Origin of the sequence: Sphingopyxis macrogoltabida (genome assembly GCF_001314325.1) — a bacterium.
Taxonomy (GTDB): domain Bacteria; phylum Pseudomonadota; class Alphaproteobacteria; order Sphingomonadales; family Sphingomonadaceae; genus Sphingopyxis; species Sphingopyxis macrogoltabida.
On the sequence record NZ_CP009429.1, the window covers coordinates 5,132,046 to 5,174,928 of the forward strand.

At 67.0% G+C, this 42,883-nt stretch carries 36 protein-coding genes and 1 pseudogene; 18 read left to right on the forward strand and 19 right to left on the reverse strand.

Annotated elements, in window-relative coordinates; all coding sequences use genetic code 11:
- The first annotated feature begins 23 nt into the window (after nucleotides 1-23).
- The 3 genes from dapB to nth all read left to right on the forward strand — a co-directional run bounded on the left by dapB (nucleotide 24) and on the right by nth (nucleotide 2,664).
- Nucleotides 24-749, forward strand: coding sequence for a 4-hydroxy-tetrahydrodipicolinate reductase (dapB, locus tag LH19_RS24810; protein ID WP_054732657.1), 726 nt, complete (start codon nucleotides 24-26; stop codon nucleotides 747-749).
- A 62-nt stretch (nucleotides 750-811) separates the two neighbouring features.
- Complete coding sequence (locus LH19_RS24815; RefSeq protein WP_054732661.1) at nucleotides 812-1,990, forward strand: M48 family metallopeptidase; 1,179 nt, start codon at nucleotides 812-814, stop codon at nucleotides 1,988-1,990.
- Nucleotides 1,987-2,664, forward strand: coding sequence for an endonuclease III (gene nth / locus LH19_RS24820; protein ID WP_054732664.1), 678 nt, complete (start codon nucleotides 1,987-1,989; stop codon nucleotides 2,662-2,664). Before LH19_RS24815 ends, nth begins: the two co-directional genes overlap by 4 nt.
- A gap of 4 nt (nucleotides 2,665-2,668) precedes the next feature.
- Here nth and bdcA read toward each other — a convergent pair whose 3' ends face one another.
- Nucleotides 2,669-3,382 (reverse strand): SDR family oxidoreductase, encoded by a 714-nt coding sequence (bdcA, locus tag LH19_RS24825; protein ID WP_054732667.1) that lies wholly within the window; start codon nucleotides 3,380-3,382, stop codon nucleotides 2,669-2,671.
- Nucleotides 3,383-3,455: 73 nt separating this feature from the next.
- Here bdcA and LH19_RS24830 point away from each other — a divergent pair, with 73 nt between their 5' ends.
- Both LH19_RS24830 and LH19_RS24835 read left to right on the forward strand, forming a co-directional pair.
- Nucleotides 3,456-4,049: a TetR/AcrR family transcriptional regulator gene (locus LH19_RS24830; protein ID WP_054732670.1), complete on the forward strand. Its 594-nt coding sequence runs from the start codon at nucleotides 3,456-3,458 to the stop codon at nucleotides 4,047-4,049.
- A gap of 57 nt (nucleotides 4,050-4,106) precedes the next feature.
- Entirely contained in the window at nucleotides 4,107-5,480 is a 1,374-nt protein-coding gene (locus tag LH19_RS24835; protein ID WP_054732672.1) for a M20/M25/M40 family metallo-hydrolase, read from the forward strand.
- Nucleotides 5,481-5,492: 12 nt separating this feature from the next.
- On the opposite strand, the gene LH19_RS24840 is transcribed toward LH19_RS24835, so the two are convergent.
- A complete protein-coding gene (locus LH19_RS24840) occupies nucleotides 5,493-6,392 on the reverse strand; it encodes an AraC family transcriptional regulator (protein ID WP_054732674.1) in 900 nt (299 codons plus the stop codon).
- A 163-nt stretch (nucleotides 6,393-6,555) separates the two neighbouring features.
- Here LH19_RS24840 and LH19_RS24845 point away from each other — a divergent pair, with 163 nt between their 5' ends.
- Entirely contained in the window at nucleotides 6,556-7,287 is a 732-nt protein-coding gene (locus LH19_RS24845) for an SDR family oxidoreductase (RefSeq protein ID WP_054734321.1), read from the forward strand.
- Between the two features lie 25 nt (nucleotides 7,288-7,312).
- Here LH19_RS24845 and LH19_RS24850 read toward each other — a convergent pair whose 3' ends face one another.
- Nucleotides 7,313-7,906, reverse strand: coding sequence for a TetR/AcrR family transcriptional regulator (locus LH19_RS24850; RefSeq protein ID WP_054732677.1), 594 nt, complete (start codon nucleotides 7,904-7,906; stop codon nucleotides 7,313-7,315).
- A 33-nt stretch (nucleotides 7,907-7,939) separates the two neighbouring features.
- Between LH19_RS24850 and LH19_RS24855 the strand changes: the two genes are divergently transcribed.
- From LH19_RS24855 to LH19_RS24865, 3 genes are all read left to right on the forward strand, one after another.
- A complete protein-coding gene (locus LH19_RS24855) occupies nucleotides 7,940-9,106 on the forward strand; it encodes an aromatic ring-hydroxylating oxygenase subunit alpha (protein ID WP_054732680.1) in 1,167 nt (388 codons plus the stop codon).
- Nucleotides 9,107-9,218: 112 nt separating this feature from the next.
- The gene (locus tag LH19_RS24860) at nucleotides 9,219-10,430 is read left to right on the forward strand and encodes an FAD-dependent oxidoreductase (RefSeq protein WP_054734325.1); all 1,212 of its coding nucleotides are present in this window, start codon (nucleotides 9,219-9,221) and stop codon (nucleotides 10,428-10,430) included.
- On the forward strand, nucleotides 10,427-12,034 hold the full coding sequence (locus tag LH19_RS24865) for a phytoene desaturase family protein (protein WP_054732684.1): 1,608 nt from the start codon (nucleotides 10,427-10,429) through the stop codon (nucleotides 12,032-12,034). Before LH19_RS24860 ends, LH19_RS24865 begins: the two co-directional genes overlap by 4 nt.
- 91 nt (nucleotides 12,035-12,125) lie before the next feature.
- Here the strand turns inward: LH19_RS24865 and LH19_RS24870 are convergent, their stop codons facing one another.
- From LH19_RS24870 to LH19_RS24895, 6 genes are all read right to left on the reverse strand, one after another.
- Nucleotides 12,126-13,454, reverse strand: coding sequence for an amino acid permease (locus tag LH19_RS24870; RefSeq protein WP_054732687.1), 1,329 nt, complete (start codon nucleotides 13,452-13,454; stop codon nucleotides 12,126-12,128).
- 4 nt (nucleotides 13,455-13,458) lie between these two features.
- On the reverse strand, nucleotides 13,459-15,948 hold the full coding sequence (locus tag LH19_RS24875) for a TonB-dependent receptor (RefSeq protein ID WP_054732690.1): 2,490 nt from the start codon (nucleotides 15,946-15,948) through the stop codon (nucleotides 13,459-13,461).
- 184 nt (nucleotides 15,949-16,132) lie between these two features.
- Nucleotides 16,133-17,728: a tetratricopeptide repeat-containing sulfotransferase family protein gene (locus LH19_RS24880; RefSeq protein ID WP_201258398.1), complete on the reverse strand. Its 1,596-nt coding sequence runs from the start codon at nucleotides 17,726-17,728 to the stop codon at nucleotides 16,133-16,135.
- 4 nt (nucleotides 17,729-17,732) lie between these two features.
- The gene (locus LH19_RS24885; RefSeq protein ID WP_054732693.1) at nucleotides 17,733-19,358 is read right to left on the reverse strand and encodes a DsbA family protein; all 1,626 of its coding nucleotides are present in this window, start codon (nucleotides 19,356-19,358) and stop codon (nucleotides 17,733-17,735) included.
- Nucleotides 19,359-19,414: 56 nt separating this feature from the next.
- Complete coding sequence (locus LH19_RS24890) at nucleotides 19,415-20,818, reverse strand: M48 family metalloprotease (protein WP_054734333.1); 1,404 nt, start codon at nucleotides 20,816-20,818, stop codon at nucleotides 19,415-19,417.
- Nucleotides 20,819-21,022: 204 nt separating this feature from the next.
- Complete coding sequence (locus tag LH19_RS24895; protein ID WP_201258399.1) at nucleotides 21,023-23,671, reverse strand: Rne/Rng family ribonuclease; 2,649 nt, start codon at nucleotides 23,669-23,671, stop codon at nucleotides 21,023-21,025.
- 658 nt (nucleotides 23,672-24,329) lie between these two features.
- Here LH19_RS24895 and LH19_RS24900 point away from each other — a divergent pair.
- The 7 genes from LH19_RS24900 (at nucleotide 24,330) to LH19_RS24930 (ending at nucleotide 33,292) form a co-directional block, all read left to right on the forward strand.
- Entirely contained in the window at nucleotides 24,330-25,541 is a 1,212-nt protein-coding gene (locus tag LH19_RS24900) for an N-acetylmuramoyl-L-alanine amidase (RefSeq protein ID WP_054732695.1), read from the forward strand.
- A 237-nt stretch (nucleotides 25,542-25,778) separates the two neighbouring features.
- On the forward strand, nucleotides 25,779-27,032 hold the full coding sequence (locus tag LH19_RS24905; RefSeq protein WP_054732698.1) for a D-arabinono-1,4-lactone oxidase: 1,254 nt from the start codon (nucleotides 25,779-25,781) through the stop codon (nucleotides 27,030-27,032).
- Complete coding sequence (locus LH19_RS24910) at nucleotides 27,029-28,174, forward strand: DSD1 family PLP-dependent enzyme (protein ID WP_054732701.1); 1,146 nt, start codon at nucleotides 27,029-27,031, stop codon at nucleotides 28,172-28,174. The genes LH19_RS24905 and LH19_RS24910 overlap by 4 nt, the downstream gene beginning before the upstream one ends.
- Entirely contained in the window at nucleotides 28,171-28,788 is a 618-nt protein-coding gene (locus tag LH19_RS24915; protein ID WP_054732703.1) for a TetR/AcrR family transcriptional regulator, read from the forward strand. Before LH19_RS24910 ends, LH19_RS24915 begins: the two co-directional genes overlap by 4 nt.
- 56 nt (nucleotides 28,789-28,844) lie before the next feature.
- A complete protein-coding gene (locus LH19_RS24920; protein ID WP_054732706.1) occupies nucleotides 28,845-31,361 on the forward strand; it encodes a penicillin-binding protein 1A in 2,517 nt (838 codons plus the stop codon).
- 87 nt (nucleotides 31,362-31,448) lie between these two features.
- The gene (gene prfB, locus LH19_RS24925; protein WP_054732710.1) at nucleotides 31,449-32,576 is read left to right on the forward strand and encodes a peptide chain release factor 2; all 1,128 of its coding nucleotides are present in this window, start codon (nucleotides 31,449-31,451) and stop codon (nucleotides 32,574-32,576) included.
- Complete coding sequence (locus LH19_RS24930) at nucleotides 32,576-33,292, forward strand: class I SAM-dependent methyltransferase (RefSeq protein WP_054732714.1); 717 nt, start codon at nucleotides 32,576-32,578, stop codon at nucleotides 33,290-33,292. The genes prfB and LH19_RS24930 overlap by 1 nt, the downstream gene beginning before the upstream one ends.
- Nucleotides 33,293-33,297: 5 nt before the next feature.
- Here LH19_RS24930 and LH19_RS24935 read toward each other — a convergent pair whose 3' ends face one another.
- The 10 genes and pseudogenes from LH19_RS24935 to LH19_RS24980 all read right to left on the reverse strand — a co-directional run bounded on the left by LH19_RS24935 (nucleotide 33,298) and on the right by LH19_RS24980 (nucleotide 41,501).
- Complete coding sequence (locus LH19_RS24935; RefSeq protein ID WP_054732717.1) at nucleotides 33,298-33,663, reverse strand: DsrE family protein; 366 nt, start codon at nucleotides 33,661-33,663, stop codon at nucleotides 33,298-33,300.
- Complete coding sequence (locus tag LH19_RS24940) at nucleotides 33,651-34,400, reverse strand: HesA/MoeB/ThiF family protein (protein ID WP_054732720.1); 750 nt, start codon at nucleotides 34,398-34,400, stop codon at nucleotides 33,651-33,653. The genes LH19_RS24935 and LH19_RS24940 overlap by 13 nt, the downstream gene beginning before the upstream one ends.
- A 98-nt stretch (nucleotides 34,401-34,498) precedes the next feature.
- Nucleotides 34,499-34,936, reverse strand: a pseudogene (gene dut / locus LH19_RS24945) (dUTP diphosphatase); the annotation flags it as partial.
- Nucleotides 34,923-36,197 carry a bifunctional phosphopantothenoylcysteine decarboxylase/phosphopantothenate--cysteine ligase CoaBC gene (gene coaBC / locus LH19_RS24950; RefSeq protein WP_054732726.1) on the reverse strand — a complete coding sequence of 425 codons (1,275 nt, stop codon included), beginning with the start codon at nucleotides 36,195-36,197 and terminating at the stop codon, nucleotides 34,923-34,925. The pseudogene dut and the gene coaBC, both read right to left, overlap by 14 nt.
- 2 nt (nucleotides 36,198-36,199) lie before the next feature.
- Nucleotides 36,200-36,496 carry a CcdB family protein gene (locus tag LH19_RS24955; RefSeq protein ID WP_054732728.1) on the reverse strand — a complete coding sequence of 99 codons (297 nt, stop codon included), beginning with the start codon at nucleotides 36,494-36,496 and terminating at the stop codon, nucleotides 36,200-36,202.
- Nucleotides 36,496-36,741, reverse strand: coding sequence for a type II toxin-antitoxin system CcdA family antitoxin (locus tag LH19_RS24960; protein WP_054734339.1), 246 nt, complete (start codon nucleotides 36,739-36,741; stop codon nucleotides 36,496-36,498). Before LH19_RS24960 ends, LH19_RS24955 begins: the two co-directional genes overlap by 1 nt.
- A 67-nt stretch (nucleotides 36,742-36,808) precedes the next feature.
- The gene (locus tag LH19_RS24965) at nucleotides 36,809-37,936 is read right to left on the reverse strand and encodes a glycosyltransferase (protein ID WP_054732732.1); all 1,128 of its coding nucleotides are present in this window, start codon (nucleotides 37,934-37,936) and stop codon (nucleotides 36,809-36,811) included.
- Between the two features lie 57 nt (nucleotides 37,937-37,993).
- Nucleotides 37,994-39,124 carry a hypothetical protein gene (locus tag LH19_RS24970; RefSeq protein ID WP_054732734.1) on the reverse strand — a complete coding sequence of 377 codons (1,131 nt, stop codon included), beginning with the start codon at nucleotides 39,122-39,124 and terminating at the stop codon, nucleotides 37,994-37,996.
- 98 nt (nucleotides 39,125-39,222) lie between these two features.
- Nucleotides 39,223-40,767: a 2-polyprenylphenol 6-hydroxylase gene (gene ubiB, locus LH19_RS24975; protein ID WP_054734342.1), complete on the reverse strand. Its 1,545-nt coding sequence runs from the start codon at nucleotides 40,765-40,767 to the stop codon at nucleotides 39,223-39,225.
- Nucleotides 40,764-41,501, reverse strand: a complete 738-nt coding sequence (locus tag LH19_RS24980) for a class I SAM-dependent methyltransferase (RefSeq protein WP_054734345.1) — start codon at nucleotides 41,499-41,501, stop codon at nucleotides 40,764-40,766. Before LH19_RS24980 ends, ubiB begins: the two co-directional genes overlap by 4 nt.
- A gap of 93 nt (nucleotides 41,502-41,594) precedes the next feature.
- Between LH19_RS24980 and mutM the strand changes: the two genes are divergently transcribed.
- Together mutM and rpsT are read left to right on the forward strand one after the other, a co-directional pair.
- Complete coding sequence (mutM, locus tag LH19_RS24985) at nucleotides 41,595-42,407, forward strand: bifunctional DNA-formamidopyrimidine glycosylase/DNA-(apurinic or apyrimidinic site) lyase (protein WP_054732737.1); 813 nt, start codon at nucleotides 41,595-41,597, stop codon at nucleotides 42,405-42,407.
- Nucleotides 42,408-42,596: 189 nt separating this feature from the next.
- A complete protein-coding gene (gene rpsT, locus LH19_RS24990; protein ID WP_054590504.1) occupies nucleotides 42,597-42,860 on the forward strand; it encodes a 30S ribosomal protein S20 in 264 nt (87 codons plus the stop codon).
- The last annotated feature ends 23 nt before the right edge of the window (nucleotides 42,861-42,883 follow it).

The window sequence follows — 42,883 nt, forward strand, 5'->3', positions numbered from 1 at the left end:
GCGGGCAGAAGAGGGGACGCATCATGACCAGCATCGGCATTATCGGCAGCGAAGGCCGGATGGGCGTCGCGCTCGCCGCCGCGATCGCCGAAGCGGGGCAGCAGCGGCTCGGGATCGACAAGGGCGGCGACGTCGCGGCGCTCGCTGCCGACGCCGGGGTGCTCGTCGATTTCTCGTCGCCCGCAGCGCTTGAAGCGACGCTCGATGCCTGCGTCGCCGCGAAGACGCCGATCGTCATCGGCACCACCGGACTCGAGGAGCGCCATCACTGGCTGATCGACGAGGCGGCAAAGGATGTCGCGGTGCTCCAGACGGGCAACACCTCGCTCGGCGTCACGCTGCTCGCGCATCTGGTGCGCGAGGCGGCGGCGCGGCTCGGTGCCGACTGGGATATCGAAGTGCTCGAAATGCATCACCGGATGAAGGTCGATGCGCCGAGCGGCACCGCATTGCTGCTCGGGCAGGCAGCGGCCGAGGGGCGCGGGATCAGCCTCGACACCTGCTCCGAACGCGGACGTGACGGCCTCACCGGCGCGCGCGGGCATGGCAAGATCGGCTTCGCGAGCCTGCGCGGCGGCACCGTCGCGGGCGACCATGACGTGATTTTCGCGGGCTCCGAGGAAATGATCACCTTGTCGCACCGCGCCGAAAACCGGATGATCTTCGCGCGCGGGGCGGTGCGCGCGGCGCTGTGGCTGATCCACCAGCCGCCGGGACGCTACACGATGCCCGAAGTGCTGGGACTCTGACTGCCCGCTTGCCTGCACACTCTCCCCGTGTATTATAAAAACAATACAGTTGGAGGACTGCCATGAGTTTCGACCCCGCCGCCGCGACCAAGGCCTATATCGACGGGCTCGGGCCCGAAGCGCTCGCCAAGGCCGCATCCTACACCGTCGGCAGCGAATGGCTGAGCTTTTGGGGCGTCGTCGTCGCCGGGCTCGTCACCCTGATCTTCGTGCGCCTGCGCGTCCTCGACCGGCTCGACGCGCGGCTCGCAAAGCGCGGCTGGGCAATGCGCACCTTCCTGCTCTGCGCAGCCTTCATGCTGCTTTCGGCGCTCGTCACGCTGCCGTGGGATATCTACACGGGCTGGTGGCGCGAAACCGCCTATGGCCGGACCAGCCAGCCGCTCGGCGATTATCTGGGGCAAGGGGCGATCGGCATCGCGATCGCCGCGCTGTTCGGGGGGCTGTTCTTCCTCGGCATATATGCGCTGATCCGCCGCGCCGGAAAACGCTGGTGGATCTGGTCGGGCGGTCTCGCCGCTTTCGCCATTTCGGCGATGCTGCTCCTGTCGCCGATCGTGATCGAGCCGCTGTTCAACGATTACAAGCCGGTGCCCGCGGGGCCGGTGCGCGACGCGCTTGTCGTGCAGGCGAAGGACGCCGGGATCGAGCCCGATCGCATCTATATGTTCGACGGCTCGCGCCAGTCGAACAATTTCACCGCCAATGTCTCGGGCATCGGGCATTCGGCGCGCATCGCGATTTCGGACGTCGCGATAAAGGGCGCGTCGCTCGACGAGGTGCGGGCGGTGACGGGGCACGAGATCGGCCATTATGTGCTCGGGCACATCTGGATCATCGTGATCGTTTTCTCGCTGCTCGCGATCCTGCTCTTCTTCCTTGCCGACCGGCTGTTCCCGCGCATCGCGCGCGCGTTCGGTAGCGATGCGGCGATCGGCGACCCGCGCGGTTTTCCGGTGATGATGTTCATCCTCTCGCTCTTCGCCTTCCTCGCGCAACCGGTACAAAATACGCTGTCGCGCCTCGACGAGAGTTCGGCCGATGCCTATTCGCTGAAGACGGTGAACCTGCCCGACGCGCTGGCTAGCGCGCTCGTCAAGACCGCCGAATATCGCAACCCGCGCCCGAACGCGGTCGAGGAATTTCTCTTTTATTCGCATCCGTCGGTCGAGCGCCGGGTGCGCGCCGGAATGGACTGGAAAGCTGCACATCCGGCCGGGGCGGCGACCCCCGCGCCATGAAAAAGGCCGACATCTTCGAATTCTACCGCCGGCTTGCCGAGCTCAATCCGAGCCCCGAGACCGAGCTGCAGTTCGGCAACACCTATCAATTGCTCGTCGCGGTGGTGCTGTCGGCGCAGGCGACCGACGTCGGGGTGAACAAGGCGACAAGGCTGCTGTTCGAGGCGGTGAAGACGCCGCAGCAAATGGTCGACCTTGGCGAAGAGGGCCTCAAACAGCACATCAAGACGATCGGGCTGTTCAACGCCAAGGCCAAGAACGTCATCGCATTGAGCGAAATCCTCGTCCGCGATTTCGGGGGCGAGGTGCCCGCCGACCGCGACACGCTCGTCGAGCTTCCCGGCGTCGGGCGCAAGACCGCCAATGTCGTGATGAACTGCGCCTTCGGGGCCGAGACCTTCGCGGTCGACACGCATATCTTCCGCGTCGGCAACCGCACCGGCCTGGCGCCGGGCAAGACGGTGCTCGCGGTCGAAAAGAAGCTCGAGAAGGAAACCCCCGCGCCGTTCCGCGTCGGCGCGCACCACTGGCTGATCCTGCACGGCCGTTATATCTGCAAGGCGCGCACCCCCGAATGCTGGCGCTGTCCCGTCGACGATCTCTGCCGCTACAAGCCGAAGACGCCGGCGCCGAAGGGCAAGCGAACGAACGCCGGCCTGCCCTCCGCCGCCTGAGGCGTCACGCCCCGAACGCGCCGTCGATCGTGTGCATCGCGCCGGTGACAAAGCCCGCTTCGGGGCCCGCGAGCCAGGCGACCATGCCGGCGACTTCCTCGGGACGGCCATGGCGCTTGATCGCCATGAAGCTGTGCATCAGGTCGCGCATCGGGCCGTCCTCGGGATTCGCATCGGTATCGATGGGTCCCGGCTGGACGATGTTGATGGTGATCCCGCGCGGCCCGAAATCGCGCGCCAGCCCGCGCGCCATGCCCTGCAGCGCCGATTTGCTCAGCGCATAGGACGCCATGCCGGGGAGCGGCATGCGGTCGCCGTTGACCGATCCGATGACGATGATCCGCCCGCCCTCGGGCATCTGCCGCGCCGCCTCGACCGACGCATGATAGGGGGCGGTCACATTGACGCGGATCAGCCGGTCGACCTCGTCGGGATCGAGGTCGAGCGCGTCGCCGAACAGCGCGAAGCCTGCATTGACGACCAGTATGTCGAGCGGCCCGCTGTCGCGCACGCGCGCGATAACCGCGTCGCGATCGCTGCTGTCGGTCGGCACCGCGCTGCTGCCGGTTTCGGCCGCGAGCTGCTCTGCCGCCTCGCGCGACCCGTTATAGGTAAAGACGACCTTGGCGCCGTCGGATGCGAAGCGGCGGACGATGGCCGCACCGATGCCGCGGCTGCCGCCGAGGACCAGAACGGATTTTCCTTGGAAATCGGTCATGGGGAGATTCCTTGCTTATTAATGTAGGGATGACTACATAAAACTGGAAAGGCTCTCGTCAAGGTATTTTGTAATGGTAACTACAAATAAATCCCGTGCCCGCGGACGCCCGCGCCGCTTCGATCCCGACGCGGCGGTCGTGACGGCGCAGCAGCTTTTTCACGAACGCGGCTATGACGCCGTCAGCGTCGCCGACGTCACCGATGCGCTGGGGATCAATCCGCCGAGCTTCTATGCCGCCTTCGGCAGCAAGGCCGGCCTCTATGCGCGCGTGCTCGATCACTGGACCGCCACCGAGGCAATCCCGCTCGCCGACATCCTGCGCCCCGATGTCCCGGTTGTCGACGCGCTTGCGGCGCTGCTCGAGGAGGCTGCGCGCCGCTATGCATCCGATCCGGCGGCGGGCGGCTGCCTCGTGCTCGAAGGCACGCGTTGCAACGACGAGGGCGCGCGCGAAGCCGCCCGCGCGCTGAACGAGGGGGCCGAAACATTCATCCGCGACTATGTCGCCGCCCGCCATCCGGACGCTGCGGGTGAAGTCGCCGATTTCGTCAGCACGGCGATGTCGGGGCTTTCGGCAAAGGCGCGCAGCGGGCACGACCTGCCCCGGCTCCTCGCCACCGCCCGTCTCGCGGGCCGCGCGCTCGCGCTGACGCTGCCTGCCTGAACGCCGAGCGCCGATCCCCTCTTGCGAAGCGGCGCGGAGGCGGCATAACCCGTTGCCATGCGCAACCTTCCTGCCTCCATCGCCCTCGCCGCCGCCCTGCTGGCCGCCGCGCCCGTCCACGCCAAGCCCGCCGAAACCGAAACGGCGAAAAAGATATTGAAGGACAGCATCGCGATCCCGACCGTCGAGGGCCGCGGCAAGGTGCCTGAGCTGGCGGCCTATTACGCCGGGGTGCTGAAGGCGGCGGGCTACGCCGACAGCGATATCGTGATCACTCCGATGGGCGAGACGGCGACCTTCGCTGCGACGCTTCAGGGCACGGGCAAGGGCAAGCCGATCGTGCTGCTCGGCCATATGGACGTCGTCGAAGCCGACCCCAAGGACTGGGCGCGCGATCCGTTCGTGCCGGTCGAGGAGAAGGGCTATATCTTCGGCCGCGGGTCGGAGGACAACAAGTTCGACGTCTCGATGATGGTCGCGACGATGGCGCAATTGAAGCAGGATGGCTTCAAGCCGAAGCGCAGTATCATCCTGCTGCTGTCGGGCGACGAGGAAACCTCGATGACGACGACGCGCGCGCTCGCCGCCAAATACAGGGGCGCCGAATTCGCGCTCAATGGCGACGGCGGCGGCGGGCTGATCGGCGAGGACGGCAAGCCCCAATATTACGGGCTGCAGGCGGGTGAGAAGACCTATGCCGACTTCACGCTCGAAGTGACAAACCCCGGCGGCCACAGCTCGCGGCCCTCCGACACCAATGCGATCGTCCAGCTTTCGACCGCGCTCGCCAAGGTCGGCGCCTATCGCTTCACGCCGCAGCAGAATGAGCTGACCAAGGTCGGCATGCCGATCGTCGCCGATCAGGTCGGCGGCGACATCGGCGCGGCACTGAAAGCCTTTGCCGCCAATCCGGCCGATGCGAAAGCGATCGCGGCGATCCGCGCCGACCCCGAATATATCGGGCAGATCGGCACCACCTGCGTGCCCACGCTGGTCAAGGGCGGCCATGCCGAAAATGCGCTGCCGCAGCGTGCGACGGCGAACATCAACTGCCGCATCTTCCCCGGCGTGCCGGTCGAAGCGGTGCGCGCCGAGCTCGAAAAGGTCATCGCCGACCCGGCGGTCAAGGTGAACCCCGATCCCGAGGCGAGCGCCAGCGACGCGTCGCCGCTGCGTCCCGACGTCATGGCGGCGGTGACGAAGGCGGTGCATGCCCGCGCGCCCGGCCTGCCGATCATCCCGTCGATGAGCGCGGGCGCGACCGACAGCTATCATTTCCGCATGCAGGGCGTGCCAAGCTACGGCGTCGCGGGCCTCTTCTCGAAGGCGACCGACAGCTACGCCCACGGCCTCGACGAACGCGTGCCGGTCGATGCGATCGCCCCGGCGCTCGCGCATTGGGACAGCCTGCTGCGCGATCTGTCGAAATAGCAGGGGGCGCCGCTACGCCGACAAGCCGAACTCCGGCGCTGCGCGGAGCCGTGCAGCGTCGCGCAGCGGCGGCAGGCCGAAGGCGCGGCTGTAGTCGCGGTTGAACTGTGAGGGGCTGTCATAGCCGACCTGGAAACCTGCGCTCGCGGCGTCCATGGCGTCCGACACCATCAGCCGTCGCGCCTCGAGCAGGCGCAGTCGGGTGCGATATTGCAGCGGGCTGAAGCGCGTTACCTTCTTGAAATGCTCGTGAAAGGACGACGGGCTCATGCCCGCGAGCCCCGCCAGGTGGTCGATACTGAGCGTGCCGGCATAATGGTCCTTGATCCACGTCACCGCGCGGCTGACCTGGTGCAGCCGGGTGTCGGCGGTCGCAATGTGGCGGAGCATCGCGCCCTGCGGCCCGGTGAGCAGCCGGTATAATATCTCGCGCTCGGCGAGCGGCGCCAGCGCGGCAATGTCGTCCGGCGCATCGAGCAGGCGGAGCAGGCGGAGCGCCGCGTCGAGGAGGCCCGCGTCGGTGTCGCCGACCGCGATCGACGGGGCATGGTCGCTGCGCGGCACCCGCGCATCGTGCGCGAGCAGCAGTTCGCCGAGCACCGCGACATCGAGGTCGAGCTTCAGGCACAGATAGGGATCGTCGACGCTCGCATCGACGACCATGCCGCTCACCGGCAGGTCGACCGACACGACCAGAAACTGCGCGCTGTCATAGATGAAACTGGCATCGCCCAGCAGCACGCGCTTGCGGCCGCTGACCGCGAGGCACAGCGACGGTTCGTAAACGACCGGCATCGGGTGGCTCGGTTCGGAGCTACGGACAAGCGACACGCGCGGCAGCGCGCACGGGTGGATCCCGTCGGTAGGGCGATGGCGGCGCAGTATCGAACGCATTTCTGTTAGTATCGTCATGATGCCGGTCTTGCAGTGCCGTGACGCTCCCGCAAGCGTAAAGTCCGCTCTTCGGAGGATCGTATAATCATTGTGGAGGCGCGTTCTACCGCCTTCCGTCCGGGCAGGTGCAAAAGCCGGTCACCGGACGGCGCTGGGCTGTCCGCCCCCGATGGAGACGATCATGAACATCACCGACAAAGTCATCCTGATCACCGGCGCGAGCAGCGGCATCGGCGCCGCGACGGCGCGCGAACTGGCCGCGGCCGGCGCGAAGCTGCTGCTCGGCGCCCGGCGCACCGACCGGCTCGAGGCGCTTGCCGCCGAAATCGTCGCGGCGGGCGGCACTGCCGAATATCGCGCGCTCGATGTCACCAGCCGCGACGACATGCAGGCGTTCGTCGAGCACGCCGTCGCGCGTTTCGGCCGCGTCGATGTGCTCGTCAACAATGCCGGGATCATGCCGCTGTCGCCGCTGGCCGCGCTCGAAACGCAGAATTGGGACGCGATGATCGACGTCAATATCCGCGGCGTCCTCAACGGCATCGCGGCGGCGCTTCCCGGCTTTACGGCGCAGGGTTCGGGCCATTTCGTCAATGTCGCGTCGCTCGGCGCGCATTATGTCGTGCCGACCGGCGCGGTCTATTGCGCGACCAAGTTCGCGGTCTGGGCGATCACCGACGGCATCCGGCAGGAGCATCGCGACGTGCGCGCGACGATCATCTCGCCCGGCGTCGTCGAATCGGAACTTGGCCATGACATCACCGATGCGGGCAGCGCCGCCGTGATGGCCGAATTCCGCAGCGTCGCGATCACCCCTGACGCGATCGCGCGCGCGATCCGCTTCGCGGTCGAGCAGCCCGATGACGTCGACGTCAGCGAGATCATCGTGCGCCCGGTGAAGGGCAGCTTCTGACGATCTGTTCCCGGCGGCGGCGTGGCTAGTCGAGCAGCGCCGCCACCGCCTTTTCGACCATCGCCGCCGCCGCTTCCGCCCCGAAGCTGGCGGCGTCGAGCGACAGTTCGAGCCACAGCCCGTCGACCATCGCGGTCAGCATGATCGCGAGCCGTCCCGGATCGGTCGCGCCGCACGCGGTGAGCAGCTCGCCCAGCCGCTCGCGATAGCCCGCGTAACTTGCGGTGTGGATTGCTGCCATGCGCGCATCGCTGCGAGCCAGCGCCCAAAAGGCGGTCCAAGCGCCGAGCAGTTCGGGATCGGTCACCGGCGGGCGGAAGCTGGCGGTGAGATAGGCAGAGAGGCGCGCGCGCGGATCGCCGCCCGCGTCCGCGACCGCGTCCATGAAAATTGCGTCCATCCGGTCGCTCGTGGCTTGATAGGTCGCGGCGACGAGGTCGTCGATGCCGCCGAAATAATGGCGCAGCAGCCCCGGCGAAACGCCGGCCTTCGCGCAGATGGCGCGGACATTCGTCCCTGCGATGCCATGCTCGGCCAGGCACGCCGCCGTCGCCTCGATCAGGTCGGCGCGGCGGGCGTCGGCGCTTTCGCGCGTAAAGGCTTGGCGAATGGCAGTCATATTGTTATACGTACGTACAACAAGGACGGACTCATGGCAACTGCACCCCTTCATGCACCGAATTTCGACCCGCAAGACGGCTGGTCGCTCCCCGCGTGGACATACAGCGATCCCGACTTTTACGCAGTCGAAATGGAACGGATCTTCCGCCCGAGCTGGCAGGTCGTCTGTCACGACAGCGATATCCCGAACGTCGGCGACTGGCACAGCATCGACTATTGCGGCGAAAGCGTCATTCTGGTGCGCGGCACCGATCGGGCGGTGCGCGCCTTCACCAATGTCTGCCGCCACCGCGGCTCGCGGCTCGTCGACGGAGCCGCCGGCTGCGCGAAGAAGCTCGTCTGCCCCTATCACGCCTGGACCTACGAACTCGACGGCCGGCTGACCGGAGTGCCCGATTCGGCGAGCTACCCGACGCTCGACAAGGGCAAAGCGGGGCTCGTTCCCGTCGGGCTCGAACAATGGCGCGGCTTCTGGTTCGTGCGGCTTGAGGATGACGGTGGCCCGTCGGTCGCCGAGATGATGGCGCCTTATGAAGCGATGGTCGAACCCTATCGCTTCGAGGAGCTCGGCGCATTGGGCCGCGTCACGCTGCGCCCGCGCGAGGTCAACTGGAAGAATGTCGGCGACAATTATTCGGACGGGCTCCACATCCCCGTCGCGCATCCCGGGCTGACGCGGCTGTTCGGCAAAAGCTATGGCGTCGAGGCCGAGGACCGCGTCGACCGCATGTGGGGCGATCTGATCGACCGCCCGTCGGTCAACTGGTCCGAGCGCATGTACCAGCGGCTGTTGCCGCCGGTGCCGCACCTGCCCGCCGACCGGCAGCGCCACTGGCTCTATTTCAAGCTGTGGCCGAACGTCGCCTTCGATATCTATCCCGATCAGGTCGACTTCATGCAGTGGCTGCCGACCGGGCCGACGACCTGCCTGATCCGCGAAATTTCCTATGTGCTGCCCGACGAGCGCCGCGAGATGCGCGCCGCGCGCTACCTCAACTGGCGGATCAACCGGCAGGTCAATGCCGAGGACACCGAGCTGATTACCCGCGTCCAGCAGGGAATGCAGTCGAAGAGCTTCACCATGGGGCCGCTCAGCGACAAGGAAGTGTGCCTCAAGCATTTCTGTTCGCGGATGCGCGATATCATTCCCGAGGCGCGGCTGGAGTACGCGCCGCCAGCGGGGTGGAGCCGCGCTTGAACGCCGCCTTTTTCCCGTTCGCATCGAGCGAAGTCGAGATGCCCATCGTGAGCGCACGGTCTCACGGTGTCTCGACTTCGCTCGACACGAACGAAGAATAGAGGTGGTCGATATGCCTCCAGTCATCATCGTCGGCGGCGGACCCGCCGGCATGGTTGCGGGCCTGCTCCTCGCGCGCGCCGGGGTGCGCGTGACGCTACTCGAAAAGCATGCCGATTTCCTCCGCGACTTCCGCGGCGACACGGTGCATCCCTCGACCCTCGAACTGTTCAACGAGATCGGGCTGCTCGAAGAGCTGCTGAAAGAGCCGCACGCCGCGATCGACACGATGACGCTCAACCTGCTCGGAGGGCGGTACACCATCGCGACGATGAAGCACCTTCCCGTCGCGGCGCGCTTCGTGGCGATGATGCCGCAATGGGATCTGCTCGATTTCATCGCGGGGCAGGGAAAACGCTACCCGACCTTCGATCTCCGCATGTCGACCGAGGCGACCGGGCTGACCTATGACGCGGCGAACCGCGTCAGCGGGGTGACGCTGGCGAGCGGCGAAGCGCTGGCCGCGCGGCTGGTCATCGCCGCGGACGGCCGCCGTTCGGTGCTGCGCGATGCCGCCGAACTGCCGCTCGAGGACCTTGGCGCGCCGATGGATGTGCTCTGGTTCCGCATCCCGGTGCCCGCGGGCATGGACATGTCCGAAGTCGCGCTCGGCACGATCGACAAGGGCGGGATGGTGGTTGCGATCCCGCGCGGCGATTATTGGCAATGCGCGCAGATCATCGAGAAAGGCGGTTTTGCGCCGATCGAGGCGGCGGGGATCGCGGCCTTTCGCGACCGGATCGTCGCGATCGCGCCGGGTCTTGCCGCCGGGATTGACGCGATTCGGAGCTTCGATGACGTCAAGCTGCTCTCGGTCGCGCTCGACCGGCTCACCCGCTGGTCGCGCCCGGGCCTGCTCGCGATCGGCGACGCCGCGCATGCGATGTCGCCGGTCGGGGGCGTCGGCATCAACCTTGCGGTGCAGGATGCGGTCGCGGCGGCGAATATCCTCGCCGCGCCGCTTGCCGCCGGTGCCGACCCCGATCCGCTGCTCGCCAAGGTGCAGGACCGCCGCTGGACGCCGACGACGCGGATGCAGGCGATCCAGCGTTTCGCGCACCAGCGTGTGATCGAGCCGATGCTGCGCGGCGAAATCACCCGCGTGCCGTTCGCGGTCCGCCTGCTCGATGCCATCCCGCTGCTGCGCCGTATTCCGGGCCGTATTCTCGGTCTCGGCTTCGGCCGCCAGCATGTTCAATCCCCGCTTGCGAAAGACTTCCAATGACCAAAGCCTATGACGCCCTGATTATCGGCGCCGGCCACAACGGCCTCGTCTGTGCCTTCTATCTCGCCAGGGCGGGGCTGAAGGTGCGCATCGTCGAGGCGCGCGACGTCGTCGGCGGCGCTGCGGTGACCGAGGAATTCGCGCCGGGCTTCCGCAATTCGGTCGCCAGCTACACGGTCAGCCTGCTCCAGCCGAAGGTGATCGCCGACATGAAGCTCGCCGATCACGGCTATCGCGTCATCGAGCGCCCGATCAGCAACTTCCTGCCGCAGGAGGATGGCGGCTATCTGAAACTCGGCGGCGGGCTCGAACGGACGCAGGCCGAGTTCCGCAAATTCTCGGCCCGCGACGCCGAGGTGCTGCCGCAATATTATGACGCGCTCGAAAATGTCGCCGAACTGCTCCGCGACCTCGCGCTCCGCGTTCCGCCCAACGTCGGCGAGGGTCTCCGTACGCTTCTCGACGGCGCGCGGCAGGGGCGGCGCTTCGCGACGCTCAGCCTCGAACAGCAGCGCGACGTGCTCGACCTGTTCACCAAATCGGCGCGGACGATGCTCGATAGCTGGTTCGAGAGCGAAGCGGTCAAGGCGGCCTTCGGTTTCGACGCCGTCGTCGGCAATTACGCCAGCCCCGACACCCCGGGCAGCGCCTATGTCCTGCTCCACCACGTCTTCGGCGAAGTGAACGGCAAAAAGGGCGCGTGGGGTCACAGCGTCGGCGGCATGGGCAAGATCACCGAAATCATGGCGAAGGTCTGCCGCGATATGGGGGTCGAGATCAGCCTCGAAAGCCCGGTCGCCAAGGTGCTCGTCGACGGCGGCAAGGCGGTCGGGGTCAAACTGGTTGGCGGCGAGGAAATCGCAGCGGCGCGGGTGATCGCCAACGTCGGGCCGAAACTGCTCTACGAACGGATGATGGACGCGAGCGACCTGCCCGCCGGTTTCGAACGCCGGATCAAGGGCTTCAAGGCGGGCAGCGGCACCTTCCGCATGAACGTTGCGCTGTCGGAACTGCCGAAGTTCACTTGCCTTCCCGAACCCGGCGAGCATCACCAGTCGGGGATCATCCTCGCGCCGACGCTCGACTATATGGACCGCGCCTTCCTCGACGCAAAGCAGTACGGCTGGTCGAAGGCGCCGATCGTCGAGATGCTGATCCCCTCGACCGTCGACGACAGCCTCGCGCCTGAGGGTTGCCATGTCGCCAGCCTCTTCTGCCAGCAGTTCGCGCCCGAACTGCCGGGCGGACGCGACTGGGACAATGAGGAAGAGGCGGCGGCCGATGCGATCATCGATACCGTCGAAAAACATGCGCCGGGCTTCCGCGCCAGCATCGTCGGCCAGACGCGCCTGTCGCCCAAAGGTCTCGAACGCAAGTTCGGCCTCGTCGGCGGCGACATCATGCACGGCAATATGAGCCTCGACCAGCTTTGGGCGGCGCGCCCCGTGCTTGGCAACGGCGGCTATCGCGGGCCGGTGAAGGGCCTCTATATGTGCGGCGCGGGCACTCACCCCGGCGGCGGCGTGACCGGCGCGCCGGGGCATAATGCGGCGACGGTGATCCTACGCGACCGGGGCCTCTTCGCGCCCAAATGGCGCGTCTGATCCAAACCGGTCGGTTGGGGTGTCGCGGGGGCGGCCCGGATGATCGGGGGACTCGGCACCTGCAATCGCCGGATCATGTGGCGGGAGGTTTTCAGCCGGCGGCGCGGTGTCCGCGCTGCATTGCGAGATAGATGGGAAGTCCTGCGACGGTCATCGCCAGACTGTACAGCGTCGGCTCCAGTCCCGCGCCGTAAAAGGCCCAGCAGACATAGATTATCCCCGCCAGCGTCAGCAGAACGAACGCCGGCGACATGTGGAAACGCCCTTCGTTCCGGAATTTCAGCGCCGCCAGCGCGCCGATCAGGTAGAAGATGATCGTCGTCGAGGTCGTCACCAGCATCATGAAATTGAACAGTTCGGCGAGGCCGCGGCTATAATTGGCATAGACGATGAGTGTAGCGAGCACCGCTGCGAGCAACAGGCTCCAATGCGGGACGCCGTGCCGGTTGTCGGTCCCGAAAGCGTGTGGGACCAAGCCGCGGTGCGCGAGGTCGCGCGGCAGTTCGCCGGCCAGCAGGACAAAGCCGTTGAGCGCGCCGAGCGCTGCGATGGCCGCCAGGACGGCGGCGGCGGTGCCTGCCTCGGGGCCGATGAAATGGCTGAAAAAAGTGGGGAAGGGCGCGATCGATGCGGCGACCACGTCCGACGGGAGCAGCATCGTGACCGCGGTGCAGGCGAGCAGATAGAGCAGGCCCGTCGCGACCATGCCGATCATCGTCGCCCGCGGCACGGTACGCTCGGGATCCGATACCCGGTCGCCAGCCGCCAGCGCGCTTTCAAAGCCCAATAGTGCGAACAATGTGAAGGTCGCGGCATGGCCGATGCCCGCCAGGCTGACCGGCTCGGTGCCCTGCATCGACGGCAATGCGCTGTCTCCCGCCGCCAGCCACCACAGCGCGATGGCGATCGCGCCGAACAGCAGCAGCAGTTTCAGGATCAGCGTCACGACTTGCATCCCGCCCGCCTTGCGGACGCCGAGCAGGTTGACGAAGGTGAAGAACCACACGAAGGCGATCGCGAGCAGCGCCGCTGCCGACCCGCCGCCGTTCAGCGACGGATAGATGATCGCAAGGTTGCGGACGGCCGCGACCGCCAGCGTCGCGTTGGTCACCCAGCAACTGATCCAAAAGCTCCAGGCCACGACAAAACCCGTCGCGGGGCCGAACGCCGCCGCCGCATAGGTGTAGGCACCGCAGCCCCCCGGCAGATATCGCGCGAGGCGTGCGAAGACCAGCGCGAGGCACAGCGTGCCCCCGATGGTTGCGAGCCAGCCGAGCGCGGCATTCCAGCCGAGCGGTGCCAGCGAGCTGGGCAGCAGGAAGACGCCCGAGCCGATCATGTTGCCCATGACCAGCGCAACGCACATCAAAAGGCCGAGCTTTTCGCCCGGCCTTTCGCTGTTGGTGACGGTGGAACTCACCCGATCAGAACTTGGCGCCCAGCCGCGCCCCGAAGGTCTGGGGCGTGCTCACCAGAACCTGCGGCCTGCCGTCGCACTGGCCGCAGTTCGAATAGCGCGCCAGTTCGGCGCGTTCGTCGAAGGCGTTCTGCAGGAACAGCTCGAAGCTGTACATGCTCCAGTCGAAGCCGACCGCGAAGTCGACCGTCGTCGACCCCTTGATCCGGCCGAGCGCATTCGCCGTCGCGACGCGGATGTCGGGGGTCGCCGAGCTGCGATGCGCGATCACCGATTGCAGGTGCAATTCGCCCGGTCCGACCGGGAAGGCATAGCGCACCGTTGCGTTGCCGTTGAATTTCGGCGTCACCGGCAGCCGCGTTCCCGCCGGGGCGGCAATCGAGTTGCCGGCATCGGTGCATTGGTAGGTCGGATCGTCGATGTCGCAGAGATTATTCTTGGTCTTGGCATCGGTGTAGGAGGCCGCAGCGGTGATCGTCAGGCCTTGGGTCGGCCGGATATTGACGTCGGCCTCGACGCCGCGAATGCGGGCATTCGGTCCGTTGTGGATTTCGGTGAAGCTGTTTTCGCCGAGGAAGGAGAACTGGAACCGCTTCCATTCCTGCTGGTAGATGGCGGCGTTGAACCGCACCAGCCCGTCGGCGAGCGTCGATTTGAAGCCGATCTCGTAATTGGTCAGGAAGTCGGCGGCATAGGGCGCGATCGTCGAGCGGCGGTTGATCCCGCCGGGGCGGAAACCGCGCGACCAGGTGCCATAGACCATCAGGTCGTCGTTGGGCTTCCACGTCAGGTTGAGCCGGTGGGTGAAGCCCGTGTCCTTCGTCCGCTTGGGGACCAGCTTGCCATCCACATAGTCGGCAAGGTTGGTGCACGGCCCGCCGGGAACGACGGCCGGGAGCAGCTCGCGCGAACTGCTATAGGTGTCGGTGTCGCGGTCGTAGAGGCGCTCGCCTGCCGTGGTGTAGCATTGCGCCACGCCCGTCCGGTTGCTGCCCGCGGCGTTGGGCGGCGAATCCTCGAAACCGTTGCCGGGATTGCGGCCGAAACCGAAGAAGCCGATCAGGCTGTTGTCGAACTTGTAATAGCGGCCGCCGCCGGTCAGCGTGACCGTCGGGGTGATGTCGAAGCTCGCCTCGCCGAACGCGGCATAGTCGCGATCGACGCGCTTTTGCAGGGTCAGCCACAGTGTGCCGGGGCGGCCGTTGACCGACAGGTCGTCGGCAAGGCCGGGAATCTTGTAATCCTGGAAAATCCGGTTGCTCTGGCGCTGGTAGAACAGCCCGGCGACGACGCGGAAACGTTCGTCCTGCGGCGACGAAATGCGCAGTTCCTGGCTCAGCTTGCGGAAATGGTCGGTGCCGATGATGAACTGGCGCGGGTCGATGGTGTTGCCGGCATTATCCTGAATATAGAAATAGCCGGCTAGCCCGCCGTAATCGGCATAAAGCGCGTCATAGGCTTCCGAATAATCGGTGTAATCGTTGATCTGATACGCTTTGCGGTCGAGATAGGCGCCCGCGTAGGTCAGATCGAAATTGCCGATCTTGCCCTCGATCGTCAGCGCCGCCTGGATGAACTTGTCGGTGCGCTTGTCGGGATAGAAGCGCTGCGTCTGCAAATCGCCGACGCGCGGATCCTGTGCGAAGGTGCCGTTGCTCTTCTGCTTCTGGTACAGAACCGTCGGCGTCACGGTCCAGTTGTCGTCGAGATCGACCTTGAGCGCGGCGCGGCCGCCATAGATTTCGGCGTCGTTGAAATTCTTTTTGACGAAATCGTCGTTGTCCACCGTGATCCCGCCGGGATCCGGCAGGAACGAGCGGGTGCCGGGCACATTGTCGATATAGCCGGCGTCCTTCTGGTACCAGCCGACGATACGCACCGCCGCCATCTCGCTGATCGGCGCGTTGATCATGCCCTCGAGCCGGCCGCCCATGCCGCCGCTCTTGACCGTGTTGAGTTCGCCGTCGACGCGGCCTTCGAAGCCCGAGGTGTCGGGCTTGTTGGTGATGATGCGGATCGTCCCCGCCTGCGACGAGGCGCCGTAAAGCGTGCCCTGCGGCCCCGCGAGCGATTCGATGCGCGCGATGTCATAGACATGGACGTCGAGCGTGCCGCCGATCGTCGTTACCGGCTGTTCGTCGAGATAGACGCCGACGCTGGGCAGCGAGCCCGAATGGTTGCCGTCGCCGCCGCTCGCGACGCCGCGCATATAGACGGTGGTGACCCCCGGCTGGCTAGACTGGAAGGAGACGCTGGGCAGAAGTTTCGAGAAGTCCTGGAAATTGGCGACGTTGAGCTGGTCGAGCTTGCGCGTTCCGAGCGCCTGGATGCTGATCGGCACATCCTGAAGATTTTCCTCGCGCTTCTGCGCGGTGACGACGATTTCGTCGTCATTGCCGGTATCGGCGGCCTCCTGCGCCAGCAGCGGCGTGGACGCCAGGACGCTGCTGGACAGCGAAGCCAAGAGCAAAGCGCGGCATGAAAAACGTACCGACATAATATCCCCCTGTTGACCGCGCGCCGATGGTCCAGCGTCGCGACGGAGGCGAGGTTTCACCTATTTCGGGCCGTCGTCAATCGACGCTGAAGGTCCGGACGGAGGGCGCGGGCGGTTTCCGGTGCAACTATGACAAAATTGCCACAATCGGTGCCGATACCCTGCGTTGACGAAAGCAAAGGCGTCAGGGCGCGTCCGGATAGTGCGCGAGGACGGGCCCCAGCGCATCTTTCAAAGGCTGGAGCCAGGGCTCCATCGCCCGCCATTGCCCGACGCCGTCGCTGTTGATCGGCCGCCGCACCTGTTCCGAGCTCGCGGTGCGCACCGCACGCGCGTTGGTATGGAACTGCAGGCACGCCTCCTCGAAGGGGAGGTCCAGATAGGCGAGCAGCGCGCGCACTTGGCCTTCGAGGTCTTCGATCAGCCGTTCGTGGATGACGCGGTGGATGCGCCGGGGCAGCACGGCGTCGAAATGACCCGCCAGATCGACATAGTCGGCATAATAGCGCCCCATGTCGGTCAGGCTGTAACTGAACGCCTGACCGCGCGCGAAATGCTGTTTGAAGTTCGAAAAACAGCAATCCATCGGGTGGCGGCGCGCGTCGATGATCTTCGCATTCGGCAGGATCAGGTGGATGAAGCCGATGTGCAGCCAGTTGTTCGGCAGCTTGTCGATATAGAAGGGCTTGCCGCTTTTGCGCTGGACCTGCGTGTCGCGCAGATATTCCTCGCCCAGCGCGCGCGCGTCGGCCGCCGACAGCCTGGCGATCCCGCCGGCGTTGCGCGCCTTCATCGCGAGCTTGGGAATGTCGGGCAACTCCATCGTGCCTTCGACCAGTGAATGGCTCGCCAATATCTGTTCGATCAGCGTCGATCCGGCGCGCGGCATGCCGACGATGAAGATCGGATCGGGCGCCTCGGCGCCGAAGTCGCGGCGCGCCGCAAAGAAATCGGGGGAATAGAGCGCCTTGCCATGGTCGACTGCGGCGCGCGTCTGGTCGGCGTCATAGTCGATCAGCGCCTTTCGCAGCGCATTGCCCTCGGCATAGTGGCGAAATGCCGCTTCGGCCTGCTTGCGGTCCTCGTGCGCCTTGCCGAGCGCGAAATGGAGATGGAAGCGGTCCTCGGCGGCGAGATCGTCGCGGGCGAGCGCGGCCAGCATCGCCGCGACGTCGGCATCGTCGAAGGCGACGGTCTTGAGGTTGGCGAGGCTCCACCAGACCTCGCCGAGCGCGGGCGCCAGCGCCAGCGCGCGGCGATAGGCGGCGACCGCGTCGGCCTGCCGCCCGACCGTCTTCAGCATATGTGCGTAGGACATCCAGATTTTCGGCTGCCGGCCGACGGTGCCGAGGATCTGCTCATAAAGTTCGAGCGCCTCGTCGAATTCGCCGACGCGTCCCAGCGCCGCGGCCTTGAGATTGGCATTGCCGAGATTGCCCGGATCGACGCGTTGCAGATGCTCGAGCTCCGCGACCGCTTCGGCCGAACGGCCTTGGCGGTGGAGCACCGTGGCAAGGTTCGAGCGCGCGGCGAGGAAATCGGGAGCGATTTCGAGCGCCCGCCTGAGCAGATTTTCGGCGTCGCGATAGCGTTCGATCCGGCCCGCGAGTTCGGCAAGCATTCGGATCGCGGCGACGTCGAACGGGTCCTGCTTCAACCGCGCCTTCAGCACCGGCTCGGCGTCGTGGAGCCGCCCCTCGTACAGTGCGAGGGCGGCCTCCAGCAGTTCGGGATCGGCCTGCCCCCGCGCGATCGATCGCTGCGCCGGGTCTAATGTCATGCGTTCAGCTCTTCGCCTTGCGCGCCTTGGCGATCGCCTGCCGCAGCGCATCATAGCCGACCTGGCCCTGGAAAAGCTGGTCGCCGACCACCCATGTCGGGGTGGCGTTGAGCTGGAGCTGCGTTGCGATCGCGAGGTTGCTGTCGAGTTCGCGCTGGAACAGCGCCTCGTTCGCGGTCGCGTCGGCGCTGCCGTCGGTGACCACGCCGACCTTTTCGGCGGCCGCCGCGATCGCCGCCTTGTCGAGCGACGGGCTGGCGAACATCGCGTGGTGGAAGGCGTCATATTTGCCCTGCCGCGCCGCGGCGAGCGCCATCAGCGCCGCGTCGCGGCTTTGCGGCGCGATGATCGGCAGTTCGCGGAAGACGACCTTCAGCCTCTTGTCCTCGCGGATCAGCCGGTCGACGTCGGGCACGCTCGCGCGGCAGAAACCGCAGGCATAATCGGTGAACACGACGAGGGTGACGTCGCCATTGGCATTGCCCGCCCATGCGCCGGCATAAGGCTTTTCGAGCGCCGGGCGGATCGCGTCGACCGCCTTGGCCACTTCGCGGCCGCGCTGCGCTTCGAGCGCTTCGGGAATGATCTGCGGGTTCGCCTTGATATAGTCGGCAACGATCGTTTCGACCTCGCTCTTGCCCAGTCCGCCGCCGAAGCGGCCGCCGAGCCAGAAGGCGAAGGCGAGGAGGACGATGCCCGCCAGCGCGACAAGTCCCGTCCGCCCGGACACTCCATCCATTCCCGTCCCCCTGACTTGCGGCAATTTCGATGCCGCCATCGCCTTGCTGGCCGCCGGTTTCGCGGCGGGCCGCACATGCGGCGTGCGGTCGTCGGCGTCGGGCGCCGCGGCCGCGCTTTTGACGTCCTTCGCCAGTGCCGGCGCGGGCGCCAGCGCCGGTTCGCTGGCGAACAGCGGCAGGTCGGGGGCAGCCGGCGCCGCGGGTTCGGCGGCACGCGCCGCAGCTTCTTCGCGGGCGAGCAATTGTTCGAGCCCCGACGGCGGCGGCGCGGGTTCTTCGCGCGGGGCGGGGCGGAGCTTGGTCGCGGCTTCGCCGATGCTGCCGATGAGGCTTTCGCTGCCCGCCTTCGCGGCCTGCTCGATCCCGGCCTTGGTCTTGCCCGCGACCTCGCCGAGTCCGCGCCCGGCGTCGCTCGACATTTTGGCGACCTTTTCGCCGAGCGCCATCTTCTGCCACGCTTGGCTGCTGGTATCGGCCGTCGCGCGCGCGGCGCGCGCCGAGCCCTTGCCGATCGCGCGGGCGGTGCGCCCGGCGGCGCGTCCGCTGCGCTCCGCCAGTTCGCGCGAGCGGCGCGGGATTTCCATCGCCTCGACGCGCGCCGGGATGTCGGCGCGGTCGCCGACGCGGATCGTCCAGTCGGCAAAGGCGCCTGCGCCGGTGCGGATCGCCTGCCACAGGCTCGCGGCGCCGGCTTTCAGATGATCGGCGGTCGCGGCCTCGCGCGCCGGACGCTCGCGGGCCGGATATTGCGTCAGGTCGATGCCGACCGGCGGCACGTCCTTCGGCTTTGCGAGGCCGGCGTCGGGCTCGGGCGGCGCGCCGTGCGGCGCGGCACCCGGCGCCGGGTCGCGCAGCCACGGCTGGTAATAATCATCCTTCTTGTCAGTCACTTGTCGCCCTTATGCATCGCGTTTCGCGATGCTTTCCCTATCTTCCTTGCCCGAATCTAACGCCGTTTGCGCTCGCGTTCCACCTCGGCGCGAGCGACCAGCGAAATATCCTGTGCACGAATCCAGTCGGACGAACCCTCGGGCAGGCCCTGCAACGCGGTCTCGGCATTACGCAGCGCAAGCGCCGCCTGTCCACCCTCAAGCTGATAGCGTTCCGCCGAGGCGAGCGCGGCGCGCGCCTGATCGCCCTTGTTCGCATAGACGATGCCGAGCTGGTACCAGGCGAAGGGATTCTGGTTGTCGAGCGCGACCGCGGTCCGCAGCACCTGTTCGGCCTCGGCATAGTTGGCGGGGTCTTCGGTCGCGATCAGCGCATGGCCGAGCGTCGCGCTGATCAGCGGCTGCGAGCGCGAATTTTTGACCGCCTTGCGCAGCGCCGGGATCGCTTCCTTGGGATGCCCCGATTCCAGCAGCACCTGCCCTTCGAGTTCGAGGAAATAGGGGTCCTCGGGGTTCGTCGCGAGCAGGCCCTCGACCTCGCCGAGCGCCTTTTGCGGATAGGCGCTCTTGTGCCAGGCATAAGCGCGGGCATAGCGCGCCGGGATGCTGGTGTTGGTTTCGGGGAATTTGCGCAGCGTCCGGTCGGGGTCGGCGATATAGCCCGAAAGCTTCGCCTTGATCCGCTGGAAGCGCGCCTCGATCCGCGGGTCCGCGGGCTTCTCCCACGCGGGATCGATCACATAGACTTCGCGCAGCGTCTGGATGCGGTCGCCCGACATCGGGTGGGTGCGGCCATAGGCCTGATCGTCGTCCTGTTTGACCCCGTAGCGGAACTCGAGGTTCTGGAGCTTCTTGAAAAAGGCGAGGCTGCCGCGCCCGCTGATCCCGGCTTTCGACAGATATTGCGCGCCGGCGGCATCGGCGGTGGATTCCTGAACGCGGGTGAAGGCGAGGAACTTGCCGAGCGCGGCCTGCTGCCCTGCCATCATGATTCCCATGCCCGCCTCGCCACCGCCGGCGGCGATCGCGGCGGCGCCGAGCAACAGGCTGACGAGCGAGATGCCGGTTGCCGTTTTGGCGCCGTCGTTGACCCGGATCGCGTGGCCGCCCATCACATGGCCGAGCTCGTGCGCGAGCACGCCCTGCACCTCTTCGGCGCTGTCGGCGGCTTCGATCAGGCCGCTGAAGACATAGATGTCCTGACTGCCGGCGACGAAGGCGTTGATGCTGCGGTCGCCGAGCAGGTGGACGCGCACCTGTCCGCGCTGCAATCCCGCGGCGAGCAGCAGCGGGTCCATCATGTCCTGAAACAGCGCCTCGGTCTCGGCGTCGCGGAGGATCGACTGCGCCGCCGCCGGGCGCATCGCGACGGCGAACATCGCGAGCAGGGTCAGGAGGATACGGAAAAGCGGACGCCATGCGTCCGCCCGATATGCGAGGGGCGGCGGGAAAGCGGTCATCGCCGCCTGTCTTGCGCCGCGCGCCTGAACCTCGACTGAAGCCATGCCGCTATTATTGGCGGCGGGCGGGCGCGGGCGCAAGGCCAACAATATGAAGTCATCCCGGCGCAGGCCGGGATCTCAACGGTGCGTTAAACGCCAGGTCGAGATCCCGGCCTACGCCGGGATGACTATATTAGAACGGAAATCGGCGTTCTTTAATGCTCAGTTGCCGAAGGTGCGTTGCCACCAGCCGCGACGCGGTTCGCCGTCGCTGCCTTCGCCTTGCTCGTCGCCATTGGCGGCGACCGGCTCGGCTTCGCGCGCCGCGGGCGCTTCCACTGCCGCTTCGGGTGCGGCCTCGGCGGCCACTGCTTTCTTGGCGCGGCTGGCGCGCTTTTTCGGCGCGGGCTTGGCGGGTTCGGCTTCCGCCTCGGGGGCGGCTTCCGCCGTCACCTCGGCAACCGGGGCGGCGGCTTCGGCTTCAGCCGCAGCCTTGGCGGCCTCGGTTTCGGCCTTGGTCTTGCGCGGTGCGCGCTTGCGCTTCGGCTTTTCCTCGGGCGCCGGTGCCGCCTCGGCAACCGGCTCGGCGATTTCGGCTACCGTCTCGGCCGTCTCGGCTTCGGCGGCCGGTTCGGCAGCCTCGGTCTCGTCGCCCTTGGGCTTGCGTCCGCGTCCGCCACGGCGGCGGCGCGGCTTGGCCTCGGCCTCTTCGGCTTCGGCGGCGACCGGTTCTGCCTCGGTCTCGGCCGGCGCATCGGTGTCGGCCGCGTCGTCCTGCGTCTCGCCGTCGTCCTCGTCAGCCTGCTCGCCTTGCTCACCGGCTTCGCTGCCCTCGTCGTCGCGGCGGCCGCGACGGCCACGCCGGCGGCGGCGGCGGCGCTTGCGGCCGTCGCCCTCGTCGCCGTCCTGGCCTTCCGGCCGTTCGCGGCGCGCCGGGCGGGCCTCGGCCTGCTCCTCGTCGGCTTCGTCTTCCTCGTCCTCTTCGACGAACTCTTCGTCTTCCTCTTCCTCGATCGGGGCGATCGGGGCGAAGCTGCGGCGCGCGACCGGCGGCGGGCCGCCGACCTCGATCGCCATCCGTGCGCCTTCGGTCTCGCCGTCGGGCAGGATTTCGACATCGACGCCGTAAAGTTCCTCGATCTCGCGCAGTTCGCGGCGCTTTTCGTTGAGGAGGTAGAAGGTCGCTTCCTGGCTGGCGCGCAGGGTGATCTTGCTGCCCTTGCCGCGCGCGGCCTCTTCCTCGATCAGGCGCAGCGCGCTGAGGCCCGCCGAGCTGGCGGTGCGGACGAGGCCGGTGCCTTCGCAATGCGGGCAGGGGCGCGTCGAGGCTTCGAGCACGCCGGTGCGCAGGCGCTGGCGGCTCATCTCCATCAGGCCGAAGCCCGAGATGCGGCCGACCTGGATGCGCGCGCGGTCGTTCTTCAGCGCATCCTTCATCGCGCGCTCGACCTTGCGGACGTTCGAGCCATGATCCATGTCGATGAAGTCGATCACGACGAGCCCGGCCATGTCGCGGAGGCGAAGCTGGCGGGCGATTTCGTGCGCCGCCTCGAGGTTGGTGCTGAGCGCGGTCTGCTCGATATTATGTTCGCGCGTCGACCGGCCCGAGTTGATGTCGATCGACACCAGCGCCTCGGTCGGGTTGATCACCAGATAGCCGCCCGATTTCAACTGGACGACGGGGTTGAGCATCCCCGCAAGCTGGTCTTCGACGCCGTAGCGCTGATAGAGCGAGACCGGATCGGCATATTGCTTCACGCGCCGCGCATGGCTCGGCATCAGCAATTTCATGAACTGTTTCGCGGCCTTGTAGCCCTCGTCGCCCTCGACGAGCACTTCCTCGATATCCTTGTGATAGATGTCGCGGATCGCACGCTTGACGAGGTCGCTGTCCGAATGGATCAGCGCCGGCGCGCTCGAACCCAGCGTATTCTCGCGAATCTCGTCCCACAGGCGCGCGAGATAGTCGAAGTCGCGCTTGATCTCGACCTTGGTGCGGCTCATCCCCGCGGTGCGGACGATGCAGCCCATCGTCGGCGGCAGCGCCAGCTCGTCGATCATCGCCTTCAGCTTGCGACGATCGGCGCCGTTCGAAATCTTGCGACTGATCCCGCCGCCGTGCATCGTGTTCGGCATCAGCACGCAATAACGGCCAGCGAGCGACAGATAGGTGGTGAGCGCGGCGCCCTTGTTGCCGCGTTCTTCCTTGACGACCTGGACCAGCATCACCTGACGGCGGCGGATAACGTCCTGGATCTTGTAGCGGCGGCGCAGCGACATGCGGCTTTCGCCGTCCTCATCGTCGTTGCGGCGGCCGCGTCCGCGGCCCCGGCCGCCCTTGCGTCCGTCGCGCCCGCGGCGCTTGCGGTCGCCACGGCCTTCCTTGCCCTCGGCGCCCTCTTCGCCTTCGCCTTCCTCGCCGTCGCCATTGTCGGCGCCCTCATCCTCGTCGCCGTCGCTATCTTCGCCGATGGTTTCGGGGGCGGGGGCGTCGCCATTGTCGTCGTCATGATATTCGACGTCGGCGACGTCGCCTTCGAGCTCGTCGAGATCTTCCTCGGCGCGCTGCGCGGCGGCGGCGGCGTGCTCGGCCTCTTCGCGCAGCAGCGCGTCGCGGTCTTCCTTCGGAATCTGGTAATAATCGGGGTGGATTTCGCTGAACGCGAGGAACCCGTGGCGATTGCCGCCATATTCGACGAACGCCGCCTGCAGCGACGGTTCGACACGGGTGACCTTGGCCAGATAGATATTGCCCTTGAGCTGCTTGTGCTCGGCGGACTCGAAATCAAACTCCTCGATGCGGTTTCCCTTGGTGACGGCGACCCGGGTTTCTTCCCGGTGCCGCGCGTCGATCAACATGCGCGTGGTCATTAGTTACACTCCAAGCGCGCTTCAGCGCGCCATCAAAAAATCCCGCGAACCTCCCCGAGGGAAGGCCACGGCGGATACGGGTGAAAAGGAAAAAGACGTTATTGCCGAAAGGAGCCTGCGTCCGGTTCTGGACGCGCATGCGGTCTTCAAATCCGGCGACGGCCGGGGCGAAAGCGCCCGCGTCGGGATATGAAGAGGGCATGGCAAGCCTCATGCGGCATCAACCTGGTTAGCGGGATGAGCAGGCAGCGAAGCGAATCTGTCGTTTCACCGACCGGTCACCCGGGTGAACTGGCGGCAGGTTGCCATTCCCCGTCTGTCCGGCACCAGGGCTGCGGCGTTCCCGCATGGTCGCAGGATCGGCGCCTTTCCCCTCAAAAGGCCGGACGGAACCGGAAAGGGCACCGTGGTGGCCGTGCTAGCATCGGCATCACCGCGCCGCAACCACCACCACCCGACAAAGATGGGATCGCGGGCGACTGTTGCAATAATGCCCATGCGACAGAACATGCTGAATTGGCTCTTAACCCTGCCGGTTGACGCCGGTTTGACGCGCCTTGGCTAACGCAGGCTTCATCTTGTTGTGCGGCCGGGGGCCTGACCCGTTATGTTTAATAAGCGCTGGACCATAGCTCGCCCGCGGCGGCATAACCGTGTCATGGGCGTCGCGATTGTCCTTCTGACCATGCTGCTGAGCCCCGCGAGCGCGCTTGCGGGAACGATCGGTGCGGTCGAGATCGGCGATTCGGACGTGACGGTGCGTTTCGACGATCTTGTCGCCGGTGCATCGACCTTCATTCTCGCCGGTCCCGACCGCATCGCGCTCGATATCGCGGGCGCCCAGCCGGGCCGCGCCGGCGACGGCGCGGGTCTTGTCCGCGCGGTGCGGCAGGGTCGGCAGGAGGCCGGCACGCGCGTCGTGCTCGACCTCGCGCAGCCGGCGGTGGTGTCGGGGGCGCGCTTTGCCGCCGACGGGCGCAGCCTGACCTTTCGCCTCCGCCCGGTGTCGGCGAGCGAGTTCGAGCGCGCGGCGCGCGGCCCGCGGACCGAGTTGCAACCGCCCGCGCAGTTCCGCGCCAAGCCGCCCGAAAAGCGCTACAGCGTTACCGTCCCGATCGGCCAGCCGAAGCCGGCGCTGCCGCTGCCCGCGATTCAGGGCCCCGACAACAGCCGTCTGCCGCTCGTCGTCATCGATGCGGGGCACGGCGGGCACGATCCAGGCGCGATCAGCCCGCACAGCGGCAAGCGCGAGAAGGACATCACGCTCGCGCTCGCCCGCGCGATCCGCGACGATCTGATCGCCAGCGGGCGCGTCCGCGTCGCGCTGACGCGGTCCGACGACCGCTATCTGGTGCTCGAAGAACGTTATGGCATTGCGCGGCGGCTGAAGGCCGATCTGTTCATTTCGGTCCACGCCGACGCTGCCGAGAATCAGGAAGCGCGCGGCGCGTCGGTCTATACTTTGTCCGAAGTCGCCTCCGACCGCGAAGCGGCGCGGCTCGCGGCGCGCGAGAACAAGGCCAATATCATCAACGGCGTCGATCTCGGCGCACACAGCAGCGACGTGTCGTCGATCCTCCTCGACCTGACGCAGCGCGAGACGATGAATGTCGCCTCCGACTTCGCCCGCCTGCTCCAGCGCGAGGCGGCGGACGACGTCAAATTCCGTTCGACCGCGCACCGCTTCGCCTCCTTCGTGGTGCTGAAGGCGCCCGACACGCCGTCGGTGCTGTTCGAGACGGGGTTCATCTCGAACAAGGACGATTCCGAATTTCTGGCATCGTCGGCGGGCCAGAAAAAGGTCGCGCGCGGCGTGCGCGACGCGGTGCAGATCCATTTCGCCCGCCAGATCGCGTCGCTGGGGCGCTGACGTCTGGGTGGGGTGGTTTCCTGACCGTCCTCTATTCCCGTTCGTGTCGAGCGAAGTCGAGACACCCATCAAGGTTGCGCCTGGCCGAGGGGCATCTCGACTTCGCTCGATGCGAGCGGGAATGGGGTAGAGCGGAACGTCCGCTTCCGGCCGAAACCCGACATCAGCGATAAAATATAGTCTTGACTATCTTTGTTCCGCCCGACAGCCTCTCCAAACGGACCGGAGGAGGATCGCATGGGCTGGAGCAACTGGTCGGGCAGCGTTTCCGCGCCCGCGGCGGTGGTGCGTCCGCAAAGCGACGATGAACTCGCATCGCTGGTCAGCAGTGCGCGCAAGGTGCGCGCGGTGGGGGCGGGGCACAGTTTCATGCCGCTCTGCGAATCGGACGAGCTGATTGTCAGCCTGGAAGAACTGCCGGGCCAAATCCGCATCGCTGCCGACCGGCTGAGCGCCCGCGTTCCCGCCGGCTGGTCGATCAGGCGCCTGACCGCGGCGCTGTGGGAGGAGGGGCTGTCGCTCGCCAATCAGGGCGACGTCAATCCGCAGTCGCTCGCCGGCGCGATGGCGACCGGCACCCACGGCACGGGCGCCACGCTCGGGTCGCTATCGACTATGGCGCAGGGCTTCCGTCTCATCGGCGCCGACGGCGAAGCGCGCTGGTGCGACCGCGCGGCCAATCCCGACCTGTTCGAGGCGCAGCGGCTGTCGCTCGGCCTGTTCGGCATTGCCACCGAAATCGACGTTGCGGTGGTGCCTGCCTATCACCTCGCCGAGCGGATCGAAAAGCGCCGCTGGGCCGAGGTGCGCGAAGCCTATGACGAATGGGCGGGGGCCGAGCGGCACATCGAGTTCTGGTTCTTCCCGCACAGCGACGATGTGATCCTGAAGACGCTCACCCCCTGCGACCCCTGCGAGCCACCGCCGACCACGACCGACATGGACGAAACGGCTTTCCGGCGCGTCCTCGACATCGCGGCGCGCTTTCCCTTCCTCACCCCGTGGCTCCAGCGCGCGATGATGCGGACGCGCTTCGACGGCCGTCGCCGCGGTCCTGCGCACAACATCTTCCCGTCTGACCGGAGCTTGCGGTTCGAGGAGATGGAATATGAAATGCCGCGCGGCGCCGGGCTGGCGGTGCTCGACGAGGTCGTCGGCTGGATTCGCCGCAAACGGCTGCCGGTCACCTTCCCGTTCGAATATCGCACCGTCGCCGCCGACGATATCTGGATGAGCCCGATGAACGCCGGGCCGGTCGCCGCGATCTCGATGCACCAATATGCGAAAATGCCCTGGCAGCGGCTGTTCGCCGAGGCTGAGGCAATCTTTCGCGGTGCAGGCGGGCGCCCGCACTGGGCGAAGCGCCACACGCTGAACCGCGCCGATGTCGCGGCGCTCTATCCGATGGCGGGCCGCTTCGGCGCCGTCCGCCGCGCCGCCGACCCCTCGGGCAAGTTCCTCAACCCGCATCTCGAAAGCCTGTTCGCATGACGACCGACCGCGACCTCCACGCCCATCTGATCGGCCGGCAGGGCAGCCGCGCCGACCTCAATACCCCGGTGCTCGTTCTCGATGTCGAGGCGCTCGACCGTAATATCGCCGCGATGGCGGCGCTCGCGGCGCAGCATGGCGTCGCGCTGCGCCCGCATGCCAAGACGCACAAGAGCGTCGATATCGCGATGCGCCAGATTGGCGCCGGTGCGGCCGGCGTCTGCTGCGCGAAGATCGGCGAGGCCGAGGTGCTCGCCGCCGGCGGGGTGACCGGCGTACTGATCACCTCGCCGGTCGCCGCGCCCGCCGCGATTGCCCGGCTGGCCACGCTTGCGGGGCAGACCGAGGGGCTGATGGCGGTCGTCGACCATCCCGACGTCGCGGCGCGGATCGACGCGGCGCTGGCCACGAACGGCGCGACGCTCGATATGATCATCGACATCGATCCCGGCATCGCGCGCACTGGCGTTGCGTCGGCGGCGGCGGCGGTGGCGCTGGCGCAGGCGATCGCCGCGCTGCCAAATCTCTGTTATCGCGGCGTGCAATATTATTGCGGGTCGCAGCAGCATATCGAGAATTATGCCGAACGCCGCGCGGCGATCGTCGAGCGCACCGCCTATCTGCAGGAGGTGATCGCGGCGCTCGGCGACGCCGGTTTCGCGCCTGAAATCGTCACCGGCGGCGGTACCGGCACCCACCGTATCGACCTCGATCTCAGCATTCTCACCGAACTCCAGACCGGCTCCTATGTCTTCATGGACAAGCAATATCTCGATTGCGACCTGACAGGGGATGGCGAGCCGCCGTTCGAGACCGCGCTTGGCGTCGACGCGCGCGTCGTCAGCGCGAATCATTCGGGGCTCGTCACGATCGACGCGGGGTTCAAGTCGCTGTCGACCGATGGCGGCGTCGCCGTCGTCCGGCGCGGCGCCCCCGAAAGCGCCTTCTTCGCCTTCATGGGCGACGAGCATGCGGCGCTGGTGGCGCCCGGCATCGGCACCGCGATGCAGCCCGGCGACCCGGTCAGCCTGACGGTGCCGCACTGCGACCCGACGGTGAACCTCTACGACGATTACCATGTCGTCGCGGGTGACACGCTGGTCGATATCTGGCCGGTCAGCGCCCGTGGGCGAGCGCGATGAGCGAGGCGCCGGCGAAGACGCCGCCGAAGCAGCAGCGCGCACGCCAGACCTATGACCTGTTGCTTGACGTCGCCGGCGAGCTGCTCGCCGAGGTCGGGATCGAACGGATATCGACGAACCTCATCGCGGCGCGCGCCGGGCTGACCCCGCCCGCACTCTATCGCTATTTCGGCGACAAATATGCGGTGCTCGAAACGCTCGGGCGGCGGCTGATGGAGCGGCAGAACGCGGTGCTCGAAGCGTGGATCGCGCGCCATGCCGGTGGCGGCCTCGATGCGATGGCGGACCATATCGGCGACCTGCTGGCCGAAAACGCCGCGGTGACCCGCGCCGAACCGGGCGCCGTGTGGATCTTGCGCGCGCTGCACGCGACGCCGCGGCTCGTCCATGTCCGGCTCGAATCGCACCGCTATGTCACCGCGCGGCTGGCCGAGGCCTGCGCCCGCCACCTGCCGGGCGCCGATCCCGAAACCCTCTGGCGGCGGCTGCGGCTCGCGGTCGAACTCGGCTTTGCCGCCGACGAAATGCTCTACGAAGAAACGCGCGTCGCGTCCGACGCCGTGCTCGCCGATGTCGCGGCGATGCTGAGAGGGGTGTTGCGCGAGTTAGGATAGCCGATCGCCGCAAGCATGCTTCCCTTTCGGCGAAGCAGGCGATAGAGGCTGGCCATATGGTCGCCGACAGTCCGCCCGATTTCCGCCTGCGCCTGCGCCGCGACAGCAATGCCGTCATCGGGTGGTTTCGCGACATGTGGATGCGGCGCTGGTTTCGCTGGCTCGGCTATCTCGCGCTCGCCGGCTTGCTCGGCATCTTGCTGATCTGGCTGATTTTCGCGCGCAATCTGCCGTCGGTCGACCAGCTTCGCGATTATGAGCCGCCGCTGCCGACGATGGTCCGCGATGCCGAGGGCAAGCCCGTCCACACCTATGCCCGCGAACGCCGCGTCCAGCTCGAATATAGCGAATATCCGCAGCTCCTCGTCCGCGCCTATCTCGCCGCCGAGGACCGTACCTTCTTCGAACATGGCGGCATCGACTATCCGGGTATCGCCAGCGCGATCCTGACCAACCTCAGCAACGGCGGCCGCCCGGTCGGCGCCTCGACGATCACCCAGCAGGTCGCGAAGAACCTGCTGCTGACCAACGAGCTCAGCTACACGCGCAAGATTCGCGAGGTCATCCTTGCCCGCCGCATCGAGGGGGCGCTCAGCAAGGAGCAGATCCTCGAACTCTATCTCAACGAGATTCCGCTCGGGCGACGGAGCTTCGGCGTGCAGGCGGCGAGCCGCGCCTATTTCGACAAGGACGTCGACCAGCTCAAGCTCCACGAAATGGCGTTCCTCGCCATCCTGCCCAAGGCGCCCGAAACCTATGGCCGCGCGCGCAACGCCGACAAGGCGATCGCACGGCGCAATTTCGTGCTCGGCGAAATGTATCGCAACGGCTGGATCACTGCGGCGCAGCGCGACGCGGCGCAGGCGATGCCGCTCGGCCTCACCAACAGCGGCAACACGGCGATCGCGCAGGTCGGCGGCTATTATATGGAAGAGGTGCGGCGCCAGCTCATCGCCGAATTCGGCGAAACCGCGGCCGACGGCCCGCACAGCGTCTATGCCGGCGGCCTCTGGGTCCGCACCGCCTATGACGGCAAGATGCAGGCTGCGGCCGCGAATGCGCTGCGCCGCGGCTTGATGCGCTATGATGCCGGCAAGGGCTGGTCGGGGCCGATCGCGACGATCGAGGCCGACGACCAGTGGCAGAGCCGCCTTGCGTCGAGCTTCATCGGCATCGATTACGACAATTGGCGGATCGCCGCAGTGCTGTCTAAATCGGGCGGCGAGGCGCAGATCGGCTTCGCCAATGGCGACACCGGCCGCCTGCCCGCGAGCGCCGCGACGCTCGGCTATCGCAAGACCGGCGGCAGCGCTTTTTCGGCGATGCGTCCTGGCGACCTGATCGCGGTCAAGGCGACCGGAAACGGCGTCTATGCCCTCCGCAACATTCCCGAAGTGTCGGGTGGCTTCGTGGCCGAAAGCCCGCATTCGGGGCGTATCTATGCGATGCAGGGCGGTTTCGATGTGCGCCTGTCGCCGTTCAACCGGGCGACGCAGGCCGAACGCCAGCCGGGCTCGACGATCAAGCCCTTCGTCTATGCGACCGCGCTCGACAACGGCATGACCCCCGCGACGATGATCGTCGATGGCCCCTTCTGCGTCTATCAGGGCGCCAGCCTCGGCAACAAATGCTTCCGCAACTTCGGCGGCGGCGGCGGTTCGGGCGAACATACGATGCGCTGGGGCCTCGAACAGTCGCGCAACCTGATGACGGTGCGCACCGCGAGCCAGGTCGGGATGGAACCGATCGTCGACACGATCAAGACGATGGGCATCGGCACCCACGAACCCTATCTTTCGACCGCGCTCGGCGCCGGATCGACGACGGTCGAGAAGATGACCAATGCCTTTGCCATGCTGGCGAACCATGGTCGCGAGCTGAAACCGCGTGTGATCGACTATGCGCAGGATCGCCGCGGCAAGGTGGTGTTCCCGGCGAAGTGGAAGCCGTGCGAAGGCTGCAACAAGAAGGATTGGGACGGCCGGCCGATGCCGCGCTTCGCCAAGTCGGGCAAGCAGCTCATGGATCCGATGACCGCCTATCAGGTCGTCCATATGCTCGAGGGCGTCGTCCAGCGCGGCACCGCGGTGCGGCTGCGCGACCTCGGCATGCCGCTGTTCGGCAAGACCGGCACCACCTCGGGACCGAAGGACGCCTGGTTCGTCGGCGGGACGCCCGATGTCGTCGCGGGCGTCTATATCGGCTTCGACCAGCCGCGGAACATGGGCGGCTATGTGCAGGGCGGCAGTATGGCCGCGCCGATCTTCAAGCAGTTTTTCGAGGAATCGCTCGCCGACCGCCAGCCGGTGCCGTTCACCGCGCCGAAGGGTGTGCGCATGGTGCGCATCGACCGCCAGTCGGGCCGCCGCGTCTATGGCAGCTGGCCGGGCAGCGATCCCAAGGCGGCGATCATCTGGGAAGCGTTCAAGCCCGAAAGCGAGCCGCGGCGGACGATCCGCGAAGAAGAAATCAAGCCGGTCAAGACGCCCAAACGGCAGGACGTTCCCGTCCAGCAGGGCAATGGCCGGCGCAGCGACAGCGATTTTCTGGAGGATCGCGGCGGCATCATCTGACCCGCGGAATCTGACGTACGGGCAGGGGCTTTTCCGGCGGCCCGCCAGCCACTATGGCCGGTCCCTAATATTTTCAGGAGCAAGGACATGCGCGCCGAAGCGCAGGATCATATCGACAAGATTGGCGCCGCGCTGGCGCTGCTGCGCCGCTTTCTCGACTGGGACCGCGCGGTACGGCGGCTCGACGAACTCAACGCGAAGGTCGAGGACCCGACGCTGTGGAACGACGCCAAGGCCGCGCAAGAGGTCATGCGCGAACGCCGCCGCCTCGACGAGGCGATCACCGCGACGCGTGCGATCGAAACCGAATGCGCCGACACCGCCGAGCTGATCGAGCTCGCCGAAATGGAAGGCGACGAGGCGATGGTCGACGAGGCGGTCGCGTCGCTGGCGACGCTCGCCGCGCGCGCCGAGGAAGACAAGATCAAGGCGTTGCTCGCGGGCGAGGCCGACGCCAACGACGCCTATATCGAAGTCCATGCCGGCGCCGGCGGCACCGAAAGCCAGGACTGGGCCGAAATGCTCCAGCGCATGTACAGCCGCTGGGCCGAGAAGCGCGGGTTGAAGGTCGAACTGGTCGAATATCAGGCGGGCGAACAGGCGGGCATCAAATCGGCGACGATGCTGGTGAAGGGCGAAAACGCCTATGGCTATGCGAAGACCGAAAGCGGCGTTCATCGCCTCGTCCGCATCTCGCCCTACGACAGCTCGGCGCGCCGCCACACGAGCTTTTCGTCGGTGTGGGTCTATCCGGTGATCGACGACAATATCGATATCGAGATCAACGAAGGCGATCTCAAGATCGATACCTATCGTGCCTCGGGCGCGGGCGGCCAGCACGTCAACACCACCGATTCGGCGGTGCGTATCACGCACATCCCGACCGGCATCGTCGTCGCGTCGCAGAACGACCGCTCGCAGCACAAGAACCGCGCGACCGCGATGGGGATGCTGAAGGCACGGATGTACGAGGCCGAGTTGCAGAAGCGCGAGGCCGCGGCGTCGGGCGAATATCAGGCGAAGACCGAAATCGGCTGGGGCCACCAGATTCGCTCCTATGTCCTCCAGCCCTATCAGCTCGTGAAGGATCTGCGCACCGGAGTGACGTCGACCGCGCCCGGCGACGTGCTCGACGGCGCGCTCGACCCGTTCATGGCGGCGGCGCTGTCGCAGAAGGTGACCGGCGAAAAGGTCGACGTCGAGGACATCGACTGATGCAGCGCGCGGCCCTTCTTGCCGCGCTCCTGCTGCTGGCCGGCGGCTGCGATGCCCCATGGGATTCGGGCAGCGACCGCCTCGAAACCTCGCGCGAATTCCCGCCCGCCGACCGGCCCGTCGCGCCGACCGTGTCGACCAAATGGTCGACCGAGGAAGCGCGCGACCGGGTCAACGAGGCCGAGGATGTCATGGATTCGGCCGACGTCCGCCCCGACATGACCGTCGCCGACATCGGCGCGGGCGACGGCTATTACACGGTGCGCCTCGCGCAGCGGGTCGGCGTCGGCGGCCGCGTGCTGGCGCAGGACATCATGCCCGAGGTGATCGAACGGCTCGCCGACCGCGTCGCGCGCGAGCGGCTCGACAATGTCTCGATCAAGCTCGGCGCGGTCGACGACCCGCGGCTTCCCGCCGCCAGCTTCGACCGCGTCTTCATGGTCCATATGTATCACGAGATCGGCGAGCCCTATGCCTTCCTGTGGCGGCTGCGCCCGGCGCTGCGCAAGGGCGGGCAGGTGATCGTCGTCGACGGCGACCGCCCGATTGCCCAGCACGGCACCCCGTTCCGCCTGCTCGTCTGCGAGTTCGAGGCGGTGGGGTACAAGCTGGTGTCGTACGACGACAAGCAGCATGCCGGCGGTTATCTGGCGCGCTTCGTGCCGAGCGGCAAACGCCCCGCGCCCGACGCGATCACGGTTTGCGCCAATCCCTGAAGGGTTCAGTAAACCAGCAGTTGATCGGGGCTATCCACACCTGCCAGAAAGCCGACAAGCCCCGCAGCACGGACATGCGGCGGCATTTCGGGCGCGGTGAGGCCGGCGAGCGCCATTCCCGACTGGCAGGCGAACAGGCCGACGTCCATCGCTGCGGCCTCTTCGATCATCGAAGCGAGGTCGGGCTGCCCGGCGGCATTTCGCGCAGCGTCGCCGGCAAAGCCGACCGGCGGCCGCAGCAGCGCGACCGCTTCGCCCTGCATGAAGAGGCGGGTCGGCGCGCCGAGCGCCGCTGCCGCCATCGCGGTTTCGAGCGCGGCATAGAGGCGGGCGCCATCGGCGCAGGCGACGATGATGTTCAGCGGTGGCATATCGGGCACTCGGGATCCTTGCCGACGGAAACCTCGCGCCAGCGCCGCTCGAGCATGTCGACGATCGCCAGCCGCCCGGCGAGCGATCGCCCCCAGCCGCTCAGCGCACGCACCGCCTCGAGCGCCGCCATCGTCCCGACCATCCCCGCCAACGCGCCCATCACGCCGGTCTCGGCGCAATTGACGCCTTCCTGCGCCGGGTCGTTGCCGACGAGGCAGGCGTAGCAGGGGGCGTCGGCGCGCCAGCCTTCGTAAAGCGCGACCTGCCCCTCGAACGCGCCGATCGCGGCCGAGAGCAGGGGGTTTTTCAGCGCAACGGCGGCGCGATTGACCGCCAGGCGGGTCGCGAAATTGTCGCAGCCGTCGAGGATCAGGCCGGCGCCCGCAAGCAGCGTTTCGGCATTGCCGTCGTCGAGGCGCCGGACCACGGCGACGGCCTCGACATGCGGGTTGATCCGCTTCGCTGCTGCCGCCGCGACGTCCGCTTTGGACTTGCCGATATCGGCGTCGGTGAACAGCGGCTGGCGCTGCAGATTGCTGAGTTCGACATGATCGTGATCGATGATCGTCAGCCGCCCGACCCCGGCCGCAGCGAGATAGGTGATCGCCGGGCAACCGATGCCGCCCGCGCCGATGATCGCGACATGGCTCGCCTTCAGCTTCGCCTGGCCGGCACCGCCAAAGGCGGGCAGGACGATCTGGCGCGCATAACGGTCGAGTTCGGCGTCGCTGAGCAAGCCTACTCGCCCGGGCGCCGCAGCGGCATCGCAGAGAGCGAGGCGACCCCCGCGGGCTCCGCCTCGTCCTCCGCGGGCTCGGCGGCTTCGCTCGTCACCCCGGTCGAACCGAACCCGCCCGCACCGCGTGCGGTTTCGTCGAGGCTGGCGATCTCGACAAAAGCGGCGCGCTGTACCGGCGCCGGCACCAGTTGCGCGATACGGTCGCCGCGCCTGATCTCGAAATTATCGTCGCCCAAATTGGCGAGGATCACCTTCACCTCGCCGCGATAGTCGCTGTCGATCGTTCCCGGCGTGTTGAGACAGGTGATGCCGTGCTTGAGCGCGAGGCCCGAGCGCGGGCGCACCTGCACCTCGTAACCGGCGGGGATCGCGATCGCGAAGCCGGTCGCGACCGCGTGGCGGGTGCCGGGACGGATGGTCAGCGTCTCGGCCGCGACGACGTCCATCCCCGCGGCGCCATCGGAGGCATAGGCGGGCAGCGGCAGGCCGCCGCCGTTGGGCAGCCGCTGGATGGCGATTTCAATCGGCGTCATGAGTGGATTCTGGGGGTGCGCGGGTGTCGAGTTCATCGGCAATCTTTTCCATCAGTTTGCGGGCGACGGCGTCCTTGGACAGCCGGTCCCAGCTATCGACGCCCTCTGGCGTCACGATATGCACGCGGTTCGTTTCGCCGCCCATCGGGTCGGCGGACACGTCGTTGGCGACGATCCAGTCGCATCCCTTGCGTGCCAGCTTCGCTTCGGCATGCGCGATGACGTCGTTGGTCTCGGCGGCAAAGCCGATCAGCAGCGCCGGGCGCTGCGGGCTCCTGGCGACGCCCGCAAGGATGTCCGGGTTTTCGGCGAGCGCGAGCGGCGGGACGGCGCCGCTGCCGTCCTTCTTGATCTTTTGCGCCGCGGTGTCGGCGGCGCGCCAGTCGGCGACCGCGGCGACCATGATCGCGGCATCGACGGGCAGGCCCTGCTCGACCTCCGCCGCCATCTCGCGCGCGGTTTCGACATCGACGCGGATCACGCCGGGCGGCGTCGGCAGCGGCACCGGGCCCGCGATCAACAGCACCTCGGCACCCGCTTCGGCGGCGGCGGCGGCGATGGCAAAACCCTGCTTCCCGCTCGACCGGTTGGCGATGTAGCGCACCGGGTCGATCGGCTCGTGCGTCGGGCCCGCGGTGATCAGGATGCGGCGGCCGTGCAGCGGGCGGTGATTCGCCTCGGAAAAATCCGGCTGGCCGTCGAGCAGCGACGCGGCGGGTGCGCCGGTGAGCGCCTTCTCGATCGCCGCGAAAATTGCCTCGGGCTCGGGCAGCCGGCCCGGACCATATTCGCCGCACGCCATTTCGCCCTCGTCGGGCTCCAGCACCGTCACCCCGTCGCCGCGCAGGATCGCGACATTACGCTGCGTCGCGGCGTGCAGCCACATGCGGACATTCATCGCGGGCGCCGCGAGCACGGGCTTGTCGGTCGCGAGCAGTAATGTCGTCGCGAGGTCGTCGGCTTGTCCCCCCGCCATCTTCGCGAGCAGGTCGGCGGTCGCGGGCGCGACGACGACCAGATCGGCCTCGCGGCTGAGCTGGATATGCCCCATCTCGACCTCGTCCTTGAGGTCGAAGAGGCTGGTATAGACCTTGTTCTCGCTCAGCGCGGCGAGCGTCAACGGGGTCACGAACTGTTCGCCCGCGCGCGTCAGCACGCAGCGCACGACATGCCCCGACTTGCGCAGCAGGCGGACGAGTTCGATACTCTTGTAAGCGGCGATGCCGCCGCCGATGATCAGCAGGATGCGTTTCGCGGCCATCGTCAAACCCCCGTCAGCAGCATATCGACCGCATTCAATATATCGTAGCGCGATTCGGCCAGCGAAGCGACGCGTTGGCCCAATTCGCGGGTATCGACCGCCGATGCGAGCTGCGTCGCCATGATATGGTGCCGGCCTTCAATCTCGAAAACCGGATGCAGGCGCGTCAGCTTCTGCGCCGTCTGCGTCGGAACCAGCGGAATGACGAAGCGCGTCTCGAAATGCCCCAGCAGGTCGCTCTGGCAATCGAGCAGCAATTCGGTTCCGGCGCGGCTGCGGTGAACGTCGAATTGCGGCATCAGAACAGCCGGTATTTGGCGAGCGGCAGGCCATGCTCGCGCGTATAGGCGTTCCAGCTTTCGATCGCGGCGCGATTTTCTTCCTGCCACGCCGCCGCACGCAGCTTCTTGACCTCGGCCGCCAGCCCGCCCTGACAGGCTTCGCTGACGTTGATGCCGAGACGCTTGGCTTCTTCGACCAGATCGGCGCTCAGCGACACATTGGTCGCTTTCTTGGGGCCTTCGAATCGCGACGGGCGGTTCATCGCCATCTCCTTTGCGCATGATATATGCGCAGGCAGGCCGCAGTTCAATTGGACAGCTTATTTGCGCTCATTTGCGCCAGGTCAGGACCGACGACATGGCGAAGTTCCAGATCGCACCGACGAGCACCCCGGCAACGCCCGCAACCCACCAGCGTTCGTCATGCCCGGCCACCCATGTCCCGATGCCGATATTGGCGACCGCACCGAGCGCCGAGATCGCATAGAAGGTTGCAAGCCCGGCGAGCATGCGCCAGCCCTTCAGCTTGCGGTCGGCGTAGGTGAAGCTGTTGTTGAGGAAAAAGTTGAACGCGATTGCGACGACGACCGCCATGGTCTGCGCCGCGACGAAGGGTTCGCCAAGCCCGAGCATAGAACGCAGCACTGCCAGATGGACGAACACGCCGAGCCCGCCGACGCTCAGGAATTTGAGCAGGCGGACGGGGACGAAGCGGCCGATCGTCTTGTCGGCGATCAGTTCGAGATATTCGGCGACGACGCGCGCACCGATCTTGCTTTCGCCCGCTTCGCGGCTGCGGAATTGATAGGGTATTTCGGCGACCTTGAGCGCGGTGGGCGCCGAGGCGAGGATGTCGATCAATATCTTGAAGCCGATCGCCGACAGCCGCGGCAGCGCGCGTTCGAATGCGTCGCGGCGGATCGCGAAGAAACCGCTCATCGGGTCGCTGACATCGGTGCCGAGCGCGATCTGGCCGGCGCGCGTCGCGATACGGCTCATCCGTACCCGGCCCGCGGCCCAGTCGCCGGTGCCGCCGCCGTCGACGTAGCGCGTACCGACCGCAACCTCGGCGCCACCCGTCTCGACGGCGTCGATCAGGCGCGGCAGCGCGTCTTCGTCGTGCTGGAGGTCGCCGTCCATGACGACGATCACCGGCGCTGCGGTCGCCAATATGCCCTCGACCACCGCCGATGACAGGCCCCGGCGCCCGATGCGCTGCACGATGCGGACATGGCGCGATGTCCGGCCGAGCCGGCGGACGAGGTCGCTGGTTCCGTCGGCCGAATTGTCGTCGACGAAGACAACTTCCCAGCCGCGCCCTGCGAGCACGACCGACAATCGCTCGATCAGCCGCTCGACATTCGCCGCTTCGTTGAGCGTCGGGACGATGACGGCGACTGCGAGCGGCAGCGTTTCGGCGGCATATATCGGTGCGGCAAGCGTGGCGTTGTGGCGCATGAGCCCTCATCTGGTCCGGTCGGAATCGCCGTGAGGCGACCGCCACGGCATAGGGGGCTATGGTAAATCTTCGGTAACCAGACGCCCGCCCGGCGGCAGCGGCGACGCCAGCGCGCGGCCCAGCGCGGCGAGCGCGGCGGGGGCGAAGATCAGGCCGATGAACAAGGTCGGGACGACCAGCATCCCCCAATAATCATTGTCCGGCCGGGCGAAGAGCGCGAACAGCGCGGCATAGATCAGCTGGACCCCCAGCCCGATCGTGCCGAGCCGCGATCGCCACGCTGCCCAGCCGAGCAGCGCCAGCGGGGCAAGGATCGCCGCGACCCACGGCGGGGCGAAGAAGCGCAGCACCGACGTCTGATGGATGAAGGCGATATAATTGCTCCAGCCGCCGAGGCCGAACCAGCCGGGGCTTGCTACGTCGGCGGCATTGGTCGCCGCGGCGACCGCCGCGGCGTGAAACGCCAGCGCAACCGCCAGCGCGATGCCGACCCCGACCCACGCAGCCGCAGCGCGCCAGTCGCGATCGATCAGGGCGAACAGGCCGAGCAGCATCGCAACCGGCAGCACCGTCTCGCGTATGGCGAGCGCCAGCGCGATCACCGCCATCGCCGCCCACGGCCGCGCCGGGCGATAGAGCGCGAGCGCGAGCGCAACGAGCACCCCGGCCAGCGTTTCGTGGATCAGCACCCATTGTCCGCTCGCCACCTGTCCGACGCTGAGCGCGATCGGCAGCGCCGCGAAGCGGGCATAGGCGGGCAGGCCGGCTTCGTTCATCAGCCGCCGCCGCCACGCGAGAATCACGGCGAGACCGAGCAGGCTCGCGAGCAGGGTCATGGCCGGCAGCCCGATCGCGGCGGTCGCCACCGCCAGCGTCGGCAGCCGCACCGCAACGAACGGCCGCAGCGGATAACTGGCTTCGCGATGGACGGCGACGACCGCCGCGTAATAGGGATCGCCGTGCTCCATCGCGCGCAGGGTCTTGAGGTAGAGCGCGTGATCGCCGATCATCCCTTCGGCCTTGACGAGACGCGGTTCGCTGAGATCGGGCGGCACGGGCGCGTGGCTGCGGAGGGCGCCGAGCAGCATCAGCCCCGCGAGCAGTGCGAGCAACAGTACCGCGACGGGCCGCGAAATCCCGGCAAAGCGGTTCCAGCTTGCGGGAGAAGACAGGGTGTCGGCGCGCATATAGCCTCGATCGAACCGGACGGAAGCGCCCGGCCGCGTATGAAAGCCTTAGCGAAACAGGGTAAATCTTCGGTAACCAGACGCCGCGCGGCGTCCGGTCAGCCGAACCAGTTCAGTGCCGCCGCGCCCGCCGCTGCGCCCAGCAGCGCGGTCAGCGCATAGCGCCACCAGCGGCGGCGCTCGCCCTTGTCCCACATCAGCGCAATCTCGGGCAGCGGCGGCGCGGGCGGGGCGCCGCCGGGTTTCGGCAATTGCGCGTCGAGGCGGCGGATGATGTCGGGGATCAGCGCCAGCGTCTTGCCCTGTTCGCGGATGCCGTCGGCGAGCGCAGCTTCGGGGCCGAGTTCGTCGCGGATCCATTCGCCGACGAAGGGCCCCGACACGTCCCACATGTTGATCTTCGGGTTAAGCATCGTCGCGACGCCCTCGACCATCACCATCGTCTTCTGGAGCAGCAACAGGTGCGGCTGCGTCTGCATGTCGAAATCGCGGGTGATCGCGAACAGCCCGTCGAGCATCTGCCCGACGCTGAGCTCGCTCACCGGCTTGCCGCGCATCGGCTCGCCGACCGCGCGCAGCGCCGTCGCGAACTCCTCGACGCTGTGATAATCGGGGACATATTGCGCCTCGAAATGGATCTCGGCGACGCGGCGGTAATTGCCGGTCGTCAGGCCATAGAGGATCTCGGCAAGCCAGTAGCGCGCCTGCCGGTTGATCCGCCCCATGATGCCGAAATCGACCGCGGCGATCGTGCCGTCGGCCTTCACGAACAAATTGCCCTGATGCATGTCGGCGTGGAAAAAGCCCTCGGCGATCGCCTGCCGCAGGAAGGCGTTGACGAGGTTCGCCGACAGCGCTTCCATGTCGTGCCCCGCAGCGACCAGCGCGTCGCGGCGCGAGATCTTGATGCCGTCGATCCAGTCGAGCGTCATCACGCGGCTCGCGGTGCGGTCCCAGTCGATCGCCGGAACCTCGTAGGTCGGCACCCCGACCATCGCGTCGCGCAGCTCGGACGCCGATGCGGCTTCGCGGCGCAGGTCGAGTTCGCGCAAGGTCCAGCGGCGGAAATTGGCGATGACCTGCCGCGGGCGCAGCCGCGATGCCTCGCCGCCGAGCGCTTCGAGATGCGCGGCCGCCCATTCATAGGTTTCGATGTCGCGCGCGAACTGCTTGTCGATGCCGGGTCGGCGAACCTTCACCGCGACCTGGCGGCCGTCGGTGGTGATCGCGCGGTGAACCTGCGCGATCGACGCCGATCCGACGGGTTCGGGATCGAATTCGCTGTACAGCTTTTCGAGCGGCACTTCGAAGGTGGCCTCGATCTCCTGTTTGATGCGCGCGAAGCCGACCGGCGCGAGCGCGTCCTGCAGGGTCAGCAGGTTGCGCGCCGCCTCCTCGCCGACGAGATCAGGACGCGTTGCGAGCGTCTGGCCCAGCTTGACCGCGGCGGGGCCGATCGCTTGGAAGGCGGCGGCATAATCGGGCACTTTCGGCTGGATCGTGCCCAGCCGCGCGATGCGGCAGAGGCGCTTCACCCCCGGCGGGGTCTGCGGTGCACTCTCGATCCCGCGCAGCGCGCCATGGCGCGCCAGGATGCGCCCCCACTTCAGCAGGCGGACGATATGGGTGACGGGTCGGGTCAAGCTTTCCACCCGCTGTGGATCGCGACCAGACCGCCGAGGATCGGCTCGACCTTCACCGACGTGAAGCCCGCTTCGCGGATCATGGCCGCGAATTTCGGCATCGGCGGAAAGCGGCGGATCGATTCGATCAGGTAACGATAACTGTCTTCGTCGTCGGCGATCAGCTTGCCGAGCTTGGGGACGAGGTGATGCGAGTAAGCGTCATAGGCCTGCGCGAAGCCCGGCCATTCGTTGGTCGAGAATTCGAGGCAGAAGAAGCGCCCGCCATAGCGCAGCACGCGGTGCGCTTCCTTCAGCGCTGCCGGAATGTCGGTGACGTTGCGGATGCCGAAAGCGATCGTATAGGCGTCGAAGAACTGGCCGGGGAAGGAGAGCCGCTCGGCATTCTGCTCCGACCAGACGAGCGTATCGATGCCGCGCTCGGCGGCGCGCTCCATGCCGACGCCCAGCATGTCGGGGTTGATGTCGGCGACGGTGATGCTCGCGCCGCTCTTTTCCATGCGAAAGGCGATGTCGCCGGTGCCGCCCGCCATGTCGAGGATCGCCTCGCCCGCGCGGGGCTTCACGCGCCGCACGAAGCGGTCCTTCCACAGCCGGTGCATGCCGCCCGACATCGCGTCGTTCATGATGTCGTACTTGCGCGCGACGCGGCTGAACACTTCGCCGACCATCGCCGTCTTGGCGGTCGCCGGGACCTCTTCATAACCGAAGCTGACGGTATCGGGGGTGGCCATGATGCGCGCTTTCATGCGGGGGAGAAACGAAGTCTGACCGGCCTTTAGCCAAGGGTTGAAGCGCAGGCAAATGGCGCGTAGCTCCGGCAGGCGATGCCAGAGCTCCCCGAAGTCGAAACCACCGTCCGCGGCCTGACGCCGCACCTTACCGGCCAGCGCCTGCTGCGCGTCTCGACGATGCGGCCCGACCTCCGCCGCCCCTTTCCCGTCGACCTTGCGCAGCGGCTGACCGGCGCGACCGTCACCGGCCTGTCGCGCCGCGCCAAATATGGCATCGTCAGCACCGACCGCGACGATCATATGATCTTCCACCTCGGCATGTCGGGAAGCTGGCGGATCGGGGCGGGCGAGCCCGGCAAGCACGACCATCTCGTCATCGACACCGCGGCGGGGCAGCGGCTGATGCTGCACGACCCGCGCCGCTTCGGCTCGGTCGATCTCGTCGCGGGCGACCCGCTGATCGCCTTTCCCGCCTTTGTGACCCTTGGTCCCGAGCCGCTGTCCGAAGCCTTTGACGCCGCCTATCTCGCAAAAGCGCTGGCCGGACGGCGCGCCCCGATCAAGGCGATGCTGCTCGACCAGACGGTCGTCGCGGGGCTCGGCAATATCTATGTGTGCGAGGCGCTCAACATGGCGCGCATCGCGCCGACGCGCGCCGCCGCCGACGTTCCGAAGGCCAGGATCGCGCTGCTCGTCCCCGCGATCAAGGCGGTGCTCGAAGCATCGATCGCGGCGGGGGGATCGACGCTGCGCGATTACAAGCAACCCGACGGCGAACTCGGTTATTTCGCCAAGGACTGGCGCGTCTACGGGCGCGAGGGCGAGGCATGCGAATGCGGCGGTACGATCGCGCGGATCGTCCAGAGCGGCCGGTCGACCTTCTATTGTCCCAAATGCCAGCGTTGATATGGGCAATTTCCCATCAAAAGCGTTGACCTTCGGCGCCTTGCTGGCTATGGGCGCACCCTTCGAGCAGGGTCCGGTCGTACCGGAACCGGCCGTATCCGGACATTGATTCGCTCGTTTCGCGCGATTCGGCTGCTCCGGTGACGCTGTGCTCCGACTGACTTAGACCGTTTGGAAACCGAGGAATTTATGGCCAATACGCCGCAGGCAAAAAAGCGCATCCGCCGCAACACCGCGCGCACCGTCGTGAACAAGAATCGCGTTTCGCGCATTCGCACGCTGGTGAAGAAGGTCGAAAACGCCGTCGCCGCGGGCGACAAGGATGCCGCCGCTGCGGCGCTGAAGGCTGCGCAGCCCGAAATGGCGCGCGGTGTGGCCAAGGGCGTTCTCCACAAGAACACCGTGGCGCGCAAATATTCGCGTCTGACCAAGAGCGTCAACGCCATCGCCTGATCCGGCTTTCGCCGGACAGCGAT

Coding starts and splice junctions, on each gene's coding strand:
- dapB (WP_054732657.1), top strand. CDS start 24: ATGACCAGCATCGGCATTATCGGCAGCGAAGGCCGGATGGGCGTCGCG.
- LH19_RS24815 (WP_054732661.1), top strand. CDS start 812: ATGAGTTTCGACCCCGCCGCCGCGACCAAGGCCTATATCGACGGGCTC.
- nth (WP_054732664.1), top strand. CDS start 1,987: ATGAAAAAGGCCGACATCTTCGAATTCTACCGCCGGCTTGCCGAGCTC.
- bdcA (WP_054732667.1), bottom strand. CDS start 3,382: ATGACCGATTTCCAAGGAAAATCCGTTCTGGTCCTCGGCGGCAGCCGC.
- LH19_RS24830 (WP_054732670.1), top strand. CDS start 3,456: ATGGTAACTACAAATAAATCCCGTGCCCGCGGACGCCCGCGCCGCTTC.
- LH19_RS24835 (WP_054732672.1), top strand. CDS start 4,107: ATGCGCAACCTTCCTGCCTCCATCGCCCTCGCCGCCGCCCTGCTGGCC.
- LH19_RS24840 (WP_054732674.1), bottom strand. CDS start 6,392: ATGACGATACTAACAGAAATGCGTTCGATACTGCGCCGCCATCGCCCT.
- LH19_RS24845 (WP_054734321.1), top strand. CDS start 6,556: ATGAACATCACCGACAAAGTCATCCTGATCACCGGCGCGAGCAGCGGC.
- LH19_RS24850 (WP_054732677.1), bottom strand. CDS start 7,906: ATGACTGCCATTCGCCAAGCCTTTACGCGCGAAAGCGCCGACGCCCGC.
- LH19_RS24855 (WP_054732680.1), top strand. CDS start 7,940: ATGGCAACTGCACCCCTTCATGCACCGAATTTCGACCCGCAAGACGGC.
- LH19_RS24860 (WP_054734325.1), top strand. CDS start 9,219: ATGCCTCCAGTCATCATCGTCGGCGGCGGACCCGCCGGCATGGTTGCG.
- LH19_RS24865 (WP_054732684.1), top strand. CDS start 10,427: ATGACCAAAGCCTATGACGCCCTGATTATCGGCGCCGGCCACAACGGC.
- LH19_RS24875 (WP_054732690.1), bottom strand. CDS start 15,948: ATGTCGGTACGTTTTTCATGCCGCGCTTTGCTCTTGGCTTCGCTGTCC.
- LH19_RS24880 (WP_201258398.1), bottom strand. CDS start 17,728: ATGACATTAGACCCGGCGCAGCGATCGATCGCGCGGGGGCAGGCCGAT.
- LH19_RS24890 (WP_054734333.1), bottom strand. CDS start 20,818: ATGACCGCTTTCCCGCCGCCCCTCGCATATCGGGCGGACGCATGGCGT.
- LH19_RS24895 (WP_201258399.1), bottom strand. CDS start 23,671: ATGACCACGCGCATGTTGATCGACGCGCGGCACCGGGAAGAAACCCGG.
- LH19_RS24900 (WP_054732695.1), top strand. CDS start 24,330: ATGGGCGTCGCGATTGTCCTTCTGACCATGCTGCTGAGCCCCGCGAGC.
- LH19_RS24905 (WP_054732698.1), top strand. CDS start 25,779: ATGGGCTGGAGCAACTGGTCGGGCAGCGTTTCCGCGCCCGCGGCGGTG.
- LH19_RS24910 (WP_054732701.1), top strand. CDS start 27,029: ATGACGACCGACCGCGACCTCCACGCCCATCTGATCGGCCGGCAGGGC.
- LH19_RS24915 (WP_054732703.1), top strand. CDS start 28,171: ATGAGCGAGGCGCCGGCGAAGACGCCGCCGAAGCAGCAGCGCGCACGC.
- LH19_RS24920 (WP_054732706.1), top strand. CDS start 28,845: ATGGTCGCCGACAGTCCGCCCGATTTCCGCCTGCGCCTGCGCCGCGAC.
- prfB (WP_054732710.1), top strand. CDS start 31,449: ATGCGCGCCGAAGCGCAGGATCATATCGACAAGATTGGCGCCGCGCTG.
- LH19_RS24930 (WP_054732714.1), top strand. CDS start 32,576: ATGCAGCGCGCGGCCCTTCTTGCCGCGCTCCTGCTGCTGGCCGGCGGC.
- LH19_RS24935 (WP_054732717.1), bottom strand. CDS start 33,663: ATGCCACCGCTGAACATCATCGTCGCCTGCGCCGATGGCGCCCGCCTC.
- coaBC (WP_054732726.1), bottom strand. CDS start 36,197: ATGGCCGCGAAACGCATCCTGCTGATCATCGGCGGCGGCATCGCCGCT.
- LH19_RS24955 (WP_054732728.1), bottom strand. CDS start 36,496: ATGCCGCAATTCGACGTTCACCGCAGCCGCGCCGGAACCGAATTGCTG.
- LH19_RS24960 (WP_054734339.1), bottom strand. CDS start 36,741: ATGAACCGCCCGTCGCGATTCGAAGGCCCCAAGAAAGCGACCAATGTG.
- LH19_RS24965 (WP_054732732.1), bottom strand. CDS start 37,936: ATGCGCCACAACGCCACGCTTGCCGCACCGATATATGCCGCCGAAACG.
- LH19_RS24970 (WP_054732734.1), bottom strand. CDS start 39,124: ATGCGCGCCGACACCCTGTCTTCTCCCGCAAGCTGGAACCGCTTTGCC.
- LH19_RS24980 (WP_054734345.1), bottom strand. CDS start 41,501: ATGGCCACCCCCGATACCGTCAGCTTCGGTTATGAAGAGGTCCCGGCG.
- mutM (WP_054732737.1), top strand. CDS start 41,595: ATGCCAGAGCTCCCCGAAGTCGAAACCACCGTCCGCGGCCTGACGCCG.
- rpsT (WP_054590504.1), top strand. CDS start 42,597: ATGGCCAATACGCCGCAGGCAAAAAAGCGCATCCGCCGCAACACCGCG.